General features: G+C 47.7%; 50 protein-coding genes and 3 pseudogenes (1 of these 53 running past the window's edge). 20 read left to right on the top strand and 33 right to left on the bottom strand.

Translation table 11 applies throughout. From position 1 onward, the window contains the following. The 3 genes from ACKQAD_RS16475 to ACKQAD_RS16465 form a co-directional block, all read left to right on the top strand. A protein-coding gene (locus ACKQAD_RS16475; RefSeq protein ID WP_409161146.1) for a hypothetical protein crosses the window boundary here: on the top strand, nucleotides 1-170 show its final stretch. 514 nt of this gene lie to the left of the window's left edge; only the last 170 of its 684 coding nucleotides appear in the window; its start codon lies off the left edge, out of view; its stop codon occupies nucleotides 168-170. A gap of 70 nt (nucleotides 171-240) precedes the next feature. Next, nucleotides 241-1584, top strand: coding sequence for an AAA family ATPase (locus ACKQAD_RS16470; RefSeq protein WP_409161145.1), 1344 nt, complete (start codon nucleotides 241-243; stop codon nucleotides 1582-1584). A gap of 12 nt (nucleotides 1585-1596) precedes the next feature. Next, nucleotides 1597-2232 (top strand): RloB family protein, encoded by a 636-nt coding sequence (locus tag ACKQAD_RS16465; protein ID WP_409161144.1) that lies wholly within the window; start codon nucleotides 1597-1599, stop codon nucleotides 2230-2232. Nucleotides 2233-2433: 201 nt separating this feature from the next. Here ACKQAD_RS16465 and ACKQAD_RS16460 read toward each other — a convergent pair whose 3' ends face one another. Further along, on the bottom strand, nucleotides 2434-2811 hold the full coding sequence (locus ACKQAD_RS16460) for an SEN1984 family lipoprotein (RefSeq protein WP_409161143.1): 378 nt from the start codon (nucleotides 2809-2811) through the stop codon (nucleotides 2434-2436). Between the two features lie 53 nt (nucleotides 2812-2864). Continuing rightward, the gene (locus ACKQAD_RS16455; protein ID WP_409161142.1) at nucleotides 2865-3353 is read right to left on the bottom strand and encodes a DUF4755 domain-containing protein; all 489 of its coding nucleotides are present in this window, start codon (nucleotides 3351-3353) and stop codon (nucleotides 2865-2867) included. A gap of 439 nt (nucleotides 3354-3792) precedes the next feature. Here ACKQAD_RS16455 and ACKQAD_RS16450 point away from each other — a divergent pair, with 439 nt between their 5' ends. Together ACKQAD_RS16450 and ACKQAD_RS16445 are read left to right on the top strand one after the other, a co-directional pair. Further along, nucleotides 3793-4350 (top strand): LptM family lipoprotein, encoded by a 558-nt coding sequence (locus ACKQAD_RS16450; protein WP_409161141.1) that lies wholly within the window; start codon nucleotides 3793-3795, stop codon nucleotides 4348-4350. Nucleotides 4351-4367: 17 nt separating this feature from the next. Continuing rightward, nucleotides 4368-5015: a hypothetical protein gene (locus ACKQAD_RS16445; protein ID WP_409161140.1), complete on the top strand. Its 648-nt coding sequence runs from the start codon at nucleotides 4368-4370 to the stop codon at nucleotides 5013-5015. A 254-nt stretch (nucleotides 5016-5269) separates the two neighbouring features. On the opposite strand, the gene ACKQAD_RS16440 is transcribed toward ACKQAD_RS16445, so the two are convergent. From ACKQAD_RS16440 to ACKQAD_RS16425, 4 genes are all read right to left on the bottom strand, one after another. Beyond that, a complete protein-coding gene (locus ACKQAD_RS16440; protein WP_409161139.1) occupies nucleotides 5270-6106 on the bottom strand; it encodes a DUF4435 domain-containing protein in 837 nt (278 codons plus the stop codon). Then, nucleotides 6099-7343: an AAA family ATPase gene (locus tag ACKQAD_RS16435; protein WP_409161138.1), complete on the bottom strand. Its 1245-nt coding sequence runs from the start codon at nucleotides 7341-7343 to the stop codon at nucleotides 6099-6101. Before ACKQAD_RS16435 ends, ACKQAD_RS16440 begins: the two co-directional genes overlap by 8 nt. Nucleotides 7344-7500: 157 nt before the next feature. Then, nucleotides 7501-8931, bottom strand: a complete 1431-nt coding sequence (gene mobQ, locus ACKQAD_RS16430; RefSeq protein WP_409161137.1) for a MobQ family relaxase — start codon at nucleotides 8929-8931, stop codon at nucleotides 7501-7503. A gap of 608 nt (nucleotides 8932-9539) precedes the next feature. Next, nucleotides 9540-9869: a DHCW motif cupin fold protein gene (locus ACKQAD_RS16425; protein ID WP_409161136.1), complete on the bottom strand. Its 330-nt coding sequence runs from the start codon at nucleotides 9867-9869 to the stop codon at nucleotides 9540-9542. Between the two features lie 112 nt (nucleotides 9870-9981). On the opposite strand from ACKQAD_RS16425, the gene ACKQAD_RS16420 reads away from it, so the two are divergent. Then, nucleotides 9982-10290 (top strand): GNAT family N-acetyltransferase, encoded by a 309-nt coding sequence (locus ACKQAD_RS16420; RefSeq protein ID WP_409161135.1) that lies wholly within the window; start codon nucleotides 9982-9984, stop codon nucleotides 10288-10290. Nucleotides 10291-10882: 592 nt separating this feature from the next. Beyond that, complete coding sequence (locus ACKQAD_RS16415; RefSeq protein WP_409161134.1) at nucleotides 10883-11401, top strand: isochorismatase family protein; 519 nt, start codon at nucleotides 10883-10885, stop codon at nucleotides 11399-11401. Between the two features lie 415 nt (nucleotides 11402-11816). On the opposite strand, the gene ACKQAD_RS16410 is transcribed toward ACKQAD_RS16415, so the two are convergent. Then, on the bottom strand, nucleotides 11817-12998 hold the full coding sequence (locus ACKQAD_RS16410) for a hypothetical protein (protein WP_409161133.1): 1182 nt from the start codon (nucleotides 12996-12998) through the stop codon (nucleotides 11817-11819). 247 nt (nucleotides 12999-13245) lie between these two features. Between ACKQAD_RS16410 and ACKQAD_RS16405 the strand changes: the two genes are divergently transcribed. Continuing rightward, on the top strand, nucleotides 13246-13539 hold the full coding sequence (locus ACKQAD_RS16405; protein ID WP_409161132.1) for a hypothetical protein: 294 nt from the start codon (nucleotides 13246-13248) through the stop codon (nucleotides 13537-13539). Nucleotides 13540-13567: 28 nt separating this feature from the next. Beyond that, nucleotides 13568-13852 carry a conjugal transfer protein TraD gene (locus tag ACKQAD_RS16400; RefSeq protein ID WP_409161131.1) on the top strand — a complete coding sequence of 95 codons (285 nt, stop codon included), beginning with the start codon at nucleotides 13568-13570 and terminating at the stop codon, nucleotides 13850-13852. A gap of 420 nt (nucleotides 13853-14272) precedes the next feature. Here ACKQAD_RS16400 and ACKQAD_RS16395 read toward each other — a convergent pair whose 3' ends face one another. Next, a complete protein-coding gene (locus tag ACKQAD_RS16395) occupies nucleotides 14273-14539 on the bottom strand; it encodes a hypothetical protein (RefSeq protein ID WP_409161130.1) in 267 nt (88 codons plus the stop codon). Nucleotides 14540-14636: 97 nt separating this feature from the next. Continuing rightward, nucleotides 14637-15038: an H-NS family histone-like protein gene (locus ACKQAD_RS16390; protein ID WP_409161129.1), complete on the bottom strand. Its 402-nt coding sequence runs from the start codon at nucleotides 15036-15038 to the stop codon at nucleotides 14637-14639. A gap of 103 nt (nucleotides 15039-15141) precedes the next feature. On the opposite strand from ACKQAD_RS16390, the gene ACKQAD_RS16385 reads away from it, so the two are divergent. Both ACKQAD_RS16385 and ACKQAD_RS16380 read left to right on the top strand, forming a co-directional pair. Next, a complete protein-coding gene (locus ACKQAD_RS16385; RefSeq protein WP_409161128.1) occupies nucleotides 15142-15291 on the top strand; it encodes a hypothetical protein in 150 nt (49 codons plus the stop codon). 230 nt (nucleotides 15292-15521) lie between these two features. Beyond that, nucleotides 15522-17195: a hypothetical protein gene (locus ACKQAD_RS16380; RefSeq protein WP_409161127.1), complete on the top strand. Its 1674-nt coding sequence runs from the start codon at nucleotides 15522-15524 to the stop codon at nucleotides 17193-17195. Nucleotides 17196-17470: 275 nt separating this feature from the next. Here the strand turns inward: ACKQAD_RS16380 and ACKQAD_RS16375 are convergent, their stop codons facing one another. Next, nucleotides 17471-17644, bottom strand: coding sequence for a hypothetical protein (locus ACKQAD_RS16375; RefSeq protein ID WP_409161126.1), 174 nt, complete (start codon nucleotides 17642-17644; stop codon nucleotides 17471-17473). A 355-nt stretch (nucleotides 17645-17999) separates the two neighbouring features. Between ACKQAD_RS16375 and ACKQAD_RS16370 the strand changes: the two genes are divergently transcribed. Continuing rightward, nucleotides 18000-18446 carry a DUF6998 domain-containing protein gene (locus tag ACKQAD_RS16370; protein ID WP_409161125.1) on the top strand — a complete coding sequence of 149 codons (447 nt, stop codon included), beginning with the start codon at nucleotides 18000-18002 and terminating at the stop codon, nucleotides 18444-18446. Nucleotides 18447-18483: 37 nt separating this feature from the next. On the opposite strand, the pseudogene ACKQAD_RS16365 reads toward ACKQAD_RS16370, so the two are convergent. Together ACKQAD_RS16365 and ACKQAD_RS16360 are read right to left on the bottom strand one after the other, a co-directional pair. Beyond that, a pseudogene (locus ACKQAD_RS16365) lies at nucleotides 18484-18783 on the bottom strand (tyrosine-type recombinase/integrase); the annotation flags it as partial. Beyond that, nucleotides 18780-19517, bottom strand: a complete 738-nt coding sequence (locus ACKQAD_RS16360) for a tyrosine-type recombinase/integrase (protein WP_404931938.1) — start codon at nucleotides 19515-19517, stop codon at nucleotides 18780-18782. The gene ACKQAD_RS16360 and the pseudogene ACKQAD_RS16365, both read right to left, overlap by 4 nt. A 725-nt stretch (nucleotides 19518-20242) precedes the next feature. On the opposite strand from ACKQAD_RS16360, the gene ACKQAD_RS16355 reads away from it, so the two are divergent. The 3 genes from ACKQAD_RS16355 to psiE all read left to right on the top strand — a co-directional run bounded on the left by ACKQAD_RS16355 (nucleotide 20243) and on the right by psiE (nucleotide 22183). Beyond that, entirely contained in the window at nucleotides 20243-20821 is a 579-nt protein-coding gene (locus ACKQAD_RS16355; protein ID WP_409161124.1) for a hydroxyethylthiazole kinase, read from the top strand. After that, nucleotides 20818-21621: a bifunctional hydroxymethylpyrimidine kinase/phosphomethylpyrimidine kinase gene (gene thiD, locus ACKQAD_RS16350; protein ID WP_409161123.1), complete on the top strand. Its 804-nt coding sequence runs from the start codon at nucleotides 20818-20820 to the stop codon at nucleotides 21619-21621. Before ACKQAD_RS16355 ends, thiD begins: the two co-directional genes overlap by 4 nt. Nucleotides 21622-21775: 154 nt before the next feature. Beyond that, on the top strand, nucleotides 21776-22183 hold the full coding sequence (psiE, locus tag ACKQAD_RS16345) for a phosphate-starvation-inducible protein PsiE (RefSeq protein ID WP_409161122.1): 408 nt from the start codon (nucleotides 21776-21778) through the stop codon (nucleotides 22181-22183). A gap of 28 nt (nucleotides 22184-22211) precedes the next feature. Here psiE and yegS read toward each other — a convergent pair whose 3' ends face one another. The 10 genes and pseudogenes from yegS to ACKQAD_RS16295 all read right to left on the bottom strand — a co-directional run bounded on the left by yegS (nucleotide 22212) and on the right by ACKQAD_RS16295 (nucleotide 38194). Beyond that, the gene (yegS, locus tag ACKQAD_RS16340; protein WP_409161121.1) at nucleotides 22212-23111 is read right to left on the bottom strand and encodes a lipid kinase YegS; all 900 of its coding nucleotides are present in this window, start codon (nucleotides 23109-23111) and stop codon (nucleotides 22212-22214) included. Nucleotides 23112-23650: 539 nt separating this feature from the next. Then, nucleotides 23651-25012 carry a prephenate-dependent tRNA uridine(34) hydroxylase TrhP gene (gene trhP, locus ACKQAD_RS16335; RefSeq protein ID WP_409161120.1) on the bottom strand — a complete coding sequence of 454 codons (1362 nt, stop codon included), beginning with the start codon at nucleotides 25010-25012 and terminating at the stop codon, nucleotides 23651-23653. 176 nt (nucleotides 25013-25188) lie between these two features. After that, nucleotides 25189-26148, bottom strand: coding sequence for a glutathione S-transferase family protein (locus ACKQAD_RS16330; RefSeq protein WP_409161119.1), 960 nt, complete (start codon nucleotides 26146-26148; stop codon nucleotides 25189-25191). Between the two features lie 342 nt (nucleotides 26149-26490). Then, nucleotides 26491-26772: pseudogene (locus tag ACKQAD_RS16325) on the bottom strand (chloramphenicol acetyltransferase); the annotation flags it as partial. A gap of 21 nt (nucleotides 26773-26793) precedes the next feature. Then, entirely contained in the window at nucleotides 26794-27522 is a 729-nt protein-coding gene (baeR, locus tag ACKQAD_RS16320; protein ID WP_409161118.1) for an envelope stress response regulator BaeR, read from the bottom strand. Between the two features lie 45 nt (nucleotides 27523-27567). Continuing rightward, nucleotides 27568-28935: an envelope stress sensor histidine kinase BaeS gene (baeS, locus tag ACKQAD_RS16315; protein WP_409161117.1), complete on the bottom strand. Its 1368-nt coding sequence runs from the start codon at nucleotides 28933-28935 to the stop codon at nucleotides 27568-27570. A 270-nt stretch (nucleotides 28936-29205) separates the two neighbouring features. After that, a complete protein-coding gene (gene mdtC, locus ACKQAD_RS16310; RefSeq protein ID WP_409161116.1) occupies nucleotides 29206-32286 on the bottom strand; it encodes a multidrug efflux RND transporter permease subunit MdtC in 3081 nt (1026 codons plus the stop codon). Then, a complete protein-coding gene (locus ACKQAD_RS16305; protein WP_409161115.1) occupies nucleotides 32283-35405 on the bottom strand; it encodes an MdtB/MuxB family multidrug efflux RND transporter permease subunit in 3123 nt (1040 codons plus the stop codon). The genes mdtC and ACKQAD_RS16305 overlap by 4 nt, the downstream gene beginning before the upstream one ends. Continuing rightward, nucleotides 35405-36637 (bottom strand): MdtA/MuxA family multidrug efflux RND transporter periplasmic adaptor subunit, encoded by a 1233-nt coding sequence (locus ACKQAD_RS16300; protein WP_409161114.1) that lies wholly within the window; start codon nucleotides 36635-36637, stop codon nucleotides 35405-35407. The genes ACKQAD_RS16305 and ACKQAD_RS16300 overlap by 1 nt, the downstream gene beginning before the upstream one ends. 366 nt (nucleotides 36638-37003) lie before the next feature. Next, nucleotides 37004-38194, bottom strand: a complete 1191-nt coding sequence (locus tag ACKQAD_RS16295; RefSeq protein WP_409161161.1) for a NupC/NupG family nucleoside CNT transporter — start codon at nucleotides 38192-38194, stop codon at nucleotides 37004-37006. Nucleotides 38195-38457: 263 nt separating this feature from the next. On the opposite strand from ACKQAD_RS16295, the gene ACKQAD_RS16290 reads away from it, so the two are divergent. Next, on the top strand, nucleotides 38458-39423 hold the full coding sequence (locus tag ACKQAD_RS16290) for an aldo/keto reductase (protein WP_409161113.1): 966 nt from the start codon (nucleotides 38458-38460) through the stop codon (nucleotides 39421-39423). Between the two features lie 396 nt (nucleotides 39424-39819). On the opposite strand, the gene ACKQAD_RS16285 is transcribed toward ACKQAD_RS16290, so the two are convergent. The 6 genes from ACKQAD_RS16285 to ACKQAD_RS16260 all read right to left on the bottom strand — a co-directional run bounded on the left by ACKQAD_RS16285 (nucleotide 39820) and on the right by ACKQAD_RS16260 (nucleotide 47287). After that, a complete protein-coding gene (locus ACKQAD_RS16285) occupies nucleotides 39820-40161 on the bottom strand; it encodes a PTS sugar transporter subunit IIB (RefSeq protein ID WP_180779761.1) in 342 nt (113 codons plus the stop codon). Between the two features lie 279 nt (nucleotides 40162-40440). Further along, the gene (locus ACKQAD_RS16280) at nucleotides 40441-42501 is read right to left on the bottom strand and encodes a beta-galactosidase (protein WP_409161112.1); all 2061 of its coding nucleotides are present in this window, start codon (nucleotides 42499-42501) and stop codon (nucleotides 40441-40443) included. A 40-nt stretch (nucleotides 42502-42541) separates the two neighbouring features. Further along, complete coding sequence (locus ACKQAD_RS16275) at nucleotides 42542-43759, bottom strand: glycoside hydrolase family 53 protein (protein ID WP_409161111.1); 1218 nt, start codon at nucleotides 43757-43759, stop codon at nucleotides 42542-42544. Between the two features lie 34 nt (nucleotides 43760-43793). Continuing rightward, on the bottom strand, nucleotides 43794-44642 hold the full coding sequence (locus ACKQAD_RS16270) for a sugar ABC transporter permease (RefSeq protein ID WP_137740337.1): 849 nt from the start codon (nucleotides 44640-44642) through the stop codon (nucleotides 43794-43796). 12 nt (nucleotides 44643-44654) lie between these two features. Beyond that, nucleotides 44655-45971, bottom strand: a complete 1317-nt coding sequence (locus ACKQAD_RS16265) for a carbohydrate ABC transporter permease (RefSeq protein ID WP_409161110.1) — start codon at nucleotides 45969-45971, stop codon at nucleotides 44655-44657. Between the two features lie 83 nt (nucleotides 45972-46054). After that, complete coding sequence (locus ACKQAD_RS16260; protein ID WP_409161109.1) at nucleotides 46055-47287, bottom strand: extracellular solute-binding protein; 1233 nt, start codon at nucleotides 47285-47287, stop codon at nucleotides 46055-46057. Nucleotides 47288-47778: 491 nt separating this feature from the next. On the opposite strand from ACKQAD_RS16260, the gene ACKQAD_RS16255 reads away from it, so the two are divergent. Next, complete coding sequence (locus ACKQAD_RS16255) at nucleotides 47779-48861, top strand: ABC transporter ATP-binding protein (protein WP_409161108.1); 1083 nt, start codon at nucleotides 47779-47781, stop codon at nucleotides 48859-48861. 505 nt (nucleotides 48862-49366) lie between these two features. Here the strand turns inward: ACKQAD_RS16255 and ACKQAD_RS16250 are convergent. Both ACKQAD_RS16250 and galR read right to left on the bottom strand, forming a co-directional pair. Next, complete coding sequence (locus tag ACKQAD_RS16250) at nucleotides 49367-50674, bottom strand: maltoporin (RefSeq protein WP_409161107.1); 1308 nt, start codon at nucleotides 50672-50674, stop codon at nucleotides 49367-49369. Between the two features lie 481 nt (nucleotides 50675-51155). After that, the gene (gene galR, locus ACKQAD_RS16245; protein ID WP_409161106.1) at nucleotides 51156-52166 is read right to left on the bottom strand and encodes an HTH-type transcriptional regulator GalR; all 1011 of its coding nucleotides are present in this window, start codon (nucleotides 52164-52166) and stop codon (nucleotides 51156-51158) included. Nucleotides 52167-52692: 526 nt separating this feature from the next. Here galR and galT point away from each other — a divergent pair. Then, on the top strand, nucleotides 52693-53733 hold the full coding sequence (gene galT, locus ACKQAD_RS16240; protein ID WP_409161105.1) for a galactose-1-phosphate uridylyltransferase: 1041 nt from the start codon (nucleotides 52693-52695) through the stop codon (nucleotides 53731-53733). 9 nt (nucleotides 53734-53742) lie between these two features. Further along, nucleotides 53743-54906, top strand: coding sequence for a galactokinase (galK, locus tag ACKQAD_RS16235; RefSeq protein WP_409161104.1), 1164 nt, complete (start codon nucleotides 53743-53745; stop codon nucleotides 54904-54906). Between the two features lie 80 nt (nucleotides 54907-54986). Here the strand turns inward: galK and mgtE are convergent, their stop codons facing one another. Beyond that, on the bottom strand, nucleotides 54987-56465 hold the full coding sequence (mgtE, locus tag ACKQAD_RS16230) for a magnesium transporter (protein WP_409161103.1): 1479 nt from the start codon (nucleotides 56463-56465) through the stop codon (nucleotides 54987-54989). Between the two features lie 116 nt (nucleotides 56466-56581). Between mgtE and ACKQAD_RS16225 the strand changes: the two are divergent. Next, nucleotides 56582-56861: pseudogene (locus tag ACKQAD_RS16225) on the top strand (MarR family winged helix-turn-helix transcriptional regulator); the annotation flags it as partial. A 146-nt stretch (nucleotides 56862-57007) separates the two neighbouring features. Here the strand turns inward: ACKQAD_RS16225 and ACKQAD_RS16220 are convergent. Together ACKQAD_RS16220 and ACKQAD_RS16215 are read right to left on the bottom strand one after the other, a co-directional pair. Beyond that, the gene (locus ACKQAD_RS16220) at nucleotides 57008-57223 is read right to left on the bottom strand and encodes a YfgG family protein (protein ID WP_409161102.1); all 216 of its coding nucleotides are present in this window, start codon (nucleotides 57221-57223) and stop codon (nucleotides 57008-57010) included. Between the two features lie 239 nt (nucleotides 57224-57462). Continuing rightward, on the bottom strand, nucleotides 57463-57606 hold the full coding sequence (locus tag ACKQAD_RS16215) for a YjfB family protein (RefSeq protein ID WP_409161160.1): 144 nt from the start codon (nucleotides 57604-57606) through the stop codon (nucleotides 57463-57465). Nucleotides 57607-57671: the final 65 nt, after the last annotated feature.

Here is a 57671-nt window from a genome sequence, read left to right as displayed (position 1 = left end):
GCATAGGCATAGAGCCTGTAAGCCCCATACGTCAGCGAGATCTGACAGGCGGCTATGTGGTGATGTTCAGGAATGGTGAGTACGAGCATGGGATTGATGGCGACCTCTATGAGGCGCTATCTCAGGCTGTTGATAGGTTTAAGATTGCTGTTGTAATCATATTCAGCTAAGGTAAAATCACGACATAGGTGAGTTTTTGAAGAAAAACCCACACAGATGGCACTTAGAAAGGATTTAAATATGTTCGTAAGTTTAAAAATTGAAAATTTTCGTTCAATCAAAGACGAAATAGAGTTCAGTTTCAGAGCCTCAGGAGGAAGCAACCATCTCGATGATCATGTTGTTGATGCAGGCGATCATGGCGGCAATGTAGTGAGAAGTATCGGATTATATGGACCTAATGCTTCAGGAAAGTCTAATATACTTAAAGCCTTTGCTGCTTTACAGCATATTATTGTTGCTACAGGGTCATTAAAAAACGGAGATGAAATAATTTGCTATGAACCATTTCTATTGTCAAATAAAACAAAAAACTCCCCAACGAAATTCACTTCTGAATTTCTCGTTAATAATATAAGGTATATTTATTTTGTCTCTTATAATAAAAATGAGATAATACAAGAGACTTTAGATTTTTATCCATCTAAAGTTAAATCAAATGTTTTCACAAGATTGCCGGGAAATAATTGGGATGATATTAAATTTGGTGGTAATTATAAAGGTGGCGCAAAGAAAATACCTTTTTTTAAAAATAATTCATATTTATCAAAGGCTGGAGATAATGCGTCTTCACCTCAAATGGTAAGAGATGTTTTTGATTATTTTTCCTCTGTGCTTTTATGTTTAAGAACAAATATTTCCTTAAGAATGGGGGCATTGGCAAATATACGAGATAGAAATGCTTTTACTGCACTGATGGGGCGATTTCTTTATCTTTTTGATACAGGAGTTACCAAGGTTAGCGCGAAGGAACGAGATATTTCTTTTATAAATCTACCTTCTGATTTACCAGAAGAAATAAAACAAGGAATAATTTCTGAAAATAGTTTTTCTTTTTATTTCAACCATTCATCTGAAGAGGGTGATGAGATTGAGTTTGCAAAAGAAGACGAATCAGAAGGAACAAAGAAGTTATTTGATCTTGGGCCTGCTATAGCATCTGCATTCATCTCAAAAAGAACAGTGATCATTGATGAATTAGAACATAGTTTGCATCCGCATTTGGCAGTTATTTTACTCAGGTTGTTTAATGATAGTGAAGTAAATATTCATGGCTCACAATTAATTTTCTCAACACACAGTGTTGAGCTTATGAAGCCTGAACGCATGAGAAGAGATCAAATTTGGTTTTCTGAGAAAAAAATGGGTGTCACGAGTGCTTTCAGCCTTGATGATTTTGATAAAGAAAAGGTCAAACCTAGCACACCATTTAATAAATGGTATGACGATGGCCGTTTTGGTGGGGTTCCACAAATTAGTTACGTTGATATAAAAAATCACTTTATGAATATTTCAGGGAATAAAAATAATAATAGTGATAAAGACGTTTTTGGAACACTAGACGATATCCCAAGCATGGATTAATTCGAGGTAATAATGGGAAGAGTACTCAAGTCACCCAAAAAAATGATGCATATACTGTGTGAAGGTGAGAAAACAGAGCCTATGTATCTTCTGGGGTACATAGAAAATTTTGCAAAAGATAAGGCAAAAATAATAAATGTTCCTGATGTAAAAAAAAACACGCCTGTACAACTTGTAGATGAGGCTATAAAACTGAAAGATAGTAACGTTACATCTCCTGATGATGAAATATGGGTTGTATATGATAGGGAATCAATTTCTAAATATCCTCATAGATTACATGCACAAGCATGGGACAAGGCAACTGCAAATAAAATAAATATAGCATTGTCTAATATTTGTTTCGAACTTTGGATTTTGCAACATTTTGAATATACTGACTCCCCCTTTTCTTGTTTTGATGATTTATTGAATAACTCTAAATTAAAAGATCATTTGAAAAATATTGGTATTCATAATTATCATAAGGGTGATCCACATTTTTTCGATAAAATAAAAGGAGGGGTGTCTTATGCGCGTAAAAGAGCCGCCGCTTTAAATCGTTCGAGTTTAGCAGTAGCAGGCTCTTCTGGAAGCCAACCTTTTGTGCTTTCTAGTTATGTCGGTGTACATTTACTTTTAGATGCGATAGATAATTTTATACCGTAATTGTAAAAATTAATGAGCATTTTTCTCATCCCCAAAAATTTCGTCATTTTTAAACCTCTCTCCTAGAGAGGTGGTCTTTTTGTGCACAGCCCCCCCGGCTAGGCTGGAGGGGGTCTATAGACAAAAAGAACCTCAACGGATGCTAAGGCTCTTTTGGTATTGAACAATGTCTGAACGGATACTGCGTCAGCTATATACCGATTAATCCAGTAGCCCTCTGGAGGCCTTGCTGGCCGTTTGACTAAAATTATATCGCTCAACAACATTCCCTTTGAACCAAATATCCAATGATTTCATATGGGCTGTGCTGCTGTTCTTCAGCAGAGCCAGACCGGGAATGTAGTTAGATATCTGGCTCTCACCTGACATACTGGAGTAAGACCACATTTCTTGTCCGTCATTGGTGGCTCGTGTTTGTGGCTCACCGAATGCGTTAATAACATCTTGCTGGGAAGTTTTCCCTTTAACTATCTTAGTTTTTACTGTTTGCTGGGTCTCATCTTTCAGGGATTTGTTGCCATAGGTAGTGCAAGCGGTAAGAGGCAGGATCACCAAAGCAGTGATAAACAGTTTTTTCATGTTAACTCCAAAGATAATAAATCAATTATGACCAAAATAATTTAAAGTTATTCCTATAAAACATATTTATTGAAAATGAGAAGCCAACGATCACAGATGGCTTGATTGGAAGACGATGTTTTATTTTTCAGGGGAAGATTAATTTTCCATGTGGGATTTTTGATATCATCGGTTAATATGAAAATACCAGAGCGTTGATTCGCTAAAAGTCTTTCATTACTATTGGCGTCAGCAGCCTTTATCATTGAGTTCAGGTTATTTCCTGTACTGTAGATTTTCCCCGCTTCGGAAACGGTGTAGCTGATTTCCCTGATGTTGTCATAATTATAAGTGGTGATTTTATCTTTATTAAATATGCGGATAGTGCGATTTTTAGTATCAAGAACGATGCCTGTTTTTTGGCATTCATATGATAAGACTTCGCCATCTAATACTTCGACGTAAGTGTTAAGGTGTTTTCTTTTTTTAGGGTCAAAATAAAAAACTCTGCTGATAATAAAGATTATAAGAAATGACCAAATTAAGATGTTAAAAGTTTCCACTTCGCCTGTCTCCGCACCAATGCCTTAACTACATCCGCTAATCATTAAAAGATGCTTCTGGCTTGGTTTTCTTCTGCCGAAGCATCTATCCCTGCGTGGCAAGCATACCACTCCGAAAGCCGATCTCAAGTAAAATGATCGGTATAACAGATCGATAATTATATATTGATAGGTTATAGCGATTAAAAATCGTTTATCGATCGGTGTTTTAATTAGTTTAATCGATCGAATTACTAATTGTGATAGCTTTGATCTATCATTATTTTGTTTTTGATCGTTATAAACGATATGACGAGTCGTGAAAATAATTAAATTATATCAATTGGTTAAACAGGTTGTTTTGTTGGAGTATGCCTATTAGAGCCTGATGAAGCTTCTACTGGCGCAGGTAGAACACCTAAGAACACGCATTGGTAATCATTCAGAAAGGGATGGAAAGATGAAGAAGATTTTACTCGTTGTTGGCACAGCTCTGGCTCTGGCGGGATGTGGTGAGAAAGGCGACTTTGAGAAAGCGATTAATGAGCAAATCAGCAAAGATGCTGTTTGCTATGGATTTAGCTCAAAAGAAAGCAATAACAGCGCTTTTGAAAGATTTAATAATAAAGCCGTAGTAAGAGTAAATATCCGTAGCGGGGGAGAAGATCCGATCTTAACTGGTCTTAAAAATACTGGTCTATTAGATATTTCATACGAACAGGAGATGTTTAAACAAGTAGCAGTTTTATCTGCTACAGCGAAAGGACGTAAAGCGAAGTTTTGGGATAGTGATAATGGTGCCTGTGTTGGTCATCGTGTTGTAGCAGAGGTAACGAACTGGACTGAACCCAGTGAGGGTAATGGCGCTAAAATCACACAAGTGACCTATACGTGGAAACTGGATGGTGTTCCGGGCTGGGTTGATAAAAATGCGTTCTCTGGTGTGAAGGGGATGGCTGAACCAGAAGAAGCCAAAATTGTTCTGGTGAAAACCAATAACGGCTGGTCGGCTCGGTAATTTCAGGAAAAGACGCTATGAACACTATCTATTGGGTGATTTTCATGGGGCTGCTGATAAACATACCATCACTGGCACCGGTGCTGTTTCTCAAAAAGATACAAAAGAACTTGAAGGTATCGTTGGCCCTTAGACTTTTTCTGCTTAACGCTTTCTTAGTCATATCTCTGGTGACGTTATCGCAGAATACAACACAAAAATATGGGCTGTTCCCTATATGGCTGGTCTTTGCTGCTATTGGGCTGTTTATGGTCATGCTAATTCCAACCGTAAAATTTACTCGTAAGTATTTAACCGTCGGTAAAAGCCGGGTTGTTATGCTTTCATCATTCCTGATTGTCTATGCCATTAGGTTTCACGGCGTGTTTTCAGATGTGAATGGCAATGGATATACGCTTAATGGATACAATGTGGTATGGACGTTGTTCTTCTTGTTTGCCTGTCTGCTGGCTTATCTCGGTTGTGCTGGGAGTAAAATATATTCTGATTCTTATGCCTCGTCATCTACACCGCAATCAGATTATTTTAAACCGACTAAAGAGTACGAGACACAATCACAAATCGATTATGATATTGCTGTGAAAGGATCAAGTGTTTTGCTTGATCCAAACCTGAGTATCGTTGAGCGACAGCGTTATCGGGATACTCTTAAGACAAAAGAATAATGCTCCGGTTGTAAATGACCGCTAGGAGTATATGAAAGTGTTTCTCTTTTAATTTTCTCTGGATAAGTCATATCATAAATCCGTGTTATAATTTCATATTTTGAACACGATACTGTTATTTATAAAAGATAGGTTTTTTTATGTGAGTTATATTATCTTATGGTTTTTTTAAGTTTAGTGATTGCTAATATGGCTTTTATGTGATTTTTTAAAAAGGTTCCGCGGAACCTTTTAAATTACTAAGGCTAGTTTAGCTAAGCAATCAAATTTATTTTGTTTTTGTAATAAATATACTCTTCATTTGATTCATTAAAGTTTTTTTCAAATGACTGCATTAAATTAGAATAAAACGCGTCCTTTGATAGCGAAATTTTTCGTTCGTCATCATCAAGCGTATAACAGACGAATCTTAAAGCAGCAGAAAAAAGAAAGTGACCTCGAAGCCAAGATGACAGATTACTATCCGATTTTTCTATTATTTTAGAAAGCTCTTTTTTTTCAGCCTCTGATAATTTGATTCCAATTTTCTGTATGTGGTTTTGAATTTTTTCAGAGCTTAACATATATGAATTTTTGGATTGCATGAAGCGATTAGCGTTGTCGCCGACAATAGGTATACCCTTTGAGAAAATATAATTACCGATGTCCATTTTAACTAGTGGTGTTGCTTTTTCATAAGTATCTTCAAGCCATTGATTTACATCTATTTTTTTGATTTCTTTTGACGAATATCTGCCAAGTAATTTTATTATATTAAGAAGTACCTCTTCATTTATCATTGTGTTTTCTATTGAATATTTTTTTGTTCTTATAATTCTATTATGCTCTTTTTTTGTATCATCAAAATATTTTAAATCCATGTCACACGCTACAATTGCTTCGATTTCACCATTATAGATCTTTTCAATATAAGGTATAAGTTCTTCACAACCACCAACATCCTGAATTTCGACTTTTATATTTGATGTCTTGTTAAAAATCATTTCCCAAAAACACACATCGTCGCGGCCCTCGACATAAACCATGTAATCTTTTTGATAAAATAAATTTAAGACATTAAATGCCTCATTAGAATATGAAAGATCAGCCATGAACAAGTTTCTCCATATCGAAGATCGAGTTTCTATAATTCGATGCTACCTCTGGTGAATGAGTTGCTGCGATTATTTGTGCATTCGGATTTAATTCTTTAATTGCAGGGATAATGTTTTTTTGCCATGCGATATGCAGGGATAATTCGGGTTCATCTGTTAGGAATATATACTGCTCTCCTCTTTGTAAAAGAGTTTCAATAAATAATATTAATAATTGTTTTTCGCCAGATGAAAGGTTGTTATGATTTATAGTTTCATGAGAGTTTTTTATTACTAACTCGCCACCGACGAAATAAAAATCTTTATCGATAATGAATTTTTTTAACATATGCAAAAATAAATCTATTGGTGAAAAGACTAAAGATGTTCTTTCCTTGGATTTAAGCGACATTTTAATGATTTTTTGAGTTTTTCTAAAAGCCTCCAAAGAACGAAAATCAATGTTTTCATCAGACTTGATATTCTTTAAAGTTTTCTCGATGGAGTCTATGTGAAAACTTATTCTTCTCCTTACATTTTGGTCAATTGCATTCAGTTGAGTATATGCAGATATAAGATTATTTTTTTCTTCTTCTTTATTAAAGGTTATAGCATAAGCTTTATCAATTGAGTCATCTTTACTATATAATATTGATGCTAGAACTTCCTTCTGTAAATCATTTGCAATATCACGGGCCTTTTGTGATAGGTCTAGTTGATATCTTGTTAGGTGCTGGAGAAGTTGATCAAGCCTAAAATCCACTGGGTTTATTATTTTAGAACCATATTTATCGCGTACTTCATAATCTTCTCCGTTTCTAAGTCTATAAACAGAAAGAGAAGAGAGTGATACGATTTCTTTTAACGAATTTCGGAGATCTTCTGATTCTTCGAGAGAACGTCTTCTATAACTTAATGATATACGGCGATCATCTGAGTTGAATAGTCTGACAAAATATTTTTTTGTTGATAACTGGTATTCAATTATTGAATAAGGGCTGCTAGGGTCTTCAGCTTTTGATACCTTTATTGTTTTTGTTTTATTACCATCTTTTAATTTTATCTCAACAGAGAAGAACTCATTATTATTTATTCCGTCCAAGTCAACTGATAAAACCGAATGCAAAATATTCATGAATGTTGTTTTGCCAGTGCCATTACGACCAATAATAATGTTTACATTATCATTAAAATCACATTTTGCACTGAATCTTTGCCAAAAACCATCAATAAAAACACTACTTATTTTATACATAATAATCTCGTTATTATAGAATTAACCTGTGTGTTTCGTACTCGTATTATAACCATAGTAATGCTAGGTATCGTAAATTTTATTTATTATAACAATATACACGAAGTGTCAACGAAAAAATATGGAAAATTAGTTGCATGAGGAAAAAGTATCTACGCTACTTATTTTTAGTATCATGAAGTGCCTTGTACCTGAATCTAGGGGCAAAAAAAATCTTTGCTGATGAGTTTTTTGGCAAATAGTCTAAATCATAGTCTGCCAGACTCTCTTTTCTTTGACGGCTTGGGAAACGGGTAATCTCATCTGTGGTTGGCTTATAATCTTCACTGTTAAACTTTGCTCGTGTCTCATACTCTGCGCGTGGGACATAGATACCTTGCACTTCATCAAAGACATAATTATCAGCAATACGCTTATCGTGTTCAGCATCGACTGAAATAGGGGCTGGTTTCTTCTTGGCCCAAACGAATTTCTCTTTTATGTATTCCACTACCAACAGTGTGAAACGCTTGAAAACACCACTCTGACGAGGTTTAACCTGCTTTCTCTTACTTTTAACAGGAGCGCGTTTAACCGTACTGGTAGTTGGGAAGGATGGGTTTTTCAATTTAGTGCGTGTATGAGGCGCAGGGGCAACCAGAACAGGCTTTTGGTCCTCTGATGATGCTGACTGTGAACCTGTCTCAGAGAACTCTTTTCGAGGTTGTATTTCAGGTAAGACTATTTCCACAGGTTCAGGAAGCTGCGACACGGTAAAGCTTCTGAGGTCAACAACGATCTGAAGATCCAAATCTTTGAAGACACTATATGTAGCCTGTGCTTCCTGTTTCATCTCATCACGAACAGCCTGTTCAGCAGCACGATTCTCCTGAACGTGCTTACTGTTCCACTTGGCACGATGAACACGCTGCATTGGTGGACGGCTGGTCAATGTTGCCTTGGCAAGCCATAACGCTTTTTCTTCAACATCCAATGTAATAGCGGCGTTTTCGAGTGCTTCAGCGTGCTGTGCATCTATAGAACGATGATCGATACGTTCCTCAGTCCCTGCGGCTTCAAGATAGTCATTGGCAAGGGCTGACCATGATTCGCGCCAAAGAATTACGTTTTTCTTGTCGTTCCAGCTTCTTTCTTTTTTGCCGAAGCCATCAGCGGTTATCGGTTTTAATGTCAACATCACATGCGCATGAGGATTATTACCATCAAGATCGTGAAAAGCGATATCAGCAATCATGCCCTTATCAACGAAATTTTTCTGGCAGTATTCGACAACCAATTTTATCTTGTCTTCGTTGTTTAGTTCACAGGGAATAGCAACATCAAAATAACGGGCTGTTTGACCGTCTTTTTGACGCTCAACCTTTTCTACTTCATTCCACAAGGCTGTTGAGCTTTCGATAATATGAGCCGGTGCGGAAACGGGTGCTAATATCTGATGATGGAATAAATCGGAACGATGGCTGAAATCATAGGTATTGCCAGTGCGATCATCTGTTATTCTTGACCTGTTATGATAAGCAGCCTTCCTACAGGAAGACATACCCTCAGAACGTTTCACAATTTTAAACTCCAGATGAAAAATCGCCATATAAAAAATACCCTCAAATATAACTATGCTGCTGTTAGTTTTTCGCAAGAAAAACTTTTGTGTTGACGTTGACCTTTCTTTTAGCCTGCGGCAGGCAACCGTCGGTAGACCCCACACGCTCACGAAGTGAGTGTATAAGTGGGCATTGTTTTTTTGAACAATGTAAAACCCTCTACTTAATTAATACGAAATATATTAATGACTGTAAAACAAAACGCCGAATTAAGCGGCGCTATCTGGATGAAAGGGCGAAGTATTCCGCGATATTACATAGATGGGTTTTAGATGGCGTCCGAAGGACAAGAGAAGTGTTAATTTATCCCGCCGTAAGGCGGGAAAGCTCTAAAACAATAAAATAGTGGCTTTTGCCAAAATTTTCCCTGTTGCACAATTCTCAGGTTAGGATGGGAAATCAAAATAAAAATTTAACAGGTAAAAATAAAATCACTAATAAACAAAAATAAGTAACGCGGAGAGTATTAGATAAAACAGTTAGTGATTACTATCGTATAGTGTTGCTAAATTTTATTTAACCTTAGTATTCTATATATATTTTGGAACTGGTCAGGCTGCGGGCTATAAAAGCCCTATTAATGATCCTAATGCAATTAATCAACGATAAACAGCTTTGCACCATTAGGTGATGATGAACGATGAGCCTCTGCGCCATCAGCCACTTGATAACTGATACCCGGAGTTAAGACGAAACTTCTGCCATCATCTAATTCTGTGTGAAGTTCACCTTCAAGGCATAAAAGTATGTGTCCTTTTTTACACCAGTGATCAGCAAGATATCCAGCAGAATACTCAACGATCCGCACTCTTATGTTGCCAAAATTTTGGGTTCTCCACAAAGCAAAACCAACATCACCAGTATGAGTTGTTGGCGCTATTTCTGACCAGTTTGTAATGCCGAATGGCAGGTTTTCTATGTTCATACGGGTTTATCTATTATTAATAGGAAGATTTATATGATTAACATAGAAATATGGATAAAACAATCACTATTGGATATTCTGATTCTTGTTTCGTTAGAGCTGGGGTTCAATTATGCAGATCATTCCGACCAGTCCTGAACACATTGGCAGTATTCAAGAAATCTATACGTGGCACGTTATAAATAGTATAGCCACTTTTGAAACGGTTCCTCCGACAGTGGATGAGATGAAGGAACGGCTCGCTAAGGTTTATGATGCGAGAACATCGTGGTTTGTCGCGGAGGTCGATGGCATTGTTGCGGGCTACTGTTATCTTGCACCATATCATTCACGGTATGCGTACCGTTTCACACTTGAAGGCTCGATCTATATTCATCCACAACAACAGGGAAAGGGGATCGGGAAAGCATTGCTCACCTAAGCTATTCAACAAAGAGTCAAGTTTTATACAGCTTGAATCAGTCTGCTCTATTCCGAGATGCTATTTCAAAAGTGATAGAGAATGGAAAGATGATTTTTATACCGTTACTGAATATTCCTTTGCTGTAAGGTTATCTAAAAACTCAAAAGTAAACCTTAGTAATGAACACTCTGAAATTAATATAATAAAATATTCAGATTTAAAAAAATATAACACATGGGATAGTAATAAAACGGCAGCATGGGAACTAAAGGAAAGGATGCTAATGGGACGAATTTAGGAAGCAATAATAGACTAATTCCATTTATAATAGGTATAAGCAGGCGCTGCGATTTGCTTCTACCTCTTTTATCACCGCATTTAATAATCTTCTAAGCGTTTGCTATTTTAATAAATATGAAGTAGATAATAACAGCCGTGAAATAAAATGAGAATAACATGAGGCTTGGTGAACCGAATGAGACAGCATTAATTCCAATGACAATAAATGCTGTGGTTTGGGGAATAAATATCATGTGGCTAATAAAGTAAATGAATCCGAAGTGTGGGCGTGATATTCTATAAAAATTAATGTAGTTAGCAGGAGTGAAAAATGAAGTTGCTCATTGTTGTTGATATGCAAAATGGTGTATTTGTAACACCACGTTATGACAGAGAAGGTAAAACCAAACTGATTAATCAATTGATATCAGCGGCAGAACAGACAATATTTATTCAGCATGTGGAAGGTGAAATGTCTGAAGGAAGTAAATTATGGGAAATTTTACCTGAACTCAAGCAACCGAATAATTCTATTTATGTTAATAAAACAGCGTGTGATGCTTTTTGGAATACTGAACTGGAAAATACGCTTAAAAATCTCAATGTTGATAATTTTGTTATTTGTGGTTGTGCAACAGACTATTGTGTAGACACGACAATAAAAGTTGGTGCCAGTAAAAATTATGCGATTACGGTTGCTTCTGATGCGCATACAACAGCCGATAGGACTTATGCAACAGCACAGCAACTTATAGGTCAACATAATGAGGTCTGGTCGGGGCTGAGTATTCCGGGAAGTGAAATTAAAGTAAAAACCACTCAAAATATTCTCTTTGACTGGGGAATGTAATTTTATTATAAGTTTTTAATATCTGCCTCTAATGTGAGGCAGAGTTATTAAATGAAAATATAATGCTCTATCCTATTGAAATATATTAAAAATGTGTTAATTGAATTACACAAAAACAATACAAGGAGGTGTAATGTATAAAAATAAGGAGTTAACAATGGATTTTTTCAAGAATAAATACTTTATATTTTTTGTATTTTTAATATACCTATCTGCTATTTTTTGTTTATATATGCATTTTTTGCATGAAAATACATATTGGGTATCAGCAGCCACAGCACACCATGCATACGCCAAAGCCGCATTACCTGCGACATCGGGATTTTTGATGTTTATTACGTCACTGCTCTTAATTTTTGTAGAAAAACACTGGATGGTTAATTTGAAAATAAACCATCCAATTTCAATTATTTATTTATGTATTACATGGTGGGCTGCCTTTGAGATATCCATCAGCTTTAATTAATATTTGCCTTGTAAATAAATATATTTTGTGTTTAAAACGCCATAATAATGAAATAATCCATTGGACTGCTAAATAGAAAAGTAAATCTTGAATGCTATGCTCATTGGTTTTTATATCAAACGTATTAAATACTTTCATGATATGATAATCTAATAGGTAGAGTTTTGATATCTTGGATTTTACTTCAACACAGGAAGTGTTGCACAAGTTAATATCTATTTGATTGATAACATCACCAGCCAACGTGTTATTATTACGCTTTAATGCTATAGAAGCTAAGATGATTCTTTTGTCTATTGCTGATATGTCTGTTTGAATAATATTGTATAACGATTGAATATCAGAGTCATCTATATCATTTTTCTTCAGTTTTTGGAGATAAAAATGATCAAGATAAAAAGGATTATCATACATAATATTACTAATAGAGTTAAATGCATCATTCCATTTATCTTCTTTTATATCGGATAATGATAAAACAGGATAGAGATCAGCCATATAATTTTCATTATAAGGTGTGTAATAGAATCGATGGATGGTTTTTACATATAATGGCTGTGCTAAATCTGCCAACTCTCCGCTGTTTGAATTCTTTGTTGTTTCCCAATAGAATCTCCCACCATCCTCTCCTCTGACGAATGATAAAAATGCATGTCGTGGTGCGAAAACAATGTCTATTTTCTTATGAAGAAGTTTTAACGCATCAAGAAGAAGGTAAGCATTCAGATCACAATCAGAATAATGATTTGCGTATGCTTTAGCCGCAGTATTAGCAGCTTTATAGTAAAAGTGTTGGCCTAATATTTTATTGGCACACGTGAGGTTGTTTTCTATATTTTTACTTGGATCACAGATTGAAATAACATCATTAAAAAAATTATTAACCGCACCGTAAGCAAGAGTTGCTAATTTCTCATCGACTATTCCATTTTTTAAATCTGAATATATCATCCTATGGGTAAGATATTTATTTTCAAAAAAAGACGACCTATCCTTTTTGTTTTTGAATTCAGATGGTACTTGGGTGTCTCTCATGATAATTGAAAAAACACAAATAATAAAGAAAGAAATAGTTATATTAACTATCATATGTAATGAGAATGATTTTTTATTTTTGAAGGGATTCTTCATTTATGGTGATCCACGTAGGCTTGATTTCTTATATTATACATTAAATTATTTAAACTAACACTTGAGTTTTATAGCCAAGTTAACTTGAGTTAATCGTGAGAAAGAATAATAACATCTAGCTCGGTGAGTTAAATGAGCTAATATTAATCTCATGACTTTCTGTTTTATTAAATAAATTCACAATGTTGTATTGATAATTATTCAAAATATGGTAAAGGATAACCTATACCAAATACAGGGAGAGGATATGCATAAAAATCATGATGAGGCCATTGATTGGGTAGCAAGACGATTAATTGAGGATGGTATCTACACCAATATTGAACAAGCTTATTCCGATGCAACAGATATCATCAACCAAAAGAGAGAAGAAGTTAGAAAGAAAGAAGAAAAGGATTATTTTCGTTTTCGTATTAAGACTATAAAGAAAAGAATAGCATCAGGATACGAATACGCAAATATTCCATACAAACCTAAAAAGCCGATAGTTAAAAACAACAATTCAGATTCATTTTGGGATTGGGATGCTGACGACAAATAAAACCATAAAAACATAAAGGAGAAAAATAATGACAACAAAAACTATCAAACAACAAATTGCTTCCGCGCAGGAACGCTTATACTTCTTGGAAGCCAAAAAGAAACAACAAACTAAGAAAGAAAATACCCGACAGAAAATTATTTTCGGTGCAGAGGTTGCCAAAGTCTTAGGATGTGATATTGGTTATGTAGATAAAGAGTTAGTCTTTGGTGTTTTACTTAACATATCTAATCTTCATGAGAGTGATATTGAGGCATACAGAGCACAAGGACAGGCCTATATCGAAAATGTTTTAAATAAATCCAAGCAGTAAATTTTCCTTTTTCACGTCCAAATGGTGAACCGGCTTAAAATTTGTTTTTAGGTCGGTGAACTGTTAAGTGAATATTGAAAAAAATCATTAAATAAAAAGAGGGTAAGAATGATATATGCTAATAATGTATTTTATACAGGAGCACCTGAAGATATATATAAAATGATTTTTGACCCGATTGCCACCAATTGAAGGATATTATACTATATAAATAGGGTTGGTAATGGAGGTTAAATTAATTTAAGAAAGGAGAATGCAATGGTAAATAGTAAAAACAAAATGCTATCTTTATTCAAAGAAAGTAAGTTCTATCGCTTCTTTGATAAATATTTTATAGTTATCACATGTCTTAGTGCTTTGTTGGTTTTTATGGGGAATATTTATTTTTATATATAACACCTCCCGGCGGGAGGTGTTTGATTATTTTATGGAGTTGTATTGAACGTCGATGACTTGATTTTTACTCTTTGAGTAATCTACTACTGAAATAACCACCTGAGTAAAGTAAATCACTCCAGAAATAATGAGCAAAAACACAAGTGGTTTTTTGATTGCATCATTTTCACCCTTTCTGTTCGGATGTTTTTTGTTCCAACCCCATAGGATTAAATTTAATACAATAATAAGTAAAAAGAAAACACCTGATTTAGGATGATCTGAAAATATAATTTCGATTAATTTACTCATATCTTTCTCATGTTTCTTATCGTGAAGATATAAAATATTAGTAGAGCCGCCAATGTGGTATTGACGGCTTTAAATTCGATCATTTAAATGAGATGTATTAGATCTGGAAATCTTCCAGTTTCTTCCCAGCTTCGATAGCAGCAGCGATAGCTTTAGGTGTCCGCCCCTGACCAGTCCACGTTTTTTCATCGCCATTTTCATCAATATATTTATATTTGGCAGGACGTGGTTCACGTTTAGCTTTTGCAGATTTGCTGGTAGACACAGAACCAAGTAGTTCAGCCGGATCGATACCATCTTCCAGTAGCTGGGCGCGTAAAGCTTCGATTTTGGCCTGACGCTCAGCCCGTTCTTTTTGACCACTTGCTTCTTCTTCACGGCGGTCTTCAACAATAGCCGTAAGCTTTTCCAGCATTTCTTCCAGTGTTTCCAGATCGATTTCACGCGCCTGAGCACGCAGAGTACGAATGTTATTTAATACTTTAAGGGCTTCACTCATTGGGCGTCATCCTGATAAAGAAATAAGTCATGGTTAGGTGGTATGTCAAAATTTGACAATTGGCAATGGAGAATTATATATCAATAGAACTAAGGAGGAAATAATGAAGAAGAAAAAATCAACTCACAATCCCCTTGAAGACACGGCTATTTTAACGCGTTTGGCACGAAAAACATCCCAAAAAGCTATTAAAGAGGCTTTTCAGGCTGGTGTGGCTATTCATTATATTGCTGAAGGGAAAATCGTCAGATAATATCCTAATGGTAAGAAAGAGATTATCAGTTAAAAATATTTTATAACATCATTGGATTCAATTAAATGTTAAAAAAATGATGTTCAGAGTTTGTCTGGTGGAAATGGAAATATTATTATCAAAAATAAAATGTCTCACACTATTTTATCAATTAATCGCTTATAGATATCTTGACCACTTTTTTATTTTTGCTAATTAAATTGTACGTGAAATAAAAAAGGAAGAGAAAAATGAATAAATATAAAAAAGGGTTTTCCTTACTGGAGATTATTTTGGTTTTAGGCGTTGGAACTGCAATGGCTTTCCTGAAGTTTCAGGATATGAAATCAGAACAAGAAACCGTAATGGCTAATTCTGTTGGCGCTCAAATGAAACAGATGGGGGAAGCGGTAAACCGTTATATCAGTATCCGCTATGATAAACTTTCAACCTTGTCTTCCAGCAGCAGCCAGAGTAGCGATCCGGGGCCAAGAACCTGTTCTGGTTCTATCTGTGAAATCACCTACCAGACGTTGATTAATGAAGGGCTATTGCCTGTTAGCTATACGGGTAAAAATGCTCAGACATCTTCCTACAAGATTATTTTAAAGCGCGATGGCTCCGCACCTAATTATGTTATCAATGGCTTAATCACAACCACTACAGCATGGAAAGAAGGAGCTAAAATCCGCTATGACCTGTTAGGCCGTGCAATGTGGGCGGCGGGTATCGACAGCGGTATGACAAGATCGGCAACGGTTGCGTCAGGGTATCAGGGGCAGTGGTCAGAAAAAACAGCAGATTATAGCAATATCACAGCAGAAGGATTACTGGCTTACCGTGTGGGCTATGATTCTTCCATGTATTCTGTTTACCTGCGTCGTGACGGGACATTGCCAATGACGGGCGATCTGGATATGGGCGGTAATGATATTAACAACGCCGCGAATATCACGGCGTCAGGCTCAGGAAATTTTGGTGGAAATCTAAAAGCGACTGGAACCTTAACAGGTAGTCAGTTATATACAAAAAATGGTTATGGTGAAGGGTTGATGCTTGGAGGCGATGGAGCTGGAAATGATTATGAGTTAAGACTGGCAAGTAATAAACCATTAACTATATGGAGTTATGATACATCAAAACGTCCTTCGAATGATACGCGATTAGCGGTATGGGGATCACAAGTTAACTCTGGGGATCTGACGGTAAAAGCAGACAGTGATGGTAAAACAACAGGAGCAATAACAGCCGAAGGTAATATAACAGCCGGTAATTGGTTAGCCGCCCATAATGGGTATGGCGATACTATCCGTATAGGCGGAGACGCAGTAGGAAATGATTTTGATTTAGCTATAGGAGGCGGAAAACCTTTAAATATCCAAGGACAGGAAGACGGTACTGCATATGGAACCGTTCAAGTTCGTGGTGAATTTAATATAGCATCTGGTGCAGGAATGACCAGAAAAGAAATCTCATTACAACGAGATGGAAATATAACTGCATCTGGAAATATTACCAGTGATAAAACTGTTTCTGGTCAATATATCCAACCAATCTCGACGGTTGTGGCAGGAGAAGTTTGTTTTCCAAATGGATTAATAAGTAAAAATGCTGAAGGAAAAACATTATCATGTGTTAGTGGTAAATGGGAGCTAGGCGCTGGAGTTTCTGAGTATACAGCTTCTATACCCTACGTTAGCACCGAAACTAGAACTCAAAATTATTGTCCCAATAATACAGCTCTATTTGCATATTATGGATATGTTCGTTATAGACCAAGTTGTAGAGGGAATGGTACATATTATTATGGTTGGGTCACACCATTCATGTTAACAACCACGGACGATGCAAGTTGGGGAGATAATGGCAGTTGTTTTACCTACGTTTATACAATAACTAACGTAACCAAGGTTAAGTGTGGGTGATTTTTTTAAAAGTTAGCAGGGGATAGAATAATGGAAAATAAAAATAATAATCATGTTTATATAGGCATGGAGTTTCTTTTTTTATTTATTGTGATGCTGTTTTTGAGTGAAACTATACTTTGGATGTTCGGAACAGATGTAAATAGCTTCAACATAAGAGCTTTAACGGGGTTTGGTTCTCTGATAATAACATGGTGTTTATTCTCTTTTGTTTTAAAAATAAAATGAAATAAAGTATTGATAGGATGAAAAGGGCTTTGTAGCCCTTTTGGTGTTTATGACGATATTTTTTCTGTCTGAAAAATCTGGTATAGAACGTTGAGCCTTTCCCACAACACAAAAGATAGGATCTCTTTGGCTTGGGGATTTTCAATCTCAACAACGGCGTAAATTAATGCCCGACATTGATCGATGATTTCTTCCAGTTCTAGCGGTGTGTTATCGAACATGATAAGCCTCCGCTGCTGGATATTGAGATGTAGCAAAAAAATCAGTGCCCTGATGCAGATTTTCAGGCGGGGAATAGGTAAACTGACAGACAGCCATAGCGTTAGCTCCATAACGTTGTGGTTAGCCCCTGTCTGGTATCGCAAGTACCTTTCAGGGGCAAAACTTGTGTTAAGGTGGTCTTGTGTACGTACCTGAACGGCTGCAATTTAAGGCTAAGAATGGTGCTAGTCAATTGCTAAACGCGATGCAAGAAAATTCACGGCTGGCAAGTCTCTAACCTTTGAGGATTGAGCCGAAAGGATGATGAGTTATTACTCCCGAAATTCTTCCTTATTCATATCATAGGAAAAGTTAGTGAATGAAGAAATAGAAGCGCTATTAACCAAAGTAATAGATTTGGCTGCAAAGTATAAAAAGTTAACAGGAAAACCTCTTGGTATAACAGGGGAGGTCGCTGAGTTTTATGCTTCTAAATTATTAGATTTAGAACTAATGGGTGCGAGAAGTCCCGGCTACGATGCTATTGGTTCTGATTCTCGAAAAATCCAAATTAAAGGTCGTTGCCTTCCTGATAAATTTAAAGCAGGGCAAAGAATTGGTTCTATCCGATTAGAACACCAGTGGGATTCAGTTATTTTGGTTTTGATGGATGAGTTTTTCGTTGTCACCGAGATGTGGGAAGCTGATCGGCCTATGGTGGAAGCCGCGTTACTGGCCCCCGGTTCAAAATCACGCAATGTACGTGGTGCTTTGTCAGTGAGTAAGTTTAAACAAATCAGTAAAAAGGTATGGTCTGTTTAGATATATTGGATTAAACAAGCCATCTGTGGCCTAAAAATTATCCTTTCTGCGCAAACTCAAACGGCCTAACCATCCCGTTGCTGTTAGCATCAAGAAAATCAGCCCACCATTGAAGCATCAGGCGACGCTGTTCAAGGTGTTTGGCCTTATGGGTATAGGCCGCGCGAACGTTGTTCTTTTCCATATGGCTCATTTGAAGCTCAACGACATCTTCCGGCCAGATACCCGACTCAATTAAGGCACTGCACGCCAGCGTTCGGAAGCCATGACCACACAAATCGGTTTTGGTGTCATAGCCCATTTTGCGTAGTGCCTTGTTGATGGTGTTCTCACTCATTTACTTGTATCCGCAAGTTTAGGCAGTCCCTCTTGCCATTCCTTTGGCTTCTTGTTGATGATATTTTTCTCAAACCACTGAAACCAAACAGGCCAAGCCTTATCGACCTTTTTCTGAAAGGCTTTTGGTTGGTAAGTTGCCAGAATCTTTGACATTACCATACTGAGGCTATGACCTAACATCAGGTCTACAATAATAGGATCAATTCCCGCCTCGTTGCTCATCATTGATGCCGTACTGCGTCTCAGATCGTGAGTCGTAAAATCATTTCCTACCGTTTCTCGTAGCCTGACAGCGGAATGAGACATCGTGGTATGTCCGATATGTGTCCATATCTGTTTGCTAAGGTTATGCTTTGTCCAAGACCATTCTTCTAACAGACTGATCAGGTAGTCAGGAAGAGGGTATACACGCTCCTGTTTTGTTTTGGTGCGTTCTGCGGGTAAGGTCCATGTTTTAGCCTTTAAATCTATTTCAGGCCATACCAGCTTTGCTGATTCCGACTTGCGAGTACCAAAGACCATAATAAAGCGCATCGCTGCATGAGAAGGGGTGTTACCCAAGGAATGCCAGAGTATGCGGTATTGTTCTGCCTGTAGATGGTTATCACGTATTTTACCTATTACAGCAGCAACTTTTTTTCTGTCATGGATCTCTGACAATTTTTGCGGAACATACACGGGTTGTCCCGGTTGTTGCCCCTGTATGCCATGCACCTGAAAGGCATATAACATCACCATTTTGATGATCTGACACATACGATGAGAAGCGTTGCTGACCCCCATCGCCAAAATATGAGAATAGATATGGTGGTAAGTAAGCTGCTCAGGGTCTACGTTATGCAGGGCTTTACCATGTTTGTTCCAGATCGCCCGTCTTCCCGGTTTTGACGGTTTAGCGCATTTTACTTCCAGCCACTCCTGAACCAGACCATCCATAGTGGTGGGTTTTCCGGTGAGTGTTTTGCTGGGTGCAAAGCCTTGTCTGGTTTTTTGTACCTGTTGCAAATGCCATTTTCTGGCATCTTCCAGACTGTAGGCTGGATAGGTGCCTAAAGTAACATCATTGCTACCTACAATATAACGCCAGCTTTTTGTTATCACGCCTGATGGATTTCTTCGGGCAGCAAAGTACAATCCTGTTAATCCGTTGTTGAAGACGATTTCTTTCTTCATTGTCTTACCATCGGGGATGGTGAAACGCTGGATGTCAGTTTTAGTTTTGAGCATTGGCATTATCCGATTTTTTCACGTCCCTAGTATGTACCTAAAATGCACCGAGATGAATAGAAATCTTATGAGACATAGTGAACTATTATCTCATTGTTTTATTGCTGCTATTTAACTTTGTTAGATGTTCTGAGACACTAGCTTTCTATTTGATCTGGATAATGCCAGCGTAGGGAAGTCACGGTATGCCCCACCGGTTGCCGCCTTCTTCCACGCCGGTTGGGAGACCTATGAACACTCGACCTGCCGACTTTTCTGCCGCTCAGGCAGCAACATCACTGACCCAATTCCGTTCTGCTTCGCCGCTGGTGCACTGCCTGACCAACGACGTGGTGCAATCTTTTACCGCTAATGTGCTGCTGGCGCTGAATGCGTCGCCTGCAATGGTGGTCGATCCCGAAGAAGCTGCGCAGTTCAGTCTGATAGCAGATGCGCTGCTGATTAATGTCGGGACGCTGGAACATAGGCGTGCCGATGCGATGAGGTTTGCGGTAAACAGCGCATATCAGGTGGGGACAATGGTGGCGGTAACGGGCGTGCTGGATTATGTCACGGATGGTGAGCGCGATATGGCGGTCACCGGCGGCGATAGCATGATGACGCGCGTGGTCGGTACAGGATGTGCACTGTCGGCGGTGGCCGCGGGTTTTTGTTCTCTGGAGGGAGATCGCTTATCCCACGTGGTGGCGGCGTGCTATGTCATGGCGTTTGCCGGGCAGCAGGCGGCTTCGGTGTCGCAAGGCACAGGCAGTTTTATACTCAACTTCCTCGACAGGATCTATACCCTGCGTGCGGAGGATCTGGTATGAAGCGCATCAATGCGTTGACGATTGCGGGGACCGATCCGAGCGGTGGTGCAGGTATTCAGGCAGATTTAAAAACCTTTTCCGCGCTGGGGGCTTATGGCACGTCGGTCATTACCGCGCTGGTGGCGCAAAATACGCGCGGCGTGCAGTCCGTCTACCGGATTGAGCCGAATTTTGTCGCGGCACAGTTGGATTCGGTGCTGAGCGATGTGCGCATTGACAGCGCGAAGATTGGCATGCTGGCGCAGACCGATATTGTTGACACCGTTGCCGATCGCCTGCGTCACTACGCGGTTCCTTTCGTGGTGCTGGACACCGTAATGCTGGCGAAAAGTGGCGATCCGCTACTCGCACCGGAAGCCGTTAAGTCTATCCGTCGTGAACTGTTGCCGCTGGTATCCCTGATTACGCCCAACCTGCCGGAAGCCGCAGCCCTGCTGGATACGTCACCGGCTACCAACGAGCGGGAAATGCGCGAACAGGGGGAAGCGCTGTTGGCAATGGGCTGTCAGGCCGTACTGATGAAAGGCGGACACCTTAGCGAAGCGGAAAGCCCAGACTGGCTGTTCAGCCGACAGGCTGAACCGCAGCGCTTTAGTTCCCTGCGCGTGAATACACGGCATACGCACGGCACCGGTTGCACGCTGTCTGCCGCGTTGGCCGCATTGCGACCACGCCACGATAGCTGGGCCGAAACGGTCTACGTCGCGAAGGACTATTTACAGCAGGCATTACAGCAGGCCGACACGCTGGAGGTCGGGCACGGAATCGGCCCCGTGCATCACTTCCACCGCTGGTGGTAAAACCATAAGTAAATTGATTTGTACTTTGCGTGACATCTTTGCCAGTAATTTCAAACTAAATTAAATGTGTTTCAGCATAGACAGTACGCGGGTCATCCGGTTATTTTGCAGTGAAATCTTGGTGTTAATGTGAAATAGGATGTGGGGATAACATATGGCAGGTTCTGCTCGCAGTGCGATGGCTGCCAAGGTGCTTCAGACGATACTCAATATCGGTCTGCTGGTGCTGGCGACTATTCTGGTGATTTTTTTAATCAAGGAAACGTTTCATCTGGCGAAAGTGCTGCTGATCTCCAACGAGAAAGATTCCTCCTATCAACTGATAGAAGGCATCGTGATCTATTTCCTGTATTTTGAGTTCATTGCGCTGATCGTGAAGTATTTTCAGTCCGGTTATCACTTCCCGCTGCGCTATTTTATCTATATCGGCATTACGGCCATCATCCGTCTGATCATTGTCGATCACAAAAGCCCGTCGGATACGCTAGTGTATTCCGCGGCGATCCTGCTGCTGGTAGTGACGCTGTATCTGGCAAACAGTAATCGCCTGAAGCGGGAGTAGTAGAAACAGGAATAAGCAAAACGCGCCGTTATTCCAGCAGCGAGCACTGGGGGGGCAGTCGACAGTGAATCGCCGCAGGAAGTACTTCGATATGAAAACGTTTGGCGGTGAGCGGTTCACCGTCCAGATTAAACGTCATATTGTCCGGGGCGGTGATCTCCAACCAGGGCAGCGTAGCGGAAATCATGTTCTGGTTTTCGCTGCCGGTAAACCAGGCCTGAAGCATATTGGGCAACAGTTCCGTTGCTGATAGCACGCTCAGTTCCAGCATCCCATCGTTGATTAGCGCTTCAGGGCAAAGCTGTTGCCCGCCGCCAGCCTGACGACCATTCCCTACTGCAATAACCAGCGTATCACCCGACCAGTGAAAATCCGGCCCGCGAATCTCACAGCGCTCGGCTTGCAGCATGTCCATGCGAAAGAGCGCGTGCAGCACATATGAAGCGCTCCCCAGCGCAGCCTTCATCTTGGCCGGTGTCTCGGTGGTAATGCGTGTGGCAAATCCGCCTGTTGCCATATTGATGAAGTAGTGGCTGTCGTTCACGTTGGCGATATCAATGGCGGTGGCGCGACCCTTGATCGCCAGCGTCAGCGCGTTGTGCATTTCCATCGGAATCTGACAACTGGTGGCGAAATCATTGGCCGTACCCAGCGGCACAATACCCAGACATGGGCGAACCGCTTCCGGCTGTACCGCTAATGCGGCGGCAACTTCATTGACGGTGCCGTCGCCACCAGCGGCGATCACATTATCTGCATTGAGCTGGATCGCCTCTTCAACATAGCGTTTAGCATCGCCGTATTCCCAGGTGACGCGGACATGCAGTGTATAGCCGTCCTTACGTAACGCCCCAATGGCCTCGCGAAGTTCTTCATTACCCGCGCTTTTCCCATTCAGAATCAGCAGCGTCACCGGATTTTTTTCCATGGCCTATTTCTCCTCAGCAGGATAGTGGGATTAATAATAGTCACTAAATCGGTAGGTAGAAATCAGAAGAGTCGGTGAATATACCCGTCATACTTCAAGTTGCATGTGCGTTGGCTGCGTTCAGTCACCCGAATCACTTACTCAAGTAAGCTCATCGGGATTCCTTCTCTTGCCGCCTTCCTGAAACTCGAATTATTTAGGGAATGTGTGCGTGGAGAAAATCAGCGGGCGGGAGAAAAAGAAAAGCCAGCTCAAGGGAGATTGAGCTGGCCAAGGAGGTGGTTCCTAGTAGTATCACTACGCTTATTTTTCGTTCTATGTTTTCTCAGCGACGCAATATTAACCACAAGACCGGAGAATTGATGTGATCTGTTTCTAATATTCGTAAAAAACCCCGGGCTTTGTAACGATACCTTCGGATGAGTTACGCGCGCATTCGCGAGTTGGGAAAAGTCGATAAGGGGAAAGCATACTGCAAGGAAAGATTGCTTTGTTAGAGTTATTGCCGGATGTATTGGGCATCCGGCGGTATTATCGGCTTATTCGGCGTTAGGATTACGCGTAGTGGTGCCCGGTAGATTGCGCAGCAATAGCGCATAGTCCAGCGAGATATCGTCCGGCACGGGTAGGTAAACGATATGGCCGTTACCCGGCGCCACATCGGCCGATTGCCCTTTGACATTCTGCATCGATTCGATGGTGAATTGAATATTGCCGTTTGGCGTCATCATCTCCACGCTGTCACCGCAGGAAAACTTATTCTTCACTTCGACTTCCGCCAGCCCATCGCGGCGCACGCCGGTGAATTCACCGACAAACTGCTGACGATCGGAAACAGAATAGCCGTAATCGTAGTTCTGGTAATCTTCATGCACGTGGCGACGCAGGAAGCCTTCGGTGTAGCCACGGTGCGCCAGACCTTCCAGCGTTTCCAGCAGCGTCGGGTCGAACGGTTTACCCGCCACCGCATCGTCGATGGCGCGGCGATAAACCTGTGCGGTACGGGCACAGTAATAGAATGACTTAGTGCGGCCTTCTATTTTCAGCGAATGAACCTGCATCTGCGTCAGGCGTTCAACGTGCTGAATCGCACGCAGATCGCGGGAGTTCATGATGTAGGTGCCGTGCTCGTCTTCAAAGGCACTCATGTATTCGCCAGGGCGCAGGCTTTCTTCCAGCATAAAGACTTTGTCAGTGGGTTCGCCGATGCCCAGCGCGGGCTCAACGTTTTTCACCGCAATAGGTTCGTACTGATGAACGATATTCCCGATGTCGTCCTCTTTGCCTTCCTGAACCTTATATTCCCAGCGGCAGGCGTTGGTGCAGGTGCCCTGATTCGGATCGCGCTTGTTGATGTAGCCGGACAGCAGGCAGCGGCCAGAGTAGGCCATGCACAGTGCGCCGTGAACGAAGATCTCCAGTTCCATATCTGGGACGTTCTGGCGGATTTCTGCAATCTCTTCCAGCGACAGTTCGCGGGACAGAATCACACGCGTCAGCCCCATTTGCTGCCAGAATTTCACCGTCGCCCAGTTGACCGCGTTGGCTTGAACGGAAAGGTGAATATCTATCTGTGGGAAGTTTTCCCGCACCAGCATAATCAAACCCGGATCGGACATGATCAGCGCATCCGGCCCCATTTCGATCACGGGTTGCAGATCGCGCAGGAAGGTTTTCAGTTTGGCATTGTGTGGTGCGATGTTAACGACGACGTAGAATTTCTTGCCCAGCTCATGCGCTTCGTTAATGGCTTGCGCCAGCGTCTGATGGTTGAATTCGTTATTGCGCACGCGCAGGCTGTAGCGGGGTTGACCGGCATAAATCGCGTCCGCGCCATAGGCAAAGGCGTAGCGCATATTTTTCAGCGTACCGGCCGGAGAAAGCAGTTCCGGTTTAAACATGGTATCTCTCGATTCTGATCACAAGTCAGGCTGCTCCACGGTGGGAGCAGTAAAGGCGGAGGATTCTAGCGCTAATAGGGGGAAATTGCAGTAGACGACACACGAAAAGTGGGCCTATTGTTTGACGTAAATCAATAATGGCCTGCCATTAATCGAGCAGGCCAGATGACGCTGCGTTAACGCATAGCGATACGCGATTTTCCTAACGTTTCGCGGTTGTGGAACTGGTATAAATCGACCTGTGGGCCAACGGGCACAATCTGTGTCGGGTTCAGCCAGGCAATACCGTAATAGCCTGCTTTGATATGGTCGATATTGACCGTCTCCGCGACGCCCGGCCACTGGTACAGGTCACGCAGGTAGTTCGACAGGTTTGGGTAGTCGGCAATGCGCTTCAGATTGCACTTGAACGCGCCGTGGTAGGCCACGTCAAAACGTACCAGCGTCACAAACAGCCGCCAGTCGGCCTCAGTCAGCGTGTCACCGAGCATATAGCGATGGCTACCCAGATGATTGTCCAACTCATCCAGCGTGGTGAAGAGCGTCGTGACGGCGCTGTTGTAGTGTTCCTGCGTTTTGGCGAATCCGGTTTTATACACACCGTTATTGACGTTGTGGTACACGGTTTCGTTCCAGTGGTCGATCTCAGCACGCAGCTCTGACGGGTAGAAATCGAGGTGGTTGTCGGTCAGGTCGTTAAATTCGCTGTTCAGCATACGGATGATATCTGCCGATTCGTTATTCACGATGCGCCCTTCCACCCGATCCCACAGCACCGGTACTGACACCTTTCCAGTGTAGTCTGGCACGCTGGCGGTGTACAACTGGTGCAGGTAGCGAATCTCGCCCACATGCTCACCCGCATCCTGTGGCGTGGCGAATTCCCAGCCGTTATCGGCGATGCGCGGGTTGGCAACCGAAAGAGAGATGATGTTCTCCAGCCCTTTCAGCTTGCGGAAAATCAGCGTGCGTGATGCCCACGGGCAGAGATAGGAGACAAAAAGCTGGTAACGACCCGCTTCTGGCACCAGCTCGGTTTGCCGAAATTTGGTTTCTTCGCGGTGGAATGCCCCATTTTTAATCTCTTCCGCCGCGACATCGCCGTTAACCCATTTGCCATTAACTAAGCCTGACATATGTTTTTTCCCTTATCCGTTCTGTTGCTGGTGACCCATTCCCGCACGGTGTGCGAGGTGATACCCGTTATTATTGCAGGCTTAAAAGGGTAACAGCCGTGGGAAAATAGAAAATGACAAAATTTTCATTAAGTCAGACAATATTTTTGACCAGTATGGAAATGGCGTTGCTAGCGTTTAGCCGCCAGCAGACCGTATAGCACGGAGTTGGACACTTCGCCGTCCGCGATCGCTGCTTTAACTGCCCTTCTTGTGTGAACCCCAGCCGCTCAAGCGATCGGGCTGAAGCCACATTGCATTGCGGGGATCGATTTCGGCTTCCAATCGGCTTCTCACCGTTTCAAAGGCAAAATCCCGCAGAGCAGAGAGCCGATGATTCGTGCCGTTCATGATAAATTTTGCCCCGCGCGCGATGGCGAAAAACTTACCAATAATTAATTTATCGCCGATAAACGGATAATGGTAGAGCACCTTTTGCTCAAAATTTCCGCACCATCGGGGTCGTCATAACAGGTGTAGTCGGATATTTGGGTTGGTGACAATATTCTTGATAAAACACACTTGGGTGAAACCGGCCATGGGGTAGCGGTTATCCGGATCGGGTCCGTTCAACATGGCCTCCATAACATCATAAGGCGGTTGGCGTTATACCTCATTGCAAGGCGAGGCTTCCCAGCGGTAGCCGATGCCGTATACCGTGCGGATAAATGAGGTCTCTTCGTCCAGATGTTCCAGCTTGCGGCGCAGGTTTTTGATGTGACTGTCGATGGTGCGGTCGGTCACGACACGATAATCGTCATAGAGCTTATCCAGCAGCGCCTCGCGGGAAAAGACCTTCCCTGGCTCGGTAGAAAGCGTCTTGAGCAGACGAAACTCAGCTGGCGTCAGATCAAGGTTCTGCCCCAGATAGCTGGCCTGAAAACCACTTTTATCAATCAGTAAGGCCGTTTCGGTTTTCTCGACAGCTTTCACGCCGTCGTTCTGCCAGCCGCAGCGACGCAGCAGCGTTCTGACGCGCACGACGACTTCGCGTGGGCTGAAAGGTTTACAAATATAGTCGTCGGCACCAATTTCCAGCCCCAGCAGGCGATCAATCTCCTCGCTACGGGCGGTGACCATAATAATCGGCACGTTGGAAAACTGGCGGATCGTGCGGCAGAGCGTCAGGCCGTCGCAGCCTGGCAGCATCAGGTCCAGCAAAATAAGAGCAGGGGAATGCAGCCGCACCCATTCGACGACATCGTTACCGTCGGACAGCCAGTGCGTGGCGTAGTCCGCCGCCTGAAGGTAATCCACCAGCAGTTGCCCTAGCTTGGGCTCATCTTCGACAATCAGAATAGGCGATGCCATAGCGAAATCGGGTGCGGTTGTCATAGCTCTGCTTATTTTCGGTTTCAGGAATAGCGATCAGGATAGCGCTTAATCCGGTACGTGCGAGGGAAGCTCAAGGGTAATCATCACTCCTCCTAGCGGCGAATGTTCAGCATACAGTCGTCCACTATGCGCCTCAACGATATTATTGCAGATAGCCAGCCCAAGCCCGGAGCCGCCGTTGGCGCGGTTGCGCGAACTTTCCGCACGGTAAAAGCGTTCGAAAATCAGCGTGAGCTGCTCGTCGGTCACGCCGGGGGCGCTGTCCTGCCAGATAATGGCCCAGCGTTTATGCTGTTGCACGAGGGTAATGGTCAACTGTCCTTGCTCATCGGTATAGCGCAGGCTATTTTCCAGCAGATTGGTAAATAACTGGCTTAACCTATCTGGATCACCAAAGACGCCAGCCTGAGCCGGTAGAGTGGTGGTAAGCGTAATCTGTTTCTTCTGGAAGCGTTCATGAAATGCGGCGATAGCAATAAGCAGAATTTGCACCACATCCACTGCCGTTTTGCGATAGGCCAGCGCCCCGAGGTCGGACAGGGTGAGTTGATGCAGGTCATCCACCAGTTTAGTGAGCGTCGTCACCTCAGACTGGAGCGAATGCAGCGAATGCGTGTCGGGCTTGCGTATGCCATCCTGCAAGGCTTCTAACTCGCCGCGCAGTACCGCCAACGGCGTGCGTAACTCGTGGGAGACATCGGCCATAAACGCGCGACGAGACTGTTCGTTTTTTTCCAGCGTGCTGGCAAGCTGGTTGAAATCCTGCGCCAGCCTGCCCAGTTCATCGTGCGAGCTTGCCGTCACGCGGGCACTGAAATCCCCCGACGCCAAACTGTGCATGCCGTTGACCAGCCGCTTGACGGGGACGAGTAGGCCACGTGCTGTCAGCCAGGTGGCGATAACCGCGAGCAGCGTCGAGAGCGCGACAATCAGCCAACTGGTGCGCTGCTGCTGCTGATCGAAATTGATATCGGCGTTGCGGGTCAGGCGTTCAACGGGCGAGGCGACAATCCAGCCGACCGTTTGATTTTGTACCTGAATCGGCTGCCAGGTGCCTTCGTTTGGTATCGGCGCCGGAGAACCGAATAGCTTGCGTTTGCCGGAATCGAGCACCCACAGGCGCACGCGTAGCCCCTGCATACTGTTGTCGGTGTCGTTGTTCTGATCCAGCGAGTGCAGCATTTTGAACACCAACCGGCCATTGTTGCGCAGGAATGACCAGTCGCCGTGCTGCTGATATTGTTCCGCCAACGCATCGCGCAGTTGCATGACCCGCTGTTCGTTGCCGCGCTTAATGTAGTCGATAAAGCCGCGTTCGAAGCTGACGCGCACTCCCCAATGCATGGTAATCAGCACCAGCATACAGGTAGCGAAAATCGCGAGAAACAGTTTGGCGGTGATTCCGAATTTCATGATGACCTCACGATTTACACGACAGCACGGTATTCACGATGGTGGTATCTAGCGTCTGCATAAAAAAGCCAAAGGCAACAATCCGAATTCTGCCAGCGGACGGAAGCCGAATTCATCATGTTTCAGACGTCTTCTGATAGGGCGGTAAGTGAATAATCACTGAATACGGCAATCGAGCCGCCCTTGGTCGAGTGCGTTCGGGGCGCTACCAGAAAAACAGCGAACGTTAAGCGCACGAAACCTCCCTCTGAAATAGCATATTGATTGTTATCACGACAGTGACAAATCCGTCTCCGGCGCGTTGCGCCGAATGTTCCTCAGTTTGTCGAAAAACAGGTACACCACCGGAGTGGTGTACAGCGTGAGGATTTGGCTCATCACCAGCCCGCCGACAATCGTGATGCCGAGCGGCTGTCGCAGTTCCGCACCGTCGCCGCTGGTCAGCACTAGCGGCAGTGCGCCAAACAGCGCGGCCAGCGTGGTCATCATAATTGGGCGGAAACGCAGCAGGCAGGCCTGAAAAATAGCGTCCTGTGCGTTCAGCTTACCGTTGCGTTGTGCTACCAGCGCGAAATCCACCATCATGATCGCATTCTTCTTCACGATCCCAATCAGCAGCATGATACCAATCAGCGCCACCAGACTAAACGGCGCGCCGAACCACTCCAGTGCCAGCAGCGCCCCCACGCCCGCCGAGGGCAGGGTAGAGAGAATCGTCAATGGGTGCACATAGCTCTCATACAGCATGCCCAGCACGATATATACGGTGATAATCGCCGCCAGAATCAGCAACAGTTGCGAAGACTGCGATTGTTGGAACGCCTGCGCCGTACCGGAGAACTGACCGCGTACCGCTGACGGCACGCCCAGCGACGTCATGGTTCTTTCTATCGCCGCCGTGGCGCTGGACAGATCGGTGCCTTCCGGCAGGTTGAAAGAGAGGGTCGAGGCGGCAGACAACCCCTGATGGTTCACTGAGAGCGGCGCGTTGATCGGTTTCCAACTGGCGAAATAAGAAAGCGGGATGGGTTTACCTTCGTTGTTGATCACGAACATCTTGTTCAGTGAACTGACGTCCTGCGTGTAAGCATCATCCACTTCCATCACCACCTTATATTGATTCAGCGGCTGGTAAATGGTTGAAATCTGACGCTGTCCGAAGGCGTTATTGAGCAGCGCGTTGACAGCAGAGACGCTGATGCCGAGCTGCGCCATCGCATCGCGATCGTAGGTTAGCGCCATTTCCGCCCCTTTATCCTGCTGATCGGAATTCACATCGGCCAGTTCAGGCAGTTTGCTGAAAGCTGCACGAATCTTGGGTTCCCAGGTGCGTAGCTCGCTCAAATCGTCAGACAGCAGCGTGTACTGATATCCGGCATTCGCTTCCCGCCCGCCGATGCGGATATCCTGCACCGGCATTAAAAACAGGTTAGCGCCGGGCTCTTTTGCCAGCTTGACGCGCAGGCGACTGATCACCTGCTGTGCGGAAACATCGCGCTCGGACAGCGGCTTAAGCGAAATAAACATTGAACCGCTGTTGGTGCGCGAGCCGCCGGTAAAACCGTTAACGTTATCCACCGCCGGGTCATTACTGACAATGGTCATGAAGTTCTGGAGTTTCAGCGTCATGGCCTGAAAAGAGATGCTCTGGTCAGCTTGAATAAAGCCCATCAGCCGACCCGTATCCTGCTCTGGGAAAAAGGTCTTCGGAATACTGATGTACAGCCAGACGTTGAGTGCGATGGTGCCCAGCAGAAGCAGCAACACCCAACGTGCATGGTTGAGCACCCACTTCAATGAACGCCCGTAGCCTTGCTGCATGGCGAGCAATACGCGGTTAAAACCACGGGTGCGCGGCTGGCTACGCTTGGGAACGGCACGTAACAGTCGTGCGCACAACATTGGTGTGAGGGTGAGTGAGATCAGCAGTGAAATCATGATCGCCACCGACAGCGTGACGGCGAATTCGCGGAATAGTCGCCCCGGCAAGCCGTCCATCAGCAGGAGCGGAATGAATACCGCCACCAGCGACAGACTCATGGATAAGACGGTGAACCCCACTTCGCGCACGCCCTGAAGAGACGCCTGTAGGGGCTTCATGCCCGCTTCAATGTGGCGGGAAATATTCTCCAGCACCACGATGGCGTCATCCACCACGAAACCGGTGGCAATGGTCAGCGCCATCAGCGACAGGTTGTTCAGGCTAAAGCCGCACAGGTACATGGCGGAAAAGGTGCCGATCAACGACACCGGGACGGCCAGTGCAGGAATGGCGGTTGCCCGGCCGGAACGCAGAAACAGGAAGACGACCAGAATCACCAGCGCGACGGCGATAACCAGCGATTGCTCCACTTCCGCCAGTGATGCGCGAATGGTAGGGGAACGATCCTGTGCGACATCCAACTGTATTTCGGCAGGCAGGCTGGCGCGAAGCTCCGGCATGGCGGCGCGGATATTGTCTACCGTGGTAATAATGTTGGCATCCGGCGCGCGGCGAATCATCACCAGAATTGCAGGCTTCGAATTCGCCATTCCTGCGTTGCGTGAGTTTTGTACCGAATCTTCCACCGTGGCGACGTCGCTCAGGCGAACAGCGGCACCGTTATTATAGTGGATAATCAGCGGCGCGTAGGCAGCGGCGGTTTTGAGCGCATCGTTGGTTTGTATCTGCCAGCTTTTCTGGCTGTTTTCCACATTGCCCAAGGGCTGGCGCACGTTTGCCTGCGTGATGGCCTGTCGTACCTCATCAAGGGAAATGCCCTGATTAAACAGCGCGACCGGATTCAGCGCGACCCGCACGGCGGGGAGCGAACTCCCGCCGATGGAGACATCGCCGACGCCTTCCATCTGTGAAATTTTCTGTGATAGCTGGGTCGAGGCAAAGTCGTATAGCTGCCCCTGACTGTAGGTGTCCGAGGTCAGCGTCAGGATCATGACTGGCGCATCGGACGGGTTGACTTTGCGGTAGGTCGGGCGACTGGACATACCGGACGGCAGCAGGTTTTGCGCCGCATTGATGGCGGCCTGTACATCTCGCGCCGCGCCGTTGATATCCCTGTCGAGGTTAAACACCAGAATGACGCGCGTACTGCCGAGCGAACTGGTGGAGGTCATTTCGCTGACGCCTGCGATCCGGCCAAGTGCCCGTTCCAGCGGTGTGGCGACGGCGGAAGCCATGGTTTCCGGCGAAGCACCGGGCAGAGAAGCGCTGACGGAGATCACCGGGAAATCCACCTGCGGCAGCGGCGACACCGGCAACAGGCGGAAACCCAATATGCCACACAGCGCGATGGCCAGCGTCAGCAGCAGAGTGGCGACAGGGCGGTGAATGAACAGGGCGAAGAACTTCACTCGGTTTCTTCCTCCTGACGCGGCGCAAGGCGGAAACGCGTCGCCAGACGGTCAAACAGCAGGTAAATCACCGGTGTGGTAAACAGCGTCAGGAGCTGGCTCATGATCAGGCCGCCGACCATGCAGATCCCCAGCGGCTGGCGCAGTTCCGCGCCAACGCCGGTGCTCAGCATCAGCGGCAGCGCACTCAGCAGCGCTGCCATGGTGGTCATCAAAATCGGCCGGAAACGCAGCAGACAGGCCTGATAAATGGCGTCATACGGTGTCATCCCTTGTTCTCGCTCCGCCGCCAGCGCGAAGTCGATCATCATGATGGCGTTCTTCTTCACGATCCCGATGAGCAAAATGATCCCGATAATGGCGATCACATCCAGCTCATTCCCCGCCATCATCAGCGCCAGCAGCGCGCCGACGCCTGCTGTTGGTAGCGTAGACAAGATGGTGATGGGGTGAATAAAGCTCTCGTACAGCACGCCGAGCACAATGTACATGGCGACAATCGCTGCGACGATAAGCCACACGGTGCTGCTTAGCGCTGACTGGAACGCCAGCGTACTGCCCTGAAAACGGGTCGTGATATCCGCAGGCAGGTTCATCTGCTGTTCGGCATGGGTGATGGCATCCACCGCTTCACCCAGCGCATAGCCGTGGGAGACGTTGAAGGAGATCGTCGTCGATGGGAACTGATCAATATGGTTGATCGCCAGCGGTCCCAGACGTTCTTCAACGGTGGCAATACTGCTGAGCGGGATCGTTCCGCCGTCGCTGCTGATAATCCGCACATCGTTCAGCGCGTCCAGACCGGTGTTGTTGGTCGTATCGTGCTCCAGTACGACGCGATACTGGTTGGCCTGCGTATAAATAGTGGAAACTAACCGCTGACCAAAGGCGTTGTACAGCGCGCTATCGACCTGCGACATCGTGATGCCCAGACGACTGGCGCTGTCGCGATTCACGTTGACGTAGGCGACCGCCGCGCCGTCTTGCCAGTCGCTGCTGACATCCTCAAGCTGTGGCAACTTTTTCAACTCGGTCATCAGCTTCGGCACCCACTGGCTCAGCCCATCCAGTGACATCGCCTGCAATGTAAACTGATATTGGGTACGGCTAATCTGGGTGTCGATGGTGAGATCCTGCACCGGTTGCAGATAGAGCTGAATACCAGGGATCTGGGCCGTTTGCTGCTGTAGCCGACTGATGATCTCGGGAATACGTTCGCTACGCTCACTGAGCGGTTTCAGGTTGATTTGCAGTCGGCCACTGTTCAGCGCAGCGTTGGTGCCGTCAACGCCGATGAATGAGGAGACGCTCTCCACCGCCGGATCTTTCATCATAATAGAGGCGACGCGCTGCTGGCGGTCGGCCATATTGCTGAATGACACCGTCTGCGATGCCTGTACCGTGCCCTGAATGATGCCGTTATCCTGCACTGGGAAGAAGCCTTTCGGGATCCAGATATAGAGCAGAATCGTCAGTAGCAGCGTACCGAGTGCAACGCTGAGTGTCAGCCACGGGTGATTCAGCACCTTGCGCAGCCAGACACGGTAGGCATCAATCAGGCGAGTGAAGAAACGCTCGCTGGCACGGGTAAAACGGTTCTGTTTCTGCAACGACTGAGGACTCAGCATCCGGGCGCACATCATCGGGGTAAGCGTGAGCGATACGACGGCGGAAATCAGAATGGATACCGCTAGCGTGATGGCAAACTCGCGGAACAGGCGTCCGACGATATCGCCCATAAACAGCAGTGGGATCAGAACGGCGATGAGAGAGAAAGTGAGGGAAATGATGGTGAAGCCAATTTCCCCTGCGCCTTTCAGCGCGGCGTTAAGCGGTTTTTCCCCTTTTTCGATATAGCGGGCGATGTTTTCGATCACCACGATGGCATCGTCCACCACAAAACCGGTGGCAATGGTCAGCGCCATTAGCGTTAGGTTATTGATGGAAAAACCGAGGAAGTACATCGCGGCAAAGGTGCCGATCAGCGATAGCGGCACGGCGATGCTCGGGATTAGCGTGGCGACGGCGTTACGCAAGAACAGGTAAATCACCATCACGACCAGCGCGATAGCCAGCAACAGCTCGAACTGGACGTCTTTCACCGAGGCGCGAATGCTGGTTGTGCGGTCGGTCAGCGTGGTGACCTCGACAGAATTCGGCAGGCTAGCTTTTAACGCGGGCAGCATCTTGGTAATGCTATCCGTCGTTGTGATGACGTTGGCACCCGGCTGGCGCTGAACGTTGATAATGATCGCCTGCTGCCGATTCGCCCAGGCTCCGAGATGAATATTCTCGGCGGCTTGCTCGATGGTGGCGACATCCTGAAGCCGTACTGGCGCGCCATTCTTCCACGCGACAATCAGTTTGCGGTAATCATCAACGGATTTCATCTGATCGTTGGCGGAGAGTGTGACCGAGCGCGTCGGGCCATCCAGACTCCCCTTAGCGGAATTCACGTTGGCGGCGGTAATCGCGGTGCGGATCGTTTCACTGGTCAAACCATATGCCGCCAGCGCGGGGGCATTCAGCCTGACCCGCACGGCGGGACGCTGGCCGCCGGCTAACGACACCAGGCCGACGCCCGCCACCTGCGAGATTTTCTGGGCGATGCGGGTGTCCACCATGTCTTGCACCTGCGTCATCGACATAGCGCTGGAGGTGACAGCCAGCGTCATAATCGGCGGATCCGCCGGATTCACTTTGCTGTAGGTTGGTGGATAGGGCAGATCGTTAGGCAACAGGTTGCTGGCCGCATTGATGGCGGCCTGCACATCTTGTTCGGCGACGTCCAGCGATAGCTCAAGCTGGAACTGAAGCGTGATGACGGATGCGCCACTTGCGCTCTGCGTCGACATCTGTTTTAGCCCGGACATCTGGCCGAGCTGCCGCTCCAGCGGCGCAGTAATCGCGGACGTCACCACATCGGGACTGGCGCCGGGATACAGGGTAATCACCTGAATCGTGGGGTAATCAACCTCGGGCAGCGCGGAAACCGGCAGCGCCCGATAGCCGATAATCCCGGCTAGCAGAATGGAGATCATCAGCAGCGTCGTCGCGACTGGACGTAGAATGAACAGGCGCGACGGCCCACCGCCGCTGGCTGGAACGGTATCCTGCATCAGGATTTCTCCCCAGTGATGACAGGCGTTTTCTCCGTCAGCGTTGAAGGTACGACTTCCACCTTCGCGCCTTCGGTCAGGCGGTCGATACCGTCAGTCACGACCTTCACATCGGCATCCAGTCCGGCGGTCACGACCACTAACTGACCGTACTGAATGCTGGTGGTCACCTGACGCTTACTGACTTCATTTTTATCATTCAGTATCCAGACAAAGCGGCCTTCATTCCCCATTTGTACGGCAGCGGAAGGGGCGACGACGGCGTTTTGCAGCGTATCAACCTTCATGCGGATATTCACGAACTGGTTCGGGAACAGGGCATCGTTCAGATTGTCAAAACGCGCCTTGAGCTTGATCGTGCCTGTAGTGGTGTCGATCTGGTTGTCCATGCTCAGCAGGGTGCCCTGTGAGAGTTTCTTTTGATTGACGCGATCCCAGGCTTCCACCACGGGTGCCTGGCCTGATTTCTGCGCGCTCAGAATCGTGGAGATTTCCGCTTCCGGTACGGTAAAGACGACATCAATCGGGTAGGTCTGCGTAATCACGACAATGCCATTGGTGTCGCCGCTGGTGATGTAATTCCCCACATCGACCTGCTTTAAGCCGATCCGACCACTGATCGGCGCGGTGATCTTGCTGTAATCCAACTGGAGCTGTGCGCTGGCGACGGCACCTTCATCAGCTTTTAGCGTGCCTTCCGCCTGACGAACGGCGGCGCTCTGGGCATCCAGCTCCTGACGGGAGATCAGGTTGGTTTTCACCAGTTGCTGGTAGCGTGCCAAATCCTGTTGCGCATTAGCCAGCACGGCCCGATCTTTTGCCAATTGCCCCTGTGCCTGCGTCAATTCAACCTGAAACGGGCGGGGGTCGATTTCCGCTAGCAGGTCGCCAGCGTTAACCTGTTGCCCTTCCTGAAAGTGTAGCGCCATCAATTGGCCGTTCACCCGGCTACGCAGCGTCACGGTATTGGCCGCCGTTACGGTGCCTAACCCGGACAGATAGTAGGGCACAGAAGCGGATTGCGTCAGCGCTGCTTGCACGGGGGCCAGCGTGCGCATCGCGGCGCGGCGTCCGCCACTGATGTTGCTTCCCGAATGTGGCGTACGGGCGGTGTGCTGTTCACTGGTGCCAGAGGCGGTACGCGGCGTCTGGCTAAAATGACGCCAGACCAGTACAGCAATAGCGATAACGGCGGCAAGTATCAGCAGGCCTCGGATACGTTTGGCATTCATAGTGATAGATTACTCTCTCCAGGTTGCGCAGGAAGCACGATCTACCCGTCATACTTCAGGCTGCATATGCGTTGGCTGTCATACTCAGCGCGTTATTGTACCAATGGCCTAATGCTGGTCACTTAAGCATGAATTGAGGAGAAACACGGTGATAAGGTTCCAGCCGGGATGCCTCACACCGTGGTTGCTCCGGTATCTCGATCTTTACACGATCGATATTACTCAATGGTTGCATTTTACTAGTTTAAACAGTGGATGCCGGACAAAAATGAAGGAAATATGGAAGATATGTCAGGGTTTGTAGGAAAACAATCCGGCAGCGTGAGGCTGCCGGATTGGGATAAAACGCTAGAACACGATGAAGGGTTACAGCACCAGACCGGCAATAGCGGCAGAAAGGATACTTACCAGCGTGGAACCGTAAACCAGTTTCAGACCAAAACGGGAAACCACGTTGCCCTGTTGCTCGTTCAGGCCTTTAATCGCGCCAGCGATAATCCCGATGGACGAAAAGTTAGCGAAGGAGACCAGGAATACAGACAAAATACCCACGCTGCGTGGAGACAGTTCGCCGGCCACTTTTTGCAGTTCCAACATCGCGACAAACTCGTTAGAAACCAGTTTGGTCGCCATGATGCTGCCAACCTGTAGGGCTTCGTCAGATGGAATACCCATGATCCAGGCGAACGGGTAGAACGCGTAGCCGAGGACTTCCTGGAAGCTAATGCCAAAAATGGCGCTGAATATCGCGTTGACCGCAGCAATCAGTGCAATGAAACCGATTAACATCGCGGCAACGATAACGGCAACTTTAAAGCCCGCCAGAATGTATTCGCCCAGCATTTCAAAGAAGCTCTGATTTTCATGAAGATTACCCAACTGCAATTCCGGCTCTTCACCAACTTTATAGGGGTTAATCAGCGACAGCACGATGAAGGTACTGAACATGTTCAGAATCAGTGCCGCAACGACGAATTTGGCATCCAGCATAGACATGTACGCCCCGACGATGGACATCGAAACGGTCGACATGGCGGTCGCGGACATGGTGTACATGCGTTTTTCGGACATCTTGCCCAAAATATCTTTATAGGCAATGAAGTTTTCGGACTGGCCGAGAATCAGTGAACTGACCGCGTTAAAGGATTCCAGTTTGCCCATGCCATTCACTTTGGACAGGAGCGTACCAATGGCGCGGATGATGATCGGTAGCACTCTAATATGTTGCAGGATACCGATCAGCGCGGAAATGAAGACGATAGGGCAGAGCACTTTGAAGAAGAAGGAAATCAGGTTCTTCTCACTATTCACCATGTCACCGAATACGAAGTCCGTCCCCTGGCCTGCAAATCCGAGTAATTTGTCGAATACCGCTGCGAACCCTTTGACAACACCCAAACCAATGTTTGAGTACAGGAAGAAGTAAGCAAGCAGAATTTCGATGACGAGTAGTTGAATAATAAAACGAATGCGAATGCTTTTACGATCGCGGCAGACAAGCAGCGCCAGCGCCGTAACAACAACCAGCGCCAGAATAAATTGCGCGATATGGGACAAGGACATGTGTGCTCCAAATATGAGGCAGGCCAAATTTTCCACGTCATTTTATGTAACGCGTGCATTAAAAATGAGAGGAAGAACGCAAAAAAACAATTATACCTTGGGATTTTATCTAAACTAAATGCCATATCTCGTTATTAGCACTTTTCTATTCATTCATTATTCTTATCCCACACAGAAAGTGGCATTGCCCTACTGTCGGTTACAAGTAGGCGGTTTTTTTCATGATGTTTTCTGCATGATTCAAAAGGAGAGTGATTATGTCAGTATCAAATACCACACGTGAGCTTGGCGGTTCTGGGATCGTGGTTCCGCCTTTGTCTTTCGGCGGTAATGTCTTTGGCTGGACGGTTGACGAATCGACGTCGTTCAGCCTGCTGGATGCGCTGCTGGCGCATCGGTTGAATTTCATTGATACCGCAGATGTGTACTCGCGCTGGGCGCCTGGTAATCAGGGCGGTGAGTCTGAAACCATTATTGGCAAGTGGCTGAAAAAAGGTGGCCAACGCGACAAGGTTATTATCGCGACTAAGGTGGGTATGGATTTGGGGGATGCCAAGAAAGGACTGTCTCCCCGTTATATTCGTCAGGCGGTTGAAGCTTCATTACAGCGTTTACAAACAGACTATATCGATCTCTATCAGGCACACACGGACGACAAAGATACGCCGTTGGAAGAAACGCTGGCTGCGTTTGATGCGTTGATTAAAGAAGGGAAAGTACGCGCGATTGGCGCGTCTAACTACAGCGCGACACGTCTGGCTGAGGCGTTGAAAATCAGTAAAGCCAATCATCTGGCGCGGTATGAAACGTTGCAACCGGAATACAATTTGTATGATCGGCAGGGCTATGAAGCCGCGCTAGAGCCGTTGGTACGTGAGCAGGGGATTGGCGTGATTAGCTACTATTCTCTGGCTAGCGGGTTTCTGTCAGGTAAGTATCGTCAGCCGAAGGATGCGTCGAAAAGTGCGCGCGGGCAGGGCGTCGTAGAAAAATACCTGAACGAGCGCGGCCGCACGATTTTGGAAGCGTTGGATAGCGTGGCGAATGCGCATCAGACGACGCCATCGCAAGTCGCCTTGGCATGGCTGATCGCCCGCCCGAGCATCACGGCACCGATTGCCAGTGCGACGTCGCTGGAGCAGGTTGCCGAATTGGCGGGCGCCACGCGGCTGGTACTGCCAGCAGAAGATATCGAACTGCTGGATCGTGCGAGTCGCTATTAGGAAATTGCTACCTTTGCAGCGGTATTTTCGTTGCATTTTTATGCGGGCGTGAAGATAGTTTCGTGCGCCACAAATGTCGTGGCTTATGATGATCTTGTTGTTATCCGGCGTAAAAAATTATGCATCGGTAGGCTTGACCGCCGAGTGAGCGGCATGGATGCCGCGAAAGCCAGTGCCGCGTCGGGAACGCGTCACTGGCGGCTCGATTAGCGGGCATGAATACCGATGGAACCGCGTAGCGGCATAATTTCCGCCAAAAGCCTAGGGGTCACGGGGCGAGCGGCGTTTGAGCCGTCCCGTGTCGGGCGCGTGCTACGTGGTAGCATGAAAATGACGGTACTATCGCGCACGAAACTGCCTCAATAGTGGCATAAAAATGCGACTAAGTTAAAACCGCTACCGTGCTTCTGCACCATCATCCTCAAACCAGGCGGCCAGTTCGCGGCGTAGGTTATCCGACTGTGTGCCGAAAATGGCCTGCACCTGATGGCCGACGATGATCACACCGATGGCACCTAATTTTTGCAGGCTGTCGCTGTTGACTAACCGCAGGCTGTGCACCTCGACCCGCAGACGGGTGATGCAGGCATCCAGACTGACGATATTTTCTTTGCCGCCAAAGGCGTTTACCAACTGCTGTAAATTCTCTTTATCTAGCGGTGAAGCGATTTCAATCTCGGTAATTTGCTTACCCAACATTGACGCGAACAATTTCCGAAAATTGTGAATCTTGCCCATCGTAGTCACCTCTTCGTTTGTTTATCAGCGTGCGTATACCTGTCATACTTCAAGTTGCATGTGCGTTGGCCACGTTCAGTCACCCGAATCACTTACCTGAGTAAGCTCATCGGGATTCCCTCTCTTGCCGCCTTCCTGAAACTCGAATTATTTAGGGTATATCATAATGCCGCTCACGTAGGATTACTGTTAGGCGACACACGGTGATGAGGTTTTGTCGGAACACCTATCACCGTGACTGCCCCTGTCTTGTGATGCTTAACCAGTAAGCAGGCGTAGTTACTGCAACGCGCGGCGTAGGATCTGGCAGCCATAGCCTGACAGGTCGATAGACCCTGAAAGCGTGCTGCCAGTGGTCATTTCTTCGTAGGCGGCAGGCAGCGTGACCTGCTGCGCCGTTGCCGTGTAGTTCTGTACGAAGATAAACTCACTTTCCCCGTCATCGCGACGATGAGCGACAATCCCGTAAGGCAAGTCGGTCGGCAGCGCACGCGGTAGATCCAACGTCTGTATCAGCGTGGTGAAGAAATCCCGTTGGAAAGCGAGGTCGTTGCGTGAGGCGATGTAATAAGCCTTACCTTTGCCGTAATCATTGACCGTAACGGCTGGACGCCCGGCATAGAAATCGCTGTCATAGGTCGCCAACGCTCGCGCCCCCTCGAGGTGAATCAGCTCGCACAGGTGCGTGACTTGATACGGGCCGACCAGACGCTGCTCGTTACCATTCAGGCCGCTGATGCTGTTGCTTTCATGATCGTACAGTCCGTCGATCTCCTCTGCCCAGATGCCCATGATCGGGCGAAGCGGGCCGGGGAAGCCATTCAAATGACACAGGTCGGTTTCGTTGACGACGCCAGACCAGTAGGTCGTGACGAAACGGCCGCCTTGTTTGACGAAAGCATCGACGCGTTCGGCAAAGCCATCGCGTACCATGTAGAGCATGGGGGCAATCACAAGCTGATAGCCGCTGAGATCGACATCAGCGTTGATGATATCTACCGCGACGCCCTGTTCCCAGAACGTACGATAATGCTCGGTGACGGTTTTTTCATAGAACAGCCCCGCGTTGCGCGGCCCTTGGGCGTTATCCATCGCCCAACGGCTTTCCCAGTCGAAAATGATGGCGACGTTAGCATCCACCCGACTGCCTGCTACGGGCGCGAGTTTACTGAGTATGTCACCCAACTCCTGTACTTCTCGTCCGACGCGGGTATCAATATGCCCGACATGATCGACCACGGCGCCGTGGAATTTCTCAACGGAACCGCGGCTCTTACGCCACTGGAAATACTGCACGGAGTCTGACCCGTGCGCAATGGCCTGAAGTGAAGACAGGATATGCATGCCCGGCTTTTTCAGCTTGCTGATCGGCTGCCAGTTGGTCAGGCTCGGCGTGGATTCCATCAGGTAGAAGGGCTTCCCGCCTTTCAGCGTACGCATCAGGTCGTGATACATCGCGGTATAGGCACCCAGCGTGCAGTCATCTTCCGCGTTATGCCACAGCGGGTAGCTGTCCCAGGAAATGAAGTCGATCACCTTCGCCAACTGCCAGTAGTCGTAATCATAGAAGTATTCCATGAAGTTCGTCGTGGTTGGCAGAGACGGGTTTTCGGCTTTGAGTGGCGCAATTTCTGCGGCACAGAAATCACTAACCTGTGAAGTATTAAAACGTTTCCAGTCCAGATTCAGGCCGTGAATGGAGACTTCACCGATGGGGGATGGCGGTTCCAACTGCGACCAGTCGGTGTAAGTGTGGCTCCAGAAGGTGCTCCACCATGCTTTATTCAACGCATCTATCGTGCCGTAGCGGGATTTTAGCCAGCTCTGGAAGGTGCTACGGCAGGTATCGCAGTGGCACTCGCCGCCGTATTCATTGGAAATATGCCAACCAATCACCGCAGGATGGTGTGAGTAGCGCCTTGCTAGTTTGGTGTTGATTTGTCTAACTTTTTCACGATAGTTCGGCGAACTCAGGCAGTGATTGTGGCGACCACCGTGCAGCGCCCGTACGCGGTTGCTACCCACGCGCAGCACGTCTGGGTATTTCTGCGACAGCCAGGCCGGACGTGCCCCGCTGGGCGTTGCCAGAAAAACGAAAATACCGTTGGCATACAGCGTGTCGAGGATGCTGTCCAACCAGCCGAATTCGTAGCGGCCTTCTTCCGGTTCAAGCCCGGACCAACTGAAAATCCCCACGGACATGACATTGCACTGGGTCTGCTTCATCATTTTAATGTCTTTTTCCAGTACCTCTGGGCTATCCAGCCATTGGTCAGGGTTATAGTCAGCACCGTGCAGCAGAACAGGGACTTTGCTGCTTAGCGGGGGGAATTTGAACATCGTTCTCTCCTAAACGGGTTGTCAACGTGTTGAATTCGGTTTACGGATTAAATGCTTTGATGGAAGGCAGGACGTTGCCTTTGCAGTCGAACAGCGCCTGATTTTCCCGTGCATTGCCTTCCTTCCATTCGTCGTTGTTGTATTTCATACCGGCTTTCGTCGCCCAGGTTGCGCCGGGGGTCGGCAGCCAGATCGGCTCCCAATAGAAGATGCCTTTGCCGCGCTGATTGGGAACATTAATGATGCTTTGCATCAGATCGTGCAGGTAGTTGGCCTGACCCTGAACGGAAGCCGGATAGCCACCCGCATCTTGCTCTTTTTGCTGGAAGCTGTTTTCCGCGTTATCGCAGTTTTCCAACGTATAGGCGTAGGCGGCCTCCACCACGATGATGTCTTTATTGTAGCGTTTGGTGACGTCGTTCATGTTGTACTGCAACGCGCTGATGGAGCCGTTCCAGTAGGTGTAGAACGAGGCACCGATGACATCGAACGGGACATTGCGTTTGACGATTTCATCGAACCACCAGATAAAGGTGTCGTTTTTGGTGCCTTCTGCCAGATGCAGCATGATCTTGACGTTATTCGCGCCCTGTACGTCCTTAACGCCCTGAATACCGGCGTTCAGCAGCGCCGCGAGGCGATCGAATTCGCCGCCACCCTGACCCCAGCTTTTTCCTTCCGGCCACAGCATCCCACCGTTTAGTTCGTTACCGATCTGCACCATATCCGGCATAACGCCTGCTTTCTGGAATTCACTAATGGTGGTTTTGGTGTAGTCATGTACGGCCGTTGTGAGCTGCGCTATATTCAGGCCAGACCAGGCTTTAGGCTTATTTTGGTGAGCCGGGTCGGTCCAGAAATCGCTGTAGTGGAAATCCAGCAGCACTTTCATATCGTTCGCTTTGGCACGTTTAGCCAGCGCCAGCGTGGTCGCCAGATCGTTGTTACCGCCGCCGTAGGCGTTGCCCGCCGCATCTTTCGGATCGTTCCAGATACGCAGCCGGATGTAGTTAATCCCGTTCTCTTTCAGAATCAGCATGGCGTCTTTCTGTTTGCCATGTTCGTCATAAAATTTTCCGCCGTGCTTTTCCACCTCGTTCAGCATGGAAATATCCGCGCCCTTAATGAAGTCGGCAGGGACGTTCGTCAACTTATTGATTGTCACATTCTCAGCAGCATACAGGGCCTGCGGCAGGGAAAAGGTCAGCAGGCCAGTTGCGAGCATGGCAGCCATCAGTACGCGTTTTTTCATTTTCATTTTACGTTCCTGGAGTTGTACAGATGTTGAATAATTACCCTTTGGTTCCGCCCGACGTCAGGCCGGAGACAAAGTACTTTTGCAAGGAAAGATAAAGAATGGCGACCGGCACCGCGATCAGCACGGCTCCAGCGGCGTAGGTGGTATAGCTCGCCCCCATTTTCTGCGCGACCAGGTTGTAAAGCCCGATGGGGAGCGTGTACTGATCTGGCGTACGCAGAATGGTGCTGGAGAGAATGAAGTCGCCCAGCGGACCGGTAAACGAGAACAGGGCAATCACCGCGATGATCGGCTTGGACAGCGGCATAATGATCTCGATAAAGATGCGGAAGTTGCCCGCGCCGTCCATTCGTGCTGACTCATCCAGATCTTTCGGAATGGCATCCAGATAGCCTTTCATCAGGTAGGTATTCATCGGGATCATGCCGCCGACGTAAACCAGCACCAGCGCAATATGGCTGTTCACCAGCCCCAGCATCTGTGCCAGTACGAAGATGGCGATCAGTGCGGAGAACTGTGGGATCATCTGCAACAGCAGAAACAGCATCAACCCGTTCTGCCGACCGCGAAAGCGGAAGCGGGAGAAGGAATACGCGGTGAAACTGACGCTGATGAGCGTCAGAATCATGGTCAGGAAGCTGATTTTCATCGAGTTCCAGTACCAGGCAGCGTAATCAATCTGGCCGTTAAACAGCTCCTCATAGTGAATGAAGGAGAAGTTATCCGGAATGATTGACGTGTTGAGCAGGCTGCTGCCGGGATTCAACGACGCGCCTACCGTCCAGATCAGTGGATAAATAATGATGACGGCCACTATCGTCAGCAGCAGGTAGGTCAGGCCGAGTTTGATAAAATTCTGGCGTTTTACGCTGTGTTTTTTCATCTGCGCGCTTTCCTATGCCATGTTGTCTTGTTTAAAGGAATTGGTTGCGCGGAACTGCCACAGCGCGATTCCCACGACAAAAATTGACAGCAAAATGGTGATGCTGGCTGCAATCGCATATTGGGAAGAAGACATGGTCAGTTTATAAATCCAGGACACCAGAATATCCGTCCCGCCCGCGTTAGAGCCGATCACCGCCGGTCCGCCGTTGTTGAACAGATAGATGATGTTGAAATTATTAAAGTTGAACGTGTACTGCGTGATGATGATCGGCGCGATGGAGTAGAGCACCAACGGCAGTGTGATGGTGGTCAGCTTGTACCAACTGCTCGCTCCGTCAATGGTTGCGGCTTCGTACAAATCATCAGGAATCGCCTGCAAGACGCCGGTGGTCATGGCGAACACAAACGGAAAGCCTAACCACGTTTGCATCAGGATCAGCGCAGTTTTGGTCCAGAACGGATCGGTCATCCACGCTTTGGGTTCAATCCCCAGTGCGGCCAAAATGCCGTTATTAATTACGCCAAACGTTTCGTTAAACATCCCTGCGAAGACCAGAATGGTGACGAAGCCCGGTACTGCCCACGGCAAGATCAGGATAGTGCGGATAAGCGGCTTGAAGCGCAGGCCTTTCTGGTTCACCAGAATTGCCAACAGGATGCCCACGGCGCACTGAAGCGTGGTCGCAATCAGCGTCCAAATAACCGTCCATTGCAGTACGTCAAAGAACGTCGAGCGCCAGAGGTCGAGCCGGAAGATGTTGATAAAGTTCTTCATCCCGACCCAGTCGACCAGCCTGGCGGGCGGCGTGTGGTAGAGGTCGTAATTGGTAAAGGCGATGGAAAAGCCGAAAATAATCGGGAACACCACGACAAACACCAGCAAAATAAAACCGGGCGTGATCATCAGATAAGGGAAGCCTTCGCTCAGCAGCATCTGATATTGCTTCTTTACACTGTTCAGCGGCAGGCCTTTATCGCGTCGAGTGCCGCACACATAGGCATCACGCAGGCAGCAATAGTAAACACCGACGCCAAAGGCGGCGACAATCAGGCTGATAATGCCTTTTGCCAGCAGAAAAATAGAGTGATCGCGCGGCAGCTCGGTGCCCAGCGTAATCAGCCCCCAGGTGCCGTCTCGCAGGACATCATGGAATATGCTGATAAAGCAGACCATGATGATAAAGAAAAACGCGCCTTTGACGATCTGGCGGTTATAAATCTGCCCAAGGCCGGGGACGATCGCCAGCAATAGCGCCGTTCTGGCATGGCGACGTCCTCTTTCTTGTGGCGTAAGGCCGCTGGCGTTGACGGTCACATCTACCTCCATTTTCTTAAAAACATGGGTGCCCCACATCCCGAACGTTTTCAGGGATAAACGAGGGGCCCCATGACCCACGATGGTGCGGTGGTTTACTGGTTACTGTGGTTAGCTTCGATCTGCATTTTTATGACTTTCACGGCGGATTCCAGCGCCGCTTTGGTGTCCTGCTTACCGGTCACGCTCAGTTGCAGCGCGCTGTTGGCTGGCGTCCAGACTTCCTGCATTTCCGGTACGCTCGGCATAGGGACGGCGTAGCCAGACTGGATTGCGACAGCGCGGGATTTCTCGTCGTCCTTAATCAGCGGATCGTCAATCAGTGCGGCGATAGGGGGAATTTCACCGGTCAGTTGGAAGCGGACTTTGGCGTATTCCGGCTGATTGATAAACTCAATGAATTTCTGCGCTAGCGCTTTGTTTTTGGAATAGGTGGAGATGCTGTAGCCTTTCACGCCCAGCAGCGAACGTGGATGCTCGCCGTTTGGCAGCAGCGGCAGTGGCGCTACGCCATAGTTTACGCCCGCATTTTTATATGGCTGGAACGCCCACGGGCCGGTAATCACCGCCGCGGCCTTTTTCTCGGTAAACAGGGAATCGATGGCGTTAGCGCCGGTTTCACCGACGATGCCGGGTGGGAACAGGCCATCGGCGTAGAATTTCTTGATGTAGTTGACGGCATCGATAGTGGTTTGTTTATCCAGGCCGATGTCTTTTACATTCGGAGAACCGTTGCTGTTCTGTCCGAAGATGTAACCCCTCATTCCGGCGATGACGCTGTAGGCGTAATAAATTTCATCAAATTTCGCCAGCAGGCCGTAGCGGCCTTCTGCACGTTGTTGTTTGGAGAACGCGAACAGGTCGTCGAATTTTTCCGGCGGCTGTGGCATCAGATCTTTGTTGTACACCAGCACGGTAGTTTCAACGGCTTTCGGTACGCCGTACAGCTTCCCGTTGTAGGTCTGAGCTTCCAAAGCGGGCTTGGTGAAGCTCGACAGGAAGGTCTGGTCCAGTTTCAGTTCGCTAATCAACCCCTGAACGACGGCGGTGCCTACCTGATCGTGCGGCATCACAATGACGTCCGGGCCGATGCCCGCCGGGCCGTCCAGACGGAGTTTCTCAATCTGCTGAGCGTAAGGCGTTTCCAGCACGTTGATTTTGACATTGTTCTGTTTTTCAAAGGCTTTGATCGCATCGGCGATACCGTCGGATTTCTTGATATCTTCCCATACCAGAAGCTCTTTATCGGCTGCCAGCGCTGATTTGCTGAGCACGCCAGTGATACCCAGTGAAATCATAATGACGGTGGTCAGTGTTTTCATTTTCATCATTGGTCCTCAAAGCCCTGGTGGGCCCATCATGGTCGGAAATCGCCGCGTACTGTTTTCTTTTGCCATTTTTGCCGCCTTGTGCGGTGCGGGTGTAACGTTACACCGCACGCAGTACAAAACAGGAAAGGGGGCTCTGACTGTACACGCTGTCTGGTCGTCGTCTCTGTGTGTGGCGGTTGGCGCTTTATTACGCATTTTCCACAATGTAGGGTAACGGTTACACCCGTTGCGATTACATTAAGCAGAGTGCGCCACGTCTGCCAGCGAAACATGTAAAGGCTGTGATCTCATGCACAAAAGTAACCCCCTGTTTGTGCAAACGGTTACACCATGCTGTTATATTGAGATTATGACCAGCGTGCAGGTCAGCCAGGGCGGATGTAGACACATCTGGAAGGGCTGCCGGGCCCTTTCGAGTCGGTGAGCACCAGGCCATCTCGACTCAGCGCTTATATACTGAAAAGTAAAATTATCAAGAGGTTACCGTTATGGCGTCTATCCAATTGGATAAAGTGAGTAAGCATTTTGGCAAAACGATTACGCTTCACGATGTGAATCTGACGATTGCAGATGGAGAGTTCGCTGTTTTTGTCGGCCCGTCTGGCTGTGGTAAGTCGACATTGCTGAGAATGATTGCCGGTCTGGAAGACGTCACAGACGGTGAAATCATGATTGATGATGCGGTGGTAAATGATGTTGCCCCCGCACACCGTGGCGTTGCCATGGTGTTTCAATCTTATGCATTGTATCCGCACATGACCGTCGCTGAGAATATGGGCTATGGCCTGCGCGTGAATGGCGTACCGAAAGACCAGATTAAGCACCAGATAGAGATGGTGGCGAAGACGCTGCAACTGTCTCATCTGCTGGAGCGCAAGCCGAAAGAGCTGTCCGGCGGCCAGCGCCAGCGCGTGGCGATCGGGCGCGCCATCGTGCGTAATCCAAAAGTGTTCCTGTTTGATGAACCCCTGTCGAACCTGGATGCAGAACTGCGCGTGGATATGCGGCTGCACATTGCCAAGCTGCATCAGGAATTAAAAACGACGATGATCTACGTGACGCACGATCAGGTCGAGGCCATGACGCTGGCTGATAAAATCGTGGTCATGAATTACGGCAAAGTCGAGCAGGTTGGATCGCCGATGGCGCTTTATTATCATCCGGTTAACCAGTTTGTCGCGGGCTTTATCGGTTCGCCGAAAATGAACTTCCTGCCTGCGCAGGTGATCGACTGGACGCCGGAGAGCCTGACGGTGAATATTGCCGAACAGCTACAGCTTGAGTTACCGATTCGTACTGAAGACCTGAGCGTTGGCAGCACAGTAACGTTGGGACTGCGTCCGGAACATGTGTCGCCGGAAGGAGAAGGGATTCGCCTGTCATTCGGCTGTGAGGTCGTCGAGCGTTTAGGTAACAGCACCTATCTGTTCGGCCAATGCTGCGGCATCGATAACTTCAAACTGCTGCTGCCGGGCGACAGTGCCTTCAAGCCGTATGAACATATTGATGTTTTCTTCTCGCCCAATAACTGCCTGGTGTTCAACGCTGATGGCCTGCGTATCAGTGAGTAGTTAAGCGACTGTATCGCTGAATCTCAATAGCCAAAATCCTTTCTAAACATAAACAGCGCCCTTTGCGGGCGCTGGCTTTGCTGCCGCTGTCTACGGCCTATTGTCGAAACTGTTCTTCTTTATGCTGATACGGTGTAAGTGTTTCGTGCGTGTTAGGCATCTTATTTCTCTGTAACATCGTTACACGCCCGACAAGGCGCGCTCAATCGCCGCAGCGCCTTGACCACTGGCTTTTCGGCGTGATTCGCGCCGCTTCGCGATGCCTTCGGTGTTCATGCTCGCTATTCGGACCGTCTGCGACGCGCTCCCGACGCGGCGCAGACTTTCGCGGCGTCCATGCCGCTCATCCGGCGATCATGTTCACCTCAGCGCGATTTTTTACGCCGATGTAAGAAAAACAGTGAGTGCGTAGATATCAGAAACGGAAAAAGGCTTTCCGTAGAAAGCCTTTTGGGAAATGCCCGGCGGGAATGATGAGCCCGCCGGGCTGAGGGTTAGAGCCGTATTACCACCAGGCTTCTGCCTGAATACCAAAATTCACTGAATTGCTGCGATCGTCGTTGAAGCGGTTTTTGTTTTCATTTCCACCGTTCAGGTAAGAAACGAAGAAGCGTAGCTCCGGACGTGTCAACATCGGAATATCGGCGCTGAAGGCGTGGGCCAGCGTGTATTTTTGGCCGCTGTATTTGCTGTCCGTACCGCTCGTCCAGCTATCTTTTTTCTGATAGGCACCCGCTTCCAGATAGGTTTTCTGGTTTTTGGTCCAGGCATACTGGCCACGACCTACCGCAGACAATAATTCCGTGCTGTCGCGCCAGCGGCTGATTTCATCGGCTTTACCGTAGGTTAGAACATGGCTAAGAGAAATAGCATCGGTGATCGGCAGGTCACCGGTTTGAATGACGCGGTAGCCTTTGGCGCTGCCATTGATGCTCCAGACGTCATACCAGCCGCCGCCCTGATCGACCATGTTGTGCGCCAGCCCTTTGTCGGCATATTGCAGCACCAGTTTCTGGTTGGACTTGAGGCCAGAGAAGTAGTGGCTGAGTTCGCCCGTAATCATCATCGAGTTTTTAGGATCGAATTTCTGGCCTTCCGCGAGGAAGATATTTTTCTGTGTGTCCGCTTCATTCGGCATTGCGTAGGAGATACCAAACTCGGTCCACGCGCCGTCCCACGGCTTCCAGCCCGCATAGCGTGCATCCAGATAGTTAATGTTCAGGTCGTTGTAGGTATCTTCTCTGGAAGAGCACTCTTGACTGCTCAAGCTGTTGCTACAGTCGACGTCCATGTTTTCGGCATCGGCGCGGATCCAGGCAAACGAGAACGCGCCTTCACCGGCTTTGACGTTTTCGATCCCGGCACCTGCACCGGAAATGTTCCAGTATTTGGTATCGATGATGTGTAAGTCATGGCGCTGATAGTAGCGTTTCCCCGCCCAGACCGTGGCATCCGGCAACCCAGGCACAAAGCCTTTTGCCTGAAGGTTTAACTGGCGCAGACCAAATAGGGCATCGTCATCTTTTGTGGTTTCGTTATCGTTTGAACCGTTAGATTCCATTGAAATCATGCTGTCGAAGTAAAACGTTTTCCCATTTTCGTTATAAAGCTGCTGCCCTAACTGGATTTCGCCGTAGGTGTCATCCTCGTTACCCAATCTTCCCACATAGTTTTTATCGGCAGTCTGTTGTTTCCCGTGGTTTGATGCACCCACACCAGAGCGGAAGTATCCTGAAAAATCAACAGAATAAGAAGGGTTTGCCAGCATTGTCAAACTTAGCGCAATGGATGTCGTCAGCAGTTTTCTTTTCATAATATACCTTTCGCTTATTCGGGTAAGAATGTGGATGTTCAAATAACATGACGTGAACGGAGGTAAAGCGTTTCCACTCATGGCGAAGGATTATGGGGGAATAAACGGGTGTTTGACATGATTGTTCTCACAAAATACAAAAGAGTTACACCAAAATTTACACTGACTTAACGATGTTACAGGCTGTATTTTGCGTATTTATTAGTTTTTCGTGATGTTATTCGCTATGTAATGGTGTGTAACTGGTTACACGTTTTGTCTGTACGCCTCAAATTCAGCATAAAATTTTTTTATAGCAGAATTGGAAACGTGGCATAAAAGGGGGTGCGCGATGTTGAGTAGGAAACGTTTTTGGAAAAAGAGACAAGGGCCTGATGAAAGGAAATAGAAAGCAAGGGGAAGATTCAGAAGCTCGGCTTGCCTGATGCGAATGAATACGGCATCAGGCAAGCGGCGTGCATAGGTGTGGATAAAAAAGTGTCTACTTCTTACGGGCTGGGGGACTGACAGAATGGCGGCGTACCAGCGTCGGGCTAAACATATTCGTGGTTTCGCTAAGCTGCTTACCGTGGGACAGCGCGATGGCTAATTCTGCTGCCTGAATAGCCATCGCGGAAACTGGATAGTGCACGGTTGTCAAGCGAGGACGAAGGTAGCGCGCTATCAATACGTCATCAAACCCGACCACCGACATATCCTGCGGTACGCTAATGCTGTTGTCGCTCAGGACGGAAAGGGCGCCGGCGGCCATGGAATCGTTGTAGCACACCACCGCCGTCATATTGCCGCCTCGACTCAGGAGTTCCATCATGGCAGATTCGCCGCCCACTTCGTCCGGCGAGGCGCGCGCAATGAGACGTTCATCCCGTGGGATGCCGTGTTCTTGCAGCGCATCCATATAACCTTGCAGACGATCGACGGAATCGGAAATTTGGTGGTTAGAACAAAGGAAACCGATCTTTTGGTGCCCTTCTTGAATTAAATGACGCGTTGCCAGCCAGGAACCATAGCGGTCATCGAGTGCAACACACCGGCTTTCATAGCCGGGTAATGTACGGTTGATGAGCACCATATCAGGAATGTGACTCATCAAGGCGGCCAGCTCTTCATCCGAGAGCATTTTGGCGTGCACGATCAGTCCCGCACAGCGGTGACGAATCAACTGCTCAATAGCTTTCTTTTCCTGTTCGGCATTGTGATAGCCGTTGCCAATCAGCAGGAAATTGCCGGTTGCCTGAGCAATGTGTTCGACAGATTTAACCATCGTCCCAAAAAAGGGATCGGATACATCCGCAACAACCAGTCCCATGGTTTCTGCACTCTGGTGCGCGAGCGCTCTGGCATTGGCGTTCGGATGATATTGCAGTTCCGCCATGGCCTTGTGTACGGCTTCCCTTGAGGCGGCACTGGCTTTAGGCGAATTATTAATTACACGCGAAACCGTAGCGACTGATACACCTGATAGACGAGCGACATCCTTTATTGTGGCCATTGGCATTCCTGAACGATCAAATGTGTTATCCCCGCCATACTTCAGGCTCTATAGCTTTAAGCCTTCCAGCAAGCCGAATATGTAGGGTATTAAGGCGAGTCGTCGCCTAATGCACAAGTTAAAAGAAAAAATCGATGACTTATATTTATAAATGTACAGGTTTTTGGGTGATGTTATCTATCCGACCTCCTTGACTTTTTGATCCAGACCGTACTTATGTGATCGCTATCAACAATCATCGCTCATTTCTCTCTTCCAAAATCCCAGTCTCAGGTTTAAATTTAGGGTAATCGATTACACATTTATAATGGCTAAACGATAGCGGACTATCGATATTTGGCAATATCACAGCCACTTTATCCATAAAGTATAGTGAAACTGATTACATTTCTGGGTCTTTCTGGCTGTATTTGCAGACTGATCGAATGCCTCTTCCAGGCCGCTGACGGGCTGTTAGCGCCATATAATTGGTCGCGGATGGTGACGCCATTGTACCGAATTTGTGTTTTGTATTGAGGAATAGCTTATGCAGTTTGAGCCAACTGAACATCCGCATCGTCGTTTTAATCCGCTGAAGGGCGAGTGGGTTCTGGTTTCTCCACACCGCGCAAAGCGCCCTTGGCAGGGCCAGCAGGATGAACCGGATCGTTCCACACCGCCATCTTACGATCCAACCTGTTACCTGTGCGCAGGCAATAAACGCATCACTGGCGATATCAACCCGCACTATCAGGGCACCTTTGTTTTTACGAATGACTTTTCGGCACTGATGGAGAACACACCGGATGCGCCGTCGGGTGATGACGAACTTTTCCGTGTTCAGCAAGCCCGTGGTGTCAGCCGCGTCATCTGTTTTTCTCCCGATCACAGTAAAAGTCTGCCGCAGCTTTCGTTGCCAGCGCTGAAAACGGTGATTGATACCTGGAGCGATCAAACTGAGGAACTGGGCAAGCGGTATCCGTGGGTTCAGGTTTTTGAGAATAAAGGGACGATGATGGGGTGTTCGAACCCCCATCCACATGGTCAAGTTTGGGCTAACGATTTTCTGCCGAACGAGGTACTGCGCGAGGACGATCAGCAGCGCGCCTATTTCTCCCGTCATGGTTCACCGATGCTGCTGGACTATGTTCGCCGCGAACAGACTGACGGCTCGCGCATTGTGGTGGAAACGGAGCACTGGTTAGCGGTTGTCCCTTATTGGGCGTCCTGGCCGTTTGAAACGCTGGTGCTGCCCACGTTCGCCGTACAGCGTTTGCCGCAATTGAATGATGTTCAGCGTGACGATTTGGCGCTGCTCCTGAAAAAACTGACCAGCCGTTACGACAACCTGTTCCAGTGCTCATTCCCTTATTCGATGGGGTGGCACGGCGCGCCGTTTAAGGACGGCGATATTGCGTACTGGCAACTGCATGCCCATTTTTATCCTCCGTTATTACGTTCCGCCAGCGTGCGCAAATTTATGGTCGGCTATGAAATGCTGGCTGAAGCACAGCGTGATCTGACGGCAGAGCAGGCCGCTGAACGTTTACGCAACGTGAGTGATATCCATTTTCGTGAACAAATTTGAGGTCATTTTATGAGCCGTATTGATTCTCTACGCCTGTTAACCGAGTCTGTTTTTGTACGATTATTTGGCTATGCGCCGCATGCCGCTATTCAGGCGCCTGGTCGGGTCAACCTGATTGGTGAACACACCGACTATAACGATGGGTTTGTCTTGCCGTGTGCTATCGATTACCAGACGGTGGTCAGCGCGGCGGTGCGTCAGGATGGCATCGTGCGGGTGGTGTCGGTGGATTTTGACAACCAGCAGGATGAATTCGATCTCGCCAAAGAGATTGTGCCTCATCCGGAATACACCTGGGCTAACTATATCCGCGGCACGGTGAAGTTTTTGCTGGCGCGCGGCCTGCCACTCAGCGGCATGGATATGGTGGTTTCCGGCAATGTGCCTTCTGGCGCAGGGCTAAGTTCATCGGCCTCGCTGGAAGTGGTCATCGGGCAAACGTTCAAAGAACTGAATAATCTCGACATCAGCCAACTGGATGTGGCGTTAAACGGGCAGCAGGCGGAAAACGATTTTGTCGGCTGTAGCTGCGGCATTATGGATCAGTTTATTTCCGCTCAGGGGCGCGCGGGGCAGGCGATGTTGATCGACTGCCGCTCTCTGGAAGGGCGAGTGGTGCGTATGCTCGACGGTGTTGACGTCCTGATTGTGAATTCCAATGTGCGTCGTGGGCTGGTGGACAGCGAATACAACACGCGTCGCCAGCAGTGTGAAGCGGCGGCGCGTCATTTTAACGTCAAGGCGCTGCGTGATGTTTCACTGTCGCAGTTTGAAGCGGGAATCGAAGGGCTGGATCCGATCGCGATCCGCCGTGCACGACACGTTATTACCGAGAATCGCCGCACGTTGGAAGCTGCCGATGCGCTGGCGCGTCAGGATGCACGCCGTTTGTTTACGCTGATGGCGGAATCCCATGTTTCCATGCGCGATGATTTTGAAATTACCGTGCCACCGATCGATACGCTGGTCGCGCTGATTCAAGATTATGTCGGTGAGCGGGGAGGTGTACGTATGACCGGCGGCGGTTTCGGTGGTTGTATTGTCGCCCTTATCCCCTCGGCGCTGACTGACGAAGTCAAACAGGTGATTGAACGTGAGTATCCGGCGCGCACCGGGCTTCAGCCGTCCATCTATCTGTGTCAGGCATCCGGCGGTGCCGGTCGCTTGAGCTAAGTTCTGGCTGGAGAGTCGTGAGCAAAAAGGGCTTTGATTAAAGCCCTTTTTATATGGCATATGTTTTACGTTGTATACGTTTAAGGCAGCAGGAACAGCGTGGCCAGCCCAAGGAAGATAAAGAAACCGCCAGTATCGGTGATGGCGGTAATCATTACGCTGGAACCGATGGCCGGATCGCGGCCGAGTTTCATCATGATTAGCGGGATCGCGACGCCCATTAGCGCGGCGAGCAGTAAATTCAGCAGAATAGCCAGCATCATGACACTCCCCATAGCGGCGCTGCCGTAGAGCAGAAAGGTCACTACGCCCATTATTGTGCCCCATATCACCCCGTTAACCAGCGCGACGCCGAGCTCTTTGAGCAGCAGGTATGATTTTTTACCGTGTTCAAGCTGATGCAGCGCCAGTGCACGCACAATCATGGTGATCGTCTGGTTGCCGGTATTGCCACCAATTCCGGCGACAATCGGCATCAGCGTCGCCAGCGCCACCAAATGAGATAAGGTGTTCTCAAACAGTCCAATGACCCGCGAGGCGATGAGCGCCGTACAAAGATTGACGGCCAGCCATGCCCAGCGATTGCGGAACGATTTATACACGGGAGCATAAACATCTTCAGAGGGCGTTAACCCCCCTGAACGCCGCAGATTACTGTCGCTTTCCCGGTTCACGACGTCGAGGATATCCTCAATCGTCAGGCGTCCCATGAGTTTTCCTTTGCTATCCACCACAGCGCTGGAGATTAAATCGTAACGCTCAAACGCCCCCGCGGCTTCTTCAACTTTATCTTCAGGTTGGAACCTCAGCGGCTGATCGTCCATGACGTCACTAACTTGTGTCTGAGGCGCGTGGAGCAGAATACTGGCCAGTGACAGTTCGCCAATCAACGTATTTTTGCGGTCGGTAACAAACAGTTTGTCGGTTGATTCGGGGATAGTTTTGCGATAGCGCAGGTAGCGCTGTACGGCTGCGAGCGTGACATCAGCTCGCACGGTGATGAGCTTGAAATCCATCATGTGGCCGAGGCAGTCTTCATCATAATTGATGGCGGCGCGTAACTGCGCGCGTTGTTTCGGCTCAAGCGAGGTCAGTATTCTGCCCAACAGGTGACGCGGAACGAGGCGAGAGATCTGGGCTTGCTCATCAACGTCCAGTATCCGAACGGCTCTCAGGATTTCTTTATCCTGCATATCGCCGATCAGGTCGTCGGAAATACTGTCGGAGGCCTCAATCAACACGCGACCGCGTTTCTCTATGGGGATCAGTCGCCAGAGCGCCAGACGTTCATCCTGCGGTAAAGACTCCAGCAAATCTGCAAGGTCAGCAGCATGCAGCCCGATGATAAGTTCGCTGATTTCTGCGGTTTGGTCGAGCAGGATGCTTTTTTCACGCAGCCCGATTTTGTTACTTAATACGGCGTTGTCGTTTAACGAGGTAGCATCGCGTTCTGTCACGCGCGGCTGTCGGTTGATGATGTCTTCAACCAGTTCCTTATTTTCCAACAGCAGAAGGGAGATGCGGCGCCGGAGGTCGGTAAGTTTTTTTACACTCGACATAATGTTTTATGCTCGATCTGTTTTTTATTCGTATTTTATTAAACGTAGCGCAAAATCAGTAGATTAAGAATAGGATTACTGGCGAATCGTAGTCTGAAAAGCAGGGCGATGGTGTCTTGACGGTGTCTGAGTTGGGTAAACGGCTGTATCTGGATTCTGCCACGTTGACACTGTTGCTCAAGTGTTTACAAACCGCAGAATTAGTGGTGCGTAACCGGGAACAGAAGATGAACGTCAGGTGCTGGTTGGATTAACTGAAGCGGGTCGAGCACTTCAGCAACAGACGCGAGCGATTTCTGAAAGCGTGTTTTGTGCGACGAAATGCATCTCGGACAGTTACAGACGATCAAAAAAGATTTAGAGACGCTGCGTAAGAGCCTGTTCGCGCATCTTTGACGATGTTAGCGGTTGCTTTACGCACCGCGAAATCAGTTAGCCTGCGGTGTCTTGATGACGTCGCTTTTTTATGACAGGCATGAGGACACAAAGGCAATAAGCCTGATGAAGAAAAGTAGAAATATGAAATGCAGGTTGGTTAAGCGCTACTCTTTCTGATTGACGAGTACGTTAGTGGGGAGCAGTAATTGTTCAGCACGCTGCTGCTGTTTGTCTTGATGGTGAATAAACGCGGTAATGGTGGAGTAAGCAAAGCGACTTAAAAGAATAATGAAGCTGATGAGCAAAACGGCACGGGCTATACGGGAGCCACTTCGTCGTGGGCGTATCGATAAGCGTCGTCTGTGGGTAAGCGTGGACATTACCAGTAAATCCTCTGTGAAAGCGAACATTCGCTGTTGTTTATTTAGGCACAAGCAGTGGGAGAGGTCAATCTGCCGCAGTGAAAAAGATGATGGCTGATTTGGTTTTCGCACGTTCGGTATAAAGAAAGAGAGGAAGGGTAAGCGCGAAGAGGTGAGAGCCTGAAGGGGGAAGAGAAAGGGGCACCAAAAACCCGCTCAAACCACAACGGATAAGCGGGTTGTGTGGTACAAAGGTATTACGCCGTGGTATTGACGTTACGCCCAATCGCCGAGTTTGCTGGCAGAGGTGGTAATGCCTGCAAAATGCCGGAAACGACGGCCTCTTGGCTGTCGAGCGCTTTTTTCATCACAAGCGCGCTGGCCTCACTGCTGGTACGCATGTTGCTGAGGTCGACCCTGTAAATAATTCTGTGTAATTGCCATCCGATTAAAGGTGGTCGCTCAG

It is taken from the genome of Pectobacterium artocarpous, from assembly GCF_046159765.1.
GTDB lineage: Bacteria > Pseudomonadota > Gammaproteobacteria > Enterobacterales > Enterobacteriaceae > Pectobacterium.
This window is presented reverse-complemented; position numbering and strand designations above follow the sequence as displayed.

What these genes read in the sequence shown, in the direction of transcription:
- ACKQAD_RS16470 (WP_409161145.1), top strand. Translation starts at nt 241, where the DNA reads ATGTTCGTAAGTTTAAAAATTGAAAATTTTCGTTCAATCAAAGACGAA.
- ACKQAD_RS16465 (WP_409161144.1), top strand. Translation starts at nt 1,597, where the DNA reads ATGGGAAGAGTACTCAAGTCACCCAAAAAAATGATGCATATACTGTGT.
- ACKQAD_RS16460 (WP_409161143.1), bottom strand. Translation starts at nt 2,811, where the DNA reads ATGAAAAAACTGTTTATCACTGCTTTGGTGATCCTGCCTCTTACCGCT.
- ACKQAD_RS16450 (WP_409161141.1), top strand. Translation starts at nt 3,793, where the DNA reads ATGAAGAAGATTTTACTCGTTGTTGGCACAGCTCTGGCTCTGGCGGGA.
- ACKQAD_RS16445 (WP_409161140.1), top strand. Translation starts at nt 4,368, where the DNA reads ATGAACACTATCTATTGGGTGATTTTCATGGGGCTGCTGATAAACATA.
- ACKQAD_RS16440 (WP_409161139.1), bottom strand. Translation starts at nt 6,106, where the DNA reads ATGGCTGATCTTTCATATTCTAATGAGGCATTTAATGTCTTAAATTTA.
- ACKQAD_RS16435 (WP_409161138.1), bottom strand. Translation starts at nt 7,343, where the DNA reads ATGTATAAAATAAGTAGTGTTTTTATTGATGGTTTTTGGCAAAGATTC.
- mobQ (WP_409161137.1), bottom strand. Translation starts at nt 8,931, where the DNA reads ATGGCGATTTTTCATCTGGAGTTTAAAATTGTGAAACGTTCTGAGGGT.
- ACKQAD_RS16425 (WP_409161136.1), bottom strand. Translation starts at nt 9,869, where the DNA reads ATGAACATAGAAAACCTGCCATTCGGCATTACAAACTGGTCAGAAATA.
- ACKQAD_RS16420 (WP_409161135.1), top strand. Translation starts at nt 9,982, where the DNA reads ATGCAGATCATTCCGACCAGTCCTGAACACATTGGCAGTATTCAAGAA.
- ACKQAD_RS16415 (WP_409161134.1), top strand. Translation starts at nt 10,883, where the DNA reads ATGAAGTTGCTCATTGTTGTTGATATGCAAAATGGTGTATTTGTAACA.
- ACKQAD_RS16410 (WP_409161133.1), bottom strand. Translation starts at nt 12,998, where the DNA reads ATGAAGAATCCCTTCAAAAATAAAAAATCATTCTCATTACATATGATA.
- ACKQAD_RS16405 (WP_409161132.1), top strand. Translation starts at nt 13,246, where the DNA reads ATGCATAAAAATCATGATGAGGCCATTGATTGGGTAGCAAGACGATTA.
- ACKQAD_RS16400 (WP_409161131.1), top strand. Translation starts at nt 13,568, where the DNA reads ATGACAACAAAAACTATCAAACAACAAATTGCTTCCGCGCAGGAACGC.
- ACKQAD_RS16395 (WP_409161130.1), bottom strand. Translation starts at nt 14,539, where the DNA reads ATGAGTAAATTAATCGAAATTATATTTTCAGATCATCCTAAATCAGGT.
- ACKQAD_RS16390 (WP_409161129.1), bottom strand. Translation starts at nt 15,038, where the DNA reads ATGAGTGAAGCCCTTAAAGTATTAAATAACATTCGTACTCTGCGTGCT.
- ACKQAD_RS16385 (WP_409161128.1), top strand. Translation starts at nt 15,142, where the DNA reads ATGAAGAAGAAAAAATCAACTCACAATCCCCTTGAAGACACGGCTATT.
- ACKQAD_RS16380 (WP_409161127.1), top strand. Translation starts at nt 15,522, where the DNA reads ATGAATAAATATAAAAAAGGGTTTTCCTTACTGGAGATTATTTTGGTT.
- ACKQAD_RS16375 (WP_409161126.1), bottom strand. Translation starts at nt 17,644, where the DNA reads ATGTTCGATAACACACCGCTAGAACTGGAAGAAATCATCGATCAATGT.
- ACKQAD_RS16360 (WP_404931938.1), bottom strand. Translation starts at nt 19,517, where the DNA reads ATGTTATATGCCTTTCAGGTGCATGGCATACAGGGGCAACAACCGGGA.
- ACKQAD_RS16355 (WP_409161124.1), top strand. Translation starts at nt 20,243, where the DNA reads ATGAACACTCGACCTGCCGACTTTTCTGCCGCTCAGGCAGCAACATCA.
- thiD (WP_409161123.1), top strand. Translation starts at nt 20,818, where the DNA reads ATGAAGCGCATCAATGCGTTGACGATTGCGGGGACCGATCCGAGCGGT.
- psiE (WP_409161122.1), top strand. Translation starts at nt 21,776, where the DNA reads ATGGCAGGTTCTGCTCGCAGTGCGATGGCTGCCAAGGTGCTTCAGACG.
- yegS (WP_409161121.1), bottom strand. Translation starts at nt 23,111, where the DNA reads ATGGAAAAAAATCCGGTGACGCTGCTGATTCTGAATGGGAAAAGCGCG.
- trhP (WP_409161120.1), bottom strand. Translation starts at nt 25,012, where the DNA reads ATGTTTAAACCGGAACTGCTTTCTCCGGCCGGTACGCTGAAAAATATG.
- ACKQAD_RS16330 (WP_409161119.1), bottom strand. Translation starts at nt 26,148, where the DNA reads ATGTCAGGCTTAGTTAATGGCAAATGGGTTAACGGCGATGTCGCGGCG.
- baeR (WP_409161118.1), bottom strand. Translation starts at nt 27,522, where the DNA reads ATGACAACCGCACCCGATTTCGCTATGGCATCGCCTATTCTGATTGTC.
- baeS (WP_409161117.1), bottom strand. Translation starts at nt 28,935, where the DNA reads ATGAAATTCGGAATCACCGCCAAACTGTTTCTCGCGATTTTCGCTACC.
- ACKQAD_RS16305 (WP_409161115.1), bottom strand. Translation starts at nt 35,405, where the DNA reads ATGCAGGATACCGTTCCAGCCAGCGGCGGTGGGCCGTCGCGCCTGTTC.
- ACKQAD_RS16300 (WP_409161114.1), bottom strand. Translation starts at nt 36,637, where the DNA reads ATGAATGCCAAACGTATCCGAGGCCTGCTGATACTTGCCGCCGTTATC.
- ACKQAD_RS16290 (WP_409161113.1), top strand. Translation starts at nt 38,458, where the DNA reads ATGTCAGTATCAAATACCACACGTGAGCTTGGCGGTTCTGGGATCGTG.
- ACKQAD_RS16285 (WP_180779761.1), bottom strand. Translation starts at nt 40,161, where the DNA reads ATGGGCAAGATTCACAATTTTCGGAAATTGTTCGCGTCAATGTTGGGT.
- ACKQAD_RS16280 (WP_409161112.1), bottom strand. Translation starts at nt 42,501, where the DNA reads ATGTTCAAATTCCCCCCGCTAAGCAGCAAAGTCCCTGTTCTGCTGCAC.
- ACKQAD_RS16275 (WP_409161111.1), bottom strand. Translation starts at nt 43,759, where the DNA reads ATGAAAATGAAAAAACGCGTACTGATGGCTGCCATGCTCGCAACTGGC.
- ACKQAD_RS16270 (WP_137740337.1), bottom strand. Translation starts at nt 44,642, where the DNA reads ATGAAAAAACACAGCGTAAAACGCCAGAATTTTATCAAACTCGGCCTG.
- ACKQAD_RS16265 (WP_409161110.1), bottom strand. Translation starts at nt 45,971, where the DNA reads ATGGAGGTAGATGTGACCGTCAACGCCAGCGGCCTTACGCCACAAGAA.
- ACKQAD_RS16260 (WP_409161109.1), bottom strand. Translation starts at nt 47,287, where the DNA reads ATGAAAATGAAAACACTGACCACCGTCATTATGATTTCACTGGGTATC.
- ACKQAD_RS16255 (WP_409161108.1), top strand. Translation starts at nt 47,779, where the DNA reads ATGGCGTCTATCCAATTGGATAAAGTGAGTAAGCATTTTGGCAAAACG.
- ACKQAD_RS16250 (WP_409161107.1), bottom strand. Translation starts at nt 50,674, where the DNA reads ATGAAAAGAAAACTGCTGACGACATCCATTGCGCTAAGTTTGACAATG.
- galR (WP_409161106.1), bottom strand. Translation starts at nt 52,166, where the DNA reads ATGGCCACAATAAAGGATGTCGCTCGTCTATCAGGTGTATCAGTCGCT.
- galT (WP_409161105.1), top strand. Translation starts at nt 52,693, where the DNA reads ATGCAGTTTGAGCCAACTGAACATCCGCATCGTCGTTTTAATCCGCTG.
- galK (WP_409161104.1), top strand. Translation starts at nt 53,743, where the DNA reads ATGAGCCGTATTGATTCTCTACGCCTGTTAACCGAGTCTGTTTTTGTA.
- mgtE (WP_409161103.1), bottom strand. Translation starts at nt 56,465, where the DNA reads ATGTCGAGTGTAAAAAAACTTACCGACCTCCGGCGCCGCATCTCCCTT.
- ACKQAD_RS16220 (WP_409161102.1), bottom strand. Translation starts at nt 57,223, where the DNA reads ATGTCCACGCTTACCCACAGACGACGCTTATCGATACGCCCACGACGA.
- ACKQAD_RS16215 (WP_409161160.1), bottom strand. Translation starts at nt 57,606, where the DNA reads ATGCGTACCAGCAGTGAGGCCAGCGCGCTTGTGATGAAAAAAGCGCTC.